The sequence below is a fragment of the Actinomyces massiliensis 4401292 genome, assembly GCF_000269805.1.
Taxonomy (GTDB): domain Bacteria; phylum Actinomycetota; class Actinomycetes; order Actinomycetales; family Actinomycetaceae; genus Actinomyces; species Actinomyces massiliensis.
In genome coordinates, this window is sequence record NZ_JH711481.1 from 1786442 (window position 1) to 1844112 (window position 57671).

The 57671-nt window shown below is 68.7% G+C and carries 50 protein-coding genes (2 of these 50 running past the window's edge); 31 read left to right on the forward strand and 19 right to left on the reverse strand.

The genetic code is table 11. From position 1 onward, the window contains the following. The 12 genes from pyrH to W5W_RS0107680 form a co-directional block, all read left to right on the forward strand. A protein-coding gene (pyrH, locus tag W5W_RS0107625) for a UMP kinase (protein WP_017194969.1) crosses the window boundary here: on the forward strand, positions 1-24 show its 3' end. The gene continues 723 nt to the left of window position 1, outside the view; only the last 24 of its 747 coding nucleotides appear in the window; its start codon lies beyond the left edge, outside the window; it ends in the stop codon at positions 22-24. Positions 25-77: 53 nt separating this feature from the next. After that, positions 78-635: a ribosome recycling factor gene (frr, locus tag W5W_RS0107630; RefSeq protein WP_008729355.1), complete on the forward strand. Its 558-nt coding sequence runs from the start codon at positions 78-80 to the stop codon at positions 633-635. 60 nt (positions 636-695) lie between these two features. Beyond that, positions 696-1625: a phosphatidate cytidylyltransferase gene (locus tag W5W_RS0107635; RefSeq protein WP_029574160.1), complete on the forward strand. Its 930-nt coding sequence runs from the start codon at positions 696-698 to the stop codon at positions 1623-1625. A gap of 72 nt (positions 1626-1697) precedes the next feature. Next, positions 1698-2966, forward strand: coding sequence for a dual-specificity RNA methyltransferase RlmN (gene rlmN, locus W5W_RS0107640; protein WP_017194971.1), 1269 nt, complete (start codon positions 1698-1700; stop codon positions 2964-2966). Continuing rightward, the gene (locus tag W5W_RS0107645) at positions 2963-3508 is read left to right on the forward strand and encodes a DivIVA domain-containing protein (RefSeq protein WP_017194972.1); all 546 of its coding nucleotides are present in this window, start codon (positions 2963-2965) and stop codon (positions 3506-3508) included. The genes rlmN and W5W_RS0107645 overlap by 4 nt, the downstream gene beginning before the upstream one ends. Before the next feature lie 119 nt (positions 3509-3627). Beyond that, positions 3628-4917, forward strand: coding sequence for a 1-deoxy-D-xylulose-5-phosphate reductoisomerase (dxr, locus tag W5W_RS0107650; protein ID WP_017194973.1), 1290 nt, complete (start codon positions 3628-3630; stop codon positions 4915-4917). Between the two features lie 51 nt (positions 4918-4968). Continuing rightward, a complete protein-coding gene (locus tag W5W_RS0107655; protein WP_017194974.1) occupies positions 4969-6261 on the forward strand; it encodes a M50 family metallopeptidase in 1293 nt (430 codons plus the stop codon). A 30-nt stretch (positions 6262-6291) separates the two neighbouring features. Beyond that, positions 6292-6903, forward strand: coding sequence for a hypothetical protein (locus W5W_RS0107660; RefSeq protein ID WP_017194975.1), 612 nt, complete (start codon positions 6292-6294; stop codon positions 6901-6903). 113 nt (positions 6904-7016) lie between these two features. Continuing rightward, positions 7017-7559 (forward strand): hypothetical protein, encoded by a 543-nt coding sequence (locus W5W_RS0107665; RefSeq protein ID WP_008729360.1) that lies wholly within the window; start codon positions 7017-7019, stop codon positions 7557-7559. A gap of 156 nt (positions 7560-7715) precedes the next feature. Then, positions 7716-8312, forward strand: a complete 597-nt coding sequence (locus W5W_RS0107670) for a hypothetical protein (RefSeq protein ID WP_029574161.1) — start codon at positions 7716-7718, stop codon at positions 8310-8312. 30 nt (positions 8313-8342) lie between these two features. Next, positions 8343-9524 (forward strand): flavodoxin-dependent (E)-4-hydroxy-3-methylbut-2-enyl-diphosphate synthase, encoded by a 1182-nt coding sequence (gene ispG / locus W5W_RS0107675; RefSeq protein ID WP_008731217.1) that lies wholly within the window; start codon positions 8343-8345, stop codon positions 9522-9524. Between the two features lie 38 nt (positions 9525-9562). Further along, the gene (locus W5W_RS0107680) at positions 9563-10519 is read left to right on the forward strand and encodes a GNAT family N-acetyltransferase (protein ID WP_017194978.1); all 957 of its coding nucleotides are present in this window, start codon (positions 9563-9565) and stop codon (positions 10517-10519) included. A gap of 406 nt (positions 10520-10925) precedes the next feature. Here W5W_RS0107680 and W5W_RS0107685 read toward each other — a convergent pair whose 3' ends face one another. Both W5W_RS0107685 and W5W_RS0107690 read right to left on the reverse strand, forming a co-directional pair. After that, positions 10926-11237, reverse strand: a complete 312-nt coding sequence (locus W5W_RS0107685) for a transcriptional regulator (RefSeq protein ID WP_017194979.1) — start codon at positions 11235-11237, stop codon at positions 10926-10928. Next, positions 11234-11881 carry a hypothetical protein gene (locus tag W5W_RS0107690; RefSeq protein ID WP_017194980.1) on the reverse strand — a complete coding sequence of 216 codons (648 nt, stop codon included), beginning with the start codon at positions 11879-11881 and terminating at the stop codon, positions 11234-11236. The genes W5W_RS0107685 and W5W_RS0107690 overlap by 4 nt, the downstream gene beginning before the upstream one ends. Positions 11882-12033: 152 nt before the next feature. On the opposite strand from W5W_RS0107690, the gene W5W_RS0107695 reads away from it, so the two are divergent. Beyond that, positions 12034-12774, forward strand: coding sequence for a hypothetical protein (locus W5W_RS0107695; RefSeq protein ID WP_238533285.1), 741 nt, complete (start codon positions 12034-12036; stop codon positions 12772-12774). Between the two features lie 168 nt (positions 12775-12942). Here W5W_RS0107695 and W5W_RS0107700 read toward each other — a convergent pair whose 3' ends face one another. Beyond that, positions 12943-14244, reverse strand: coding sequence for a low temperature requirement protein A (locus tag W5W_RS0107700; protein WP_017194982.1), 1302 nt, complete (start codon positions 14242-14244; stop codon positions 12943-12945). Positions 14245-14388: 144 nt separating this feature from the next. On the opposite strand from W5W_RS0107700, the gene W5W_RS16680 reads away from it, so the two are divergent. Both W5W_RS16680 and W5W_RS0107710 read left to right on the forward strand, forming a co-directional pair. Then, the gene (locus W5W_RS16680) at positions 14389-14859 is read left to right on the forward strand and encodes a hypothetical protein (protein ID WP_238533286.1); all 471 of its coding nucleotides are present in this window, start codon (positions 14389-14391) and stop codon (positions 14857-14859) included. Next, entirely contained in the window at positions 14856-16220 is a 1365-nt protein-coding gene (locus tag W5W_RS0107710) for a tripartite tricarboxylate transporter permease (RefSeq protein ID WP_029574163.1), read from the forward strand. Before W5W_RS16680 ends, W5W_RS0107710 begins: the two co-directional genes overlap by 4 nt. Before the next feature lie 141 nt (positions 16221-16361). Here W5W_RS0107710 and fni read toward each other — a convergent pair whose 3' ends face one another. The 6 genes from fni to W5W_RS0107740 form a co-directional block, all read right to left on the reverse strand. Then, complete coding sequence (gene fni, locus W5W_RS0107715) at positions 16362-17453, reverse strand: type 2 isopentenyl-diphosphate Delta-isomerase (RefSeq protein WP_017194985.1); 1092 nt, start codon at positions 17451-17453, stop codon at positions 16362-16364. Continuing rightward, positions 17450-18583: a phosphomevalonate kinase gene (locus W5W_RS0107720; RefSeq protein WP_017194986.1), complete on the reverse strand. Its 1134-nt coding sequence runs from the start codon at positions 18581-18583 to the stop codon at positions 17450-17452. The genes fni and W5W_RS0107720 overlap by 4 nt, the downstream gene beginning before the upstream one ends. Further along, positions 18580-19620 carry a diphosphomevalonate decarboxylase gene (gene mvaD, locus W5W_RS0107725; protein WP_029574164.1) on the reverse strand — a complete coding sequence of 347 codons (1041 nt, stop codon included), beginning with the start codon at positions 19618-19620 and terminating at the stop codon, positions 18580-18582. The genes W5W_RS0107720 and mvaD overlap by 4 nt, the downstream gene beginning before the upstream one ends. Next, positions 19617-20579 (reverse strand): mevalonate kinase, encoded by a 963-nt coding sequence (gene mvk / locus W5W_RS0107730; protein WP_017194988.1) that lies wholly within the window; start codon positions 20577-20579, stop codon positions 19617-19619. Before mvk ends, mvaD begins: the two co-directional genes overlap by 4 nt. A 169-nt stretch (positions 20580-20748) precedes the next feature. Continuing rightward, entirely contained in the window at positions 20749-21396 is a 648-nt protein-coding gene (locus W5W_RS0107735; RefSeq protein WP_017194989.1) for a response regulator, read from the reverse strand. After that, the gene (locus W5W_RS0107740; RefSeq protein WP_017194990.1) at positions 21389-22552 is read right to left on the reverse strand and encodes a sensor histidine kinase; all 1164 of its coding nucleotides are present in this window, start codon (positions 22550-22552) and stop codon (positions 21389-21391) included. Before W5W_RS0107740 ends, W5W_RS0107735 begins: the two co-directional genes overlap by 8 nt. A 338-nt stretch (positions 22553-22890) precedes the next feature. Between W5W_RS0107740 and W5W_RS15715 the strand changes: the two genes are divergently transcribed. The 3 genes from W5W_RS15715 to W5W_RS0107765 all read left to right on the forward strand — a co-directional run bounded on the left by W5W_RS15715 (position 22891) and on the right by W5W_RS0107765 (position 28247). Continuing rightward, the gene (locus W5W_RS15715) at positions 22891-24738 is read left to right on the forward strand and encodes a serine hydrolase domain-containing protein (RefSeq protein WP_238533287.1); all 1848 of its coding nucleotides are present in this window, start codon (positions 22891-22893) and stop codon (positions 24736-24738) included. Positions 24739-24945: 207 nt separating this feature from the next. Then, entirely contained in the window at positions 24946-27750 is a 2805-nt protein-coding gene (locus W5W_RS0107760) for a penicillin acylase family protein (RefSeq protein WP_238533288.1), read from the forward strand. Positions 27751-27839: 89 nt separating this feature from the next. Then, positions 27840-28247 (forward strand): DUF4440 domain-containing protein, encoded by a 408-nt coding sequence (locus tag W5W_RS0107765; RefSeq protein ID WP_017194995.1) that lies wholly within the window; start codon positions 27840-27842, stop codon positions 28245-28247. A gap of 411 nt (positions 28248-28658) precedes the next feature. Here the strand turns inward: W5W_RS0107765 and W5W_RS0107770 are convergent, their stop codons facing one another. Both W5W_RS0107770 and W5W_RS0107775 read right to left on the reverse strand, forming a co-directional pair. Further along, a complete protein-coding gene (locus tag W5W_RS0107770) occupies positions 28659-29078 on the reverse strand; it encodes a TA system VapC family ribonuclease toxin (RefSeq protein WP_017194996.1) in 420 nt (139 codons plus the stop codon). Continuing rightward, positions 29075-29317, reverse strand: coding sequence for a hypothetical protein (locus W5W_RS0107775; RefSeq protein ID WP_017194997.1), 243 nt, complete (start codon positions 29315-29317; stop codon positions 29075-29077). The genes W5W_RS0107770 and W5W_RS0107775 overlap by 4 nt, the downstream gene beginning before the upstream one ends. A 139-nt stretch (positions 29318-29456) precedes the next feature. On the opposite strand from W5W_RS0107775, the gene W5W_RS0107780 reads away from it, so the two are divergent. Both W5W_RS0107780 and W5W_RS0107785 read left to right on the forward strand, forming a co-directional pair. Next, entirely contained in the window at positions 29457-31283 is a 1827-nt protein-coding gene (locus tag W5W_RS0107780) for a proline--tRNA ligase (protein ID WP_017194998.1), read from the forward strand. 42 nt (positions 31284-31325) lie between these two features. Further along, positions 31326-34337: a DEAD/DEAH box helicase family protein gene (locus W5W_RS0107785; protein WP_017194999.1), complete on the forward strand. Its 3012-nt coding sequence runs from the start codon at positions 31326-31328 to the stop codon at positions 34335-34337. A 106-nt stretch (positions 34338-34443) separates the two neighbouring features. On the opposite strand, the gene W5W_RS0107790 is transcribed toward W5W_RS0107785, so the two are convergent. After that, positions 34444-35433, reverse strand: a complete 990-nt coding sequence (locus W5W_RS0107790) for a hypothetical protein (protein WP_238533312.1) — start codon at positions 35431-35433, stop codon at positions 34444-34446. A 138-nt stretch (positions 35434-35571) separates the two neighbouring features. Here W5W_RS0107790 and W5W_RS0107795 point away from each other — a divergent pair, with 138 nt between their 5' ends. The 4 genes from W5W_RS0107795 (at position 35572) to infB (ending at position 40826) form a co-directional block, all read left to right on the forward strand. Next, positions 35572-36117: a ribosome maturation factor RimP gene (locus tag W5W_RS0107795; protein ID WP_017195001.1), complete on the forward strand. Its 546-nt coding sequence runs from the start codon at positions 35572-35574 to the stop codon at positions 36115-36117. 104 nt (positions 36118-36221) lie between these two features. Continuing rightward, the gene (gene nusA, locus W5W_RS0107800; protein ID WP_008733266.1) at positions 36222-37268 is read left to right on the forward strand and encodes a transcription termination factor NusA; all 1047 of its coding nucleotides are present in this window, start codon (positions 36222-36224) and stop codon (positions 37266-37268) included. A 155-nt stretch (positions 37269-37423) separates the two neighbouring features. Then, complete coding sequence (locus tag W5W_RS0107805) at positions 37424-37747, forward strand: YlxR family protein (protein ID WP_238533313.1); 324 nt, start codon at positions 37424-37426, stop codon at positions 37745-37747. A gap of 91 nt (positions 37748-37838) precedes the next feature. Further along, positions 37839-40826, forward strand: a complete 2988-nt coding sequence (gene infB / locus W5W_RS0107810; RefSeq protein ID WP_029574167.1) for a translation initiation factor IF-2 — start codon at positions 37839-37841, stop codon at positions 40824-40826. A gap of 117 nt (positions 40827-40943) precedes the next feature. Here the strand turns inward: infB and W5W_RS0107815 are convergent, their stop codons facing one another. After that, on the reverse strand, positions 40944-42515 hold the full coding sequence (locus tag W5W_RS0107815; RefSeq protein WP_017195004.1) for a molybdopterin-dependent oxidoreductase: 1572 nt from the start codon (positions 42513-42515) through the stop codon (positions 40944-40946). Between the two features lie 365 nt (positions 42516-42880). Between W5W_RS0107815 and W5W_RS0107820 the strand changes: the two genes are divergently transcribed. Genes W5W_RS0107820 through W5W_RS0107830 form a run of 3 tightly spaced genes read left to right on the forward strand, consistent with a single transcriptional unit; the run spans position 42881 to position 47015 of the window. Then, the gene (locus tag W5W_RS0107820; RefSeq protein ID WP_017195005.1) at positions 42881-45223 is read left to right on the forward strand and encodes a nitric-oxide reductase large subunit; all 2343 of its coding nucleotides are present in this window, start codon (positions 42881-42883) and stop codon (positions 45221-45223) included. Next, the gene (locus W5W_RS0107825) at positions 45223-46164 is read left to right on the forward strand and encodes a hypothetical protein (RefSeq protein ID WP_017195006.1); all 942 of its coding nucleotides are present in this window, start codon (positions 45223-45225) and stop codon (positions 46162-46164) included. The genes W5W_RS0107820 and W5W_RS0107825 overlap by 1 nt, the downstream gene beginning before the upstream one ends. Before the next feature lie 50 nt (positions 46165-46214). Next, positions 46215-47015 carry a slipin family protein gene (locus W5W_RS0107830; protein ID WP_017195007.1) on the forward strand — a complete coding sequence of 267 codons (801 nt, stop codon included), beginning with the start codon at positions 46215-46217 and terminating at the stop codon, positions 47013-47015. Here the strand turns inward: W5W_RS0107830 and rarD are convergent. Continuing rightward, entirely contained in the window at positions 46939-47985 is a 1047-nt protein-coding gene (rarD, locus tag W5W_RS0107835) for an EamA family transporter RarD (protein WP_029574168.1), read from the reverse strand. The genes W5W_RS0107830 and rarD overlap by 77 nt on opposite strands. 199 nt (positions 47986-48184) lie before the next feature. On the opposite strand from rarD, the gene rbfA reads away from it, so the two are divergent. The 3 genes from rbfA (at position 48185) to W5W_RS14820 (ending at position 50242) form a co-directional block, all read left to right on the forward strand. Next, positions 48185-48673: a 30S ribosome-binding factor RbfA gene (gene rbfA / locus W5W_RS0107840; protein ID WP_017195009.1), complete on the forward strand. Its 489-nt coding sequence runs from the start codon at positions 48185-48187 to the stop codon at positions 48671-48673. Continuing rightward, the gene (truB, locus tag W5W_RS0107845) at positions 48670-49749 is read left to right on the forward strand and encodes a tRNA pseudouridine(55) synthase TruB (protein ID WP_029574169.1); all 1080 of its coding nucleotides are present in this window, start codon (positions 48670-48672) and stop codon (positions 49747-49749) included. Before rbfA ends, truB begins: the two co-directional genes overlap by 4 nt. Before the next feature lie 130 nt (positions 49750-49879). Further along, complete coding sequence (locus W5W_RS14820) at positions 49880-50242, forward strand: hypothetical protein (protein ID WP_017195011.1); 363 nt, start codon at positions 49880-49882, stop codon at positions 50240-50242. Between the two features lie 122 nt (positions 50243-50364). Here W5W_RS14820 and W5W_RS0107850 read toward each other — a convergent pair whose 3' ends face one another. The 4 genes from W5W_RS0107850 to W5W_RS0107865 all read right to left on the reverse strand — a co-directional run bounded on the left by W5W_RS0107850 (position 50365) and on the right by W5W_RS0107865 (position 55590). Next, positions 50365-51123, reverse strand: coding sequence for an ABC transporter ATP-binding protein (locus tag W5W_RS0107850; RefSeq protein ID WP_017195012.1), 759 nt, complete (start codon positions 51121-51123; stop codon positions 50365-50367). A gap of 98 nt (positions 51124-51221) precedes the next feature. Further along, positions 51222-53531, reverse strand: a complete 2310-nt coding sequence (locus W5W_RS0107855) for an ABC transporter permease (protein WP_017195013.1) — start codon at positions 53529-53531, stop codon at positions 51222-51224. Beyond that, positions 53525-54964: an MFS transporter gene (locus tag W5W_RS0107860; RefSeq protein WP_017195014.1), complete on the reverse strand. Its 1440-nt coding sequence runs from the start codon at positions 54962-54964 to the stop codon at positions 53525-53527. Before W5W_RS0107860 ends, W5W_RS0107855 begins: the two co-directional genes overlap by 7 nt. Continuing rightward, positions 54961-55590 (reverse strand): TetR/AcrR family transcriptional regulator, encoded by a 630-nt coding sequence (locus tag W5W_RS0107865; protein WP_017195015.1) that lies wholly within the window; start codon positions 55588-55590, stop codon positions 54961-54963. The genes W5W_RS0107860 and W5W_RS0107865 overlap by 4 nt, the downstream gene beginning before the upstream one ends. A 315-nt stretch (positions 55591-55905) precedes the next feature. Between W5W_RS0107865 and W5W_RS0107870 the strand changes: the two genes are divergently transcribed. Beyond that, positions 55906-56961, forward strand: coding sequence for a bifunctional riboflavin kinase/FAD synthetase (locus W5W_RS0107870; RefSeq protein ID WP_017195016.1), 1056 nt, complete (start codon positions 55906-55908; stop codon positions 56959-56961). A 103-nt stretch (positions 56962-57064) separates the two neighbouring features. On the opposite strand, the gene W5W_RS0107875 is transcribed toward W5W_RS0107870, so the two are convergent. Continuing rightward, on the reverse strand, positions 57065-57671 hold the 3' portion of the coding sequence (locus W5W_RS0107875) for a CE1 family esterase (RefSeq protein ID WP_008732149.1). 503 nt of this gene lie beyond the right edge of the window; only the last 607 of its 1110 coding nucleotides appear in the window; the start codon falls outside the window, past its right edge; it ends in the stop codon at positions 57065-57067.

Here is a 57671-nt window from a genome sequence, read left to right on the forward strand (position 1 = left end):
GGTACCCTCGTTACACAGGACTGACCCTGCGCCCGAATCATCCGAGAAACACCCCGCCCACCACCGAAGGAAGAACCATGATCGACGACGTCATGCTCGAGGCCGAGGACAAGATGGACAAGGCACTCGAGGCCGCCAAGCACGAGCTGGCGGCCATTCGCACCGGCCGCGCCAACCCCGCCATGTTCACCCCGATCCTGGTCGATTACTACGGGGCCCCCACCCCGCTCCAGCAGCTGGCCTCGATCACCATCCCCGAGGCGCGCACCGTCATCGTCAGCCCCTTCGACCGCTCTGCGATGAAGGCCATCACCACCGCCATCCGCGAGTCCGACCTCGGCGTCAACCCGACCGACGACGGCACGGTCATCCGCGTGACCCTGCCCGCCCTGACGGAGGAGCGCCGTAAGGACTACGTCAAGCTCGCGCGCAGCCGTGCCGAGGAATCCCGCGTTCAGGTGCGCGGCATTCGCGGCAAGTCCAAGAAGGAGCTCGAGGCGATCAAGAAGGCCGGCGATGCCGGAGAGGACGATGTCATGCGCGCGGAGTCCGAGCTCGATGCCCTGACCAAGCGCTTCGTGGAGGCCATTGATGCTGCGCTGACCGCTAAGGAGGCCGAGCTTCTCGACGTCTGAGCCGCGCCCCACCCGCTTTCGCAGACCGATGAGAACGCATACGTGACTGTGCCGACTTCGCTGACCTCACTGCTGGCCCCGCCGCCGACCCGCAACCGCGCCCCCCTGCCCGCCACCGGGCGGGCAGGGCGGAACCTGCCTGCCGCCGTCGGGGTGGCGGTCGTCCTGATCGGCGCTGTTCTGGCGTCGTTGCTGTTCTACAAAGTGGCGTTCGTCGGGGTCGTGGTCGTCGCGGTCTGCGGTGCGCTGTGGGAACTCGCCGGAGCCTTCGCACGCAAGGGCATCCGGCTGCCCCTGGCCCCCCTGTGGCTCGGCTCCATCGGGATGGCCGTGTGCGCCTGGACCATCGGGGCCGAGGCGGCCCTCGGCGCCTACCTGGCCACCACGGGCGCCTGCGTGCTGTGGTGCTTCATGAATCAGGCCGAGGCCGAGTCGGGCACCGACTTCGAGGCCCCCGACCACATGATCCCGCGCACGGACGAGCACGACGCCGTGCGGCGCTCCCGCTCTGCGGAGGCCTCCGCCTCCGTCTTCGCTGCGACCTACTTGCCGTTCCTGGCCAGCTTCGCCGTCCTGGTGGCCCATCAGGATCACGGTGTCGGCAAGGTCCTGATGCTCATCGCTCTGCCGGCGGCCAATGACACCGGAGGCTGGTTGGCGGGCATCACCCTCGGCAGGCATCCCATGGCGCCGCGGGTATCGCCCAAGAAGTCCTGGGAGGGCTTCATCGGGTCCATGATCGCCGCCGTGGGCGTGGGCGCGGGCTTTCTGTGGAGCCTGGGCGGCCCCTGGTGGGCGGGCGCCGCCCTGGGCGCCACCATCGTCGTCGTCTCGACTCTGGGCGACCTGGGGGAGTCCCTGCTCAAACGCGATCTCGGTCTGAAGGACATGGGCACCCTCCTGCCGGGGCACGGCGGTCTCATGGACCGTCTCGACTCGATTCTCGTGGCGGCCCCCGTCGTCTACGTCTTCTCCCTGATCGTCTTATAGATCGTCCGATAATCCGACAGGAAGCAGCCCTTCAACAGCCGTCCGCCCATCGTCGACAGGAGCACCGAACCCGTGAGAACCACGCACGACCGCGGCCACAGGCCCCGGCCCGCGCCCATTGTCATCGGACGCGGACCGACGGCTCCCGAGCCGGGTCGGGTTCAGGTGCGTCCCACCGACCAGCCGCCCGAGGGCGCCACCAGCCCCGACGCGCGCCCCCGCCTGTCCTTCGCCGTGCCCGCGGCGCGGGGCAAGGCCCCCCGCCACCTGGCCGACCTCGACCTGAGGGGCCGCAAGGCCGCCCTGAAGGAGGCGGGCCTGCCCGCCTTCCGGGCCGACCAGCTCTCGCGCCACTACTTCACCCGCTTCACCCGTGACGCCGCCGATATGACCGACCTGCCCGCCGGTCTGCGCGATCAGCTGAGCGCCGAGCTCCTGCCCGATCTCATCCACAAGGTGCGCGTGCTCCGCGCCGATCAGGGGCGCACCATGAAGCACCTGTGGGAGCTGCACGACGGGGTGCGCGTGGAGTCCGTCCTCATGCGGTACAAGGACCGCACCACCCTGTGCGTCTCCTCCCAGGCGGGGTGCGGCATGGCCTGTCCCTTCTGCGCCACCGGTCAGATGGGACTGACGCGCAACCTGTCGGCCGCCGAGATCGTCGAGCAGGTGCGCCACGCCGCGCAGGCGTCGGCGGCGGGGACGCTCACCGGCGGCCCCGCCCGCCTGTCCAACGTCGTCTTCATGGGCATGGGCGAGCCCATGATCAACTACAAGAACGTCGTGGCCGCCCTGCATCGGCTCATCGACCCGTCTCCCGAGGGCTTCGGGCTGTCGGCCCGCGCGATCACCGTCTCCACGGTCGGCCTGGTGCCCCTGATCCGCAAGCTCGCCACCGAGGGCATGCCGGTGACGCTGGCAGTGTCCCTGCACGCCCCGGACGACGAGCTGCGCGACGAGCTCATCCCCGTCAACTCCAAGTGGAAGGTGGGCGAGCTCCTCGACGCCGCCTACGACTACTTCCGCGCCACCGGGCGGCGCGTATCCATCGAGTACGCGCTCATCAAGGACATGAACGACCACGCCTGGCGCGCCCAGCGCCTGGCGGATGAACTGTGCTCCCGCGGCCGCGGATGGGCGCACGTCAACCCCATTCCCCTCAATCCCACACCAGGCTCCATCTGGACCTGCTCCGAACCAGATGTGCAGGATCTCTTCGTCGACACGCTGAGGCGCGCAGGCATCACGACGACGGTACGGGATACTCGAGGAAGTGACATCGAAGGCGCCTGCGGCCAGCTGGCCACTGAGGTGCTCCACCAGGAAAGGGCGAGAACATGAGCGACATGTTCCCGAGGGCGGGCTTGTTCCGGCAGGGCTACCGCCGTGAACAGGTCGAGGGATACTTCACGACCGCTCACGAGATCTATGATGCCGGTGAGCTCGACGAGATGGACTCCGAGGGCGTGCGCACCGTCGCCTTCGACATCGTGCGCGGCGGTTATAAGCCCGCTGCCGTCGATTCCGCGCTGGACCGGCTCGAGGCGGCCTTCCTCCAGCGCCGTCGGGCCGACTTCGTGGCCGAGCGGGGCCGTAAGGCCTGGATGGAGGAGGTCGCCCAGCTGGCCACCACCCTCTATCCGCGGCTGCTGCGGCCGCACGGGTCGCGCTTCGCCTCCGCCCACAAGCACGGGTACTCCAAGGTCGAGGTCGATCGGCTCATGGATCGCGTCGCCTCCTACTTCGATGCCGCCACCGCCCTGTCCTCCATCGAGGTGCGCACGGCGACCTTCTCCGCCGCGAGGAAGGACGCCGCCTACGACGAGCGGAGCGTGGACCGCTACCTCGCCCGCGTCGTCGAGGTCCTGCTGTCCGTCGAGTGAGGTCGAGTCAGTTCGAGTGAGACTGCCCGGTCGGGCGGCGGCGCGCCGCCTCCGAGCGGGCCCGCGCCGGAGCGGCGGCGCGTCGTATGCGCATCCATCGCGTTCAGGAAGGAACAGGCATGAGTCACGCACCCGCCCGGGTGGTCGTGCTGGGGTCCACCGGCTCCATCGGGACCCAGGCTCTGGACGTCGTGACTCACCTGGGCTCCGCGGGGCGGGCACCTCGGGTCGTGGGGCTGGCCGCCGGGGGCTCCCGCCTCGATCTGCTGGCCGAGCAGGCCGTGTCCTTCGCGGTCCCGCGGATCGCGGTCTCCTCATCCGAGGCGGGAGTCGCGGCACGCGTGCGCACCGCGCTGAGGGCGGCGGCCGAACGTCTGGGCCGCCCCGCTCCGGTGGCGGAGATCCTTATCGGCCCGGACTCCCCGGTCGAGCTCGTCTCCCGGGCGGAGTTGGCCCAGGGGGACACCGTCGTCAACGGAATCACCGGTTCGGTGGGCCTGGGGCCCACCCTGGCGGCGCTGGCCACCGGTGCGCGCCTGGCGCTGGCGAACAAGGAGTCCCTCGTCGTGGGGGGAGCGCTGGTCAGGAGCGCCGCGCGCCGACCCGGCCAGATCGTCCCGGTGGATTCCGAGCATTCCGCCATCGCCCAGGCCCTGGCCTCCGGCCGCCACGAGAGGGGACTGACCAGCCCGGCGGTCACCGGGCGCAGCGACGTGCGCCGCCTGGTGCTCACCGCCTCGGGCGGTCCCTTCCGCGGGCGCTCGCGCGCCGAGCTGGCCGGGGTGACCGCCGAGCAGGCCCTGGCGCACCCGACCTGGGCGATGGGGCCCGTCGTCACCGTCAACTCCTCGACTCTGGTCAACAAGGGGCTGGAGTTGATCGAGGCGCACCTCCTGTTCGACATCGACCCGGCCGACATCACCGTCGTCGTCCACCCGCAGTCGGTCATCCACTCCATGGTGGAGTTCATCGACGGCGCCACCATCGCCCAGGCATCGCCCCCGGACATGCGCCTGCCGATCGCCCTGGGCCTGACCTGGCCGGCGCGGCCCGACCTGGCCGGGCTGGTCGCCCCCAACCGGTGGGATGAGCCGACCGCCTGGACCTTCGAGCCGCTGGACGCCGAAACCTTCCCGGCCGTCGACCTCGCCCGGAGCGCGGTGGCGGCCTCCGCGACTCATCCGGCCGTCCTCAACGCCGCCAATGAGCAGGCCGTCGACGCCTTCCTGACCGGCCGCCTGAAATGGGCGGACATCGTCGAGATCGATGCCGCCGTCGTGAGCGAGCACGAGGGCGCCTCGCCCGGCCGCGGCGGGACTCCGAGCCTGGGCGACGTGCTGGCCGCCGAGACCTGGGCGCGCCGGCGCGCCGACGAGCTCATCATCCGGCGCGCCGGGCGCTCGGTCTGAGCCCCGCCCCCAAGTTTCTCTCCACCCTCTTCACAGCATCAGGAGCCGCCCGTGAGCTCGACCCTCGCCTACATCCTCGGCATCATCGTCCTCATCGTCGGGGTCGCCGTGTCGGTGGCGCTTCACGAACTGGGGCACATGATCCCCGCCAAGCGATTCGGCGTGAAGGTGCCCGAGTACTTCATCGGCTTCGGGCCGCGCGTGTGGTCCATGAAGCGCGGCGAGACCGAGTACGGTGTCAAGGCGATCTGGCTCGGCGGCTACGTCAAGCTGCTCGGCATGCTGCCCCCGGCCCCGCCCGGTCGTGTGGACAAGCCCGGCTCGATGGTGGCCGACGCCCGCCAGGAGTCCCTGGCCGAGCTGGGGCCCGACGAGCAGGACCGGGCCTTCTACCGGTTGAGTGTGCCGCGCAAGCTGCTGGTGATGGCCGGCGGCATCCTGACCAACCTGGCTCTGGGGATCGTCTGCCTCGTGCTGGCTCTGGGCGTGGTCGGGCAGTACACCCACACCTCCACGATCTCATCGGTGTCCGCCTGCGTGCCGGCCGAACTCGCCTCCAGCAGCGCCAGTGGACCCGAGTGCGCCGATACCGACCCCGTCTCGCCCGCGGTGACCGCGGGCCTGCAGGCGGGCGATGAGATCATCTCCTGGAACGGCACGCCCACCCCCGCCTGGACCGACGTGCAGGCCGCCATCCTCGCCGGCGGGACCGAGCCGATCGACGTCGTCGTGCGCCGTGACGGCGCCGAGACGACCCTGCGCGTGACCCCCGTCGAGGTTGAGCGCTCTGTGACCGCCTCGGACGGCACCACCTCCACGGAGTCCGCGCCCTACGTCGGCATCGGGCCCGCCAAGGGCACGGTGCGGGTGCCGTTCAGCCAGATCCCCGGGGCGGTCGCCGTCGCGGTGGGGCAGACCCTCAAGGCGATCTTCACCCTGCCGGTCGGCCTCTATCACTCGGTGGCCGCGGGCCTGGGCCTGGAGCAGCGCAACCCGGGAGGCCTGGTCAGCCTCGTGGGCGTGGGCAGGATCGCGGGCGAGGTCTCCAGCGAGGGCGTCGGGATCCCCTTCTCCGCGCGAGTGTCGTCGATGCTGAGCCTGCTGGGCTCGCTCAACCTCGCCCTGTTCGCCTTCAACCTGGTGCCGCTCCTGCCGCTGGACGGCGGGCATGTCGCCGGCGCCTGCTGGGAGGGGCTCAGGCGCGCCTGGGCGCGCTGGCGCGGGCGCCCCGACCCCGGTCCCGTGGACACGGCCCGGATGCTGCCGGTGGGGCAGGGCGTGTTCGTCGCCCTGGTCATCATGGCGCTGGTGCTCATCTGGGTGGATATCGTCGCGCCCTTCTGAGGGTCTGGTAGTGCCGTTATCGTGTGTGGGGTGCGTCGTCTGATCGAAGCCCTTCCCCGCTGGCTCTACCGTTTTCAGCCCGTGTTCTTCTACATGGCGCTTTTCGGCATCCTCCTGGGCATGACTGGTTTCGGCGGACTCTTTGCGGTGGTCTTCACGGTGGTCTTCTTCGTGCCGGGCCAGGCTCTGTTCTGGTTGCTGTCCTGGTTGGCGGTCAGGCGCTCGTCTGATAAGCGCCTGGGTTTCAGCACGATTCCCTTCAGCGTCTACCTCCTGGCGGTGCCGCTCTCCTACTTCACGGCACCCAACACCGGCCCCCAGTTTGAGGAAACACCATCGGCCGCCATGCGGCTGGCTTCCGTCATGGGTCTGCAACTCACACGTGCGGTCAGCAATGATCTGGCGGATGTATTCTTCATGGTCATGCTGGTGTCCGGTGCGCTGGCGCTGCTGGCCGCCCTGGCCGACATCGTCAGAGGAAAAATCGACAGGGCTTTCGACAAAGCGGTCGCCGGATCACGGCAGCCGGCGCAGCGGGGCGGGAAGAACGAGCGGCCTGAGGTTGAGACGGCTCCCACGTCCACGGGAGCCGCGCCACCGTCCACAGGAGTCGCGCCACAGGACCCCTCCGCGTGTGGCTGACGGCCTGTCATCAGGTCCTGTCTCTGCGCGCTGGCGCGGTGTCGTCCTAGCATCGACATCCGCACCGGTCACCGTCCTTCTGAGGGTCTGGTATTGCCGTTACCATTTGCAGGGTGCGTCGTCTGATCAGAGTTCTTCCCCGCTGGCTCTACCGTTTTCAGCCCGTGTTCCTGTGCTTGGGGCTCTTCAGCTTCTTCATGTGGGGGCAGCTGGGTTTCGTCGGACTGGTTGGGTTTGTCCTCATGGTGCTGTTCCTCGTGCCGGGCCAGATTCTGTTCTGGCTGCTGTCCTGGTTGGCGGTCAGGCGCTCGCCTGACAAGCGCCTGGGTTTCAGCACGATTCCCTTCAGCGTCTACCTTCTGGCGGTGCCGCTCATATATTTCACGCTGCCGGATGTCGTCTCTGACGGTCCCGACGGGGAACCGCCATCCGCCGCCATGCGGCTGGCTTCCGTCATGGGTCTGCAACTCACGCGTGCGGTGAGCGGTGATCTGGCAGGTGTATTCCTCATAGTGGTGCTGGTGGCCGGTGCGCTGGCGCTGCTGGCCGCTCTGATCGATATAGCCAGGGCTCTGGATAGCAGGGTCCTGGATAGAGCGAGTAGGGCGGAGCAGCCGCCGCAACAGGATGGGAAGAACGAGCAGGCCGGGGGTTGAGACGGCTCCCACGCCCACGGGAGTCGCGCCACAGGAGCCCCCTGCGTGTGGCTGACAGCCTGTCATCAGGTCTCGTCTGTGGTGTCGCCCTAGCATCGACATCAGCACCGGTCACTGCCCTTCTGAGGGGATGGTATTGCCGTTATCGTGTGTGGGGTGCGTCGTCTGATCAGAGTTCTTCCCCGCTGGCTCTACCGTCTTCAGCCCGTGTTCTTCTGCATGGCGCTCTTCGGTGTTCCCATGTGGGTGATTGGTGTCCGCAGCCTGGCTGGGTCTCTCTTCATGGTGCTCTTCGGTGTGCCTGGCCAGGCTCTGTTCTGGTTGCTGTCCTGGTTGGCGGTGAGGCGCTCGCCTGAAAAGCGCCTGGGTTTCAGCACGCTTCCCTTCAGCGTCTACCTTCTGGCGGTGCCGATCTTCTACGTCGTATTGCCGAATGACGGCCCTGTCTATTCCGACGGGGATCGGACATCGGCGGCCATGCGTTTGGCCTCCGTCATGGGCGTACAGTTCGAGCGCTCGCTGAGCTACGAACTGACGGAGGTGTTCGGGATGGTCATGCTGGCGTCTGGTGCACTGGCGCTTGTGGCCGCTCTGGTCGACATCGACAGAGGAAGAATCGACAGGGCTTTCGACAAGGCGGTCGCCGGATCGCGGCAGCCGGCGCAGCAGGAGGGGAAGAACGAGCAGGCCGAGGCTGAGACGGCTCCCACGCCCACGGGAGCCGCACCACAGGGGCCCGCTGCGTGTGGCTGACGGCCTGTCATCAGGTCCATACTTGGGCGCGTGACTGACGCCATCGCCCTTGGTATTCCCACCGTCCGTGAGGAGCGGCCCGTTCTGGCCCCTCGCAGGCCCACTCGCAAGATCAAGGTGGGGAGCCTTCACGTCGGGGGAGACGCCCCCATCACGGTCCAGTCGATGACCACGACCAAGACCCACGACATCGGCGCCACCCTCCAGCAGATCGCCGAGCTGACGGCCTCCGGCTGCGACATCGTGCGCGTAGCCTGCCCCACCGACAAGGACGCCGACGCGCTGCCCATCATCGCCAAGCAGTCCCGGATCCCCGTGATCGCGGACATCCACTTCAAGCCCAAGTACGTCTTCCAGGCCATCGAGGCCGGTTGCGGGGCCGTGCGCGTCAATCCGGGCAACATCCGCAAGTTCGACGACCAGGTCGCCGAGATCTGCAAGGCCGCCTCCGACCATGGCGTCTCCCTGCGCATCGGCGTCAACGCCGGCTCCCTGGATCGGCGTCTGCTCAAGAAGTACGGCAAGGCCACGCCGGAGGCGCTCGTGGAGTCCGCGACCTGGGAGGCGGGCCTGTTCGAGGAGTGCGGCTTCCACGACTTCAAGATCTCGGTCAAGCACCACGACGTGGTCACCATGGTCCAGTCCTATCAGCTGCTCTCGGAGAAGGGGAACTGGCCCCTGCACCTGGGCGTGACCGAGGCCGGCCCCGCCTTCCAGGGCACCATCAAGTCCTGCGCCGCCTTCGGCACCCTGCTCGCCCAGGGCATCGGGGACACCATCCGGGTCTCGCTGTCCGCACCGCCGGTGGAGGAGGTCAAGGTCGGCACCAAGCTGCTGGAGTTCATGGGGTTGCGCGAGCGCAAGCTCGAGATCGTCTCGTGCCCCTCCTGCGGGCGCGCCCAGGTGGACGTGTGGACGCTCGCCGAGGAGGTCGAGACCGGGCTCAAGCAGATCACCGCCCCGCTGCGGGTGGCCGTCATGGGGTGCGTGGTCAACGGTCCCGGCGAGGCCCGCGAGGCCGATCTCGGCTGCGCCTCCGGCAATGGCAAGGGGCAGATCTTCGTGCGCGGCAAGGTCGTCGAGACCGTTCCCGAGGACCGGGTCGTCGAGACTCTCCTCGAGCACGCCGAGGCGATGGCCGATCAGATGCGCTCCGAACTGGGCGAGGCGGCCTTGGCGGGGACGTCGCCCAGCGTTGTCACCAGCGCCTGACGCATCACGGGATTGCGCCACCCCGCTCCGTCGTCATTGTGAGCTTCTTCGGCCAGCGCCTGAATGTCATCGGTCCGCACCAGCGCGACGGGCTGCTGGGCCTGTGCGCTCTCGATCCTGTCTGCGCCGTCGCCCTGGCTCACCAGTTGCGCCGGTGGGATCGCTGGGGCGATGGCGATGTCGTCGTCCTGGGACGTCCGAGTCGGCCCGTCGCCGGAGCATGGGCGACCGGCTCCCTCATGCCCTTCGGCCTGGCGGCGCGTCCCGCGCTCGGGCACGACGGCGTGGGGCCCTCTGGAGCGCGCGCCATCGCGGATCACGCCCGATTGCGTCTGACTCGGCGCGGCTCGATCATGGGTGCGGCAGCGGATGTCGAAGCGGTCTGGGCCCCTCTGGCGGCCGCCGGCCTGCATGCGCGCGAGGAGCGGTGGAGGCAGCCGGTCCTGGTGGCCCCCAGCCCCGTCGGCGGCCTGGCCGAGACGGTCCTGCAGCGCCGACCGGACTTGCGGTGGGCGGCCCACGGCCTCCACGCCGCGAGCTCGGCCGAGGAGGAGCTGGTGCTGCCGGCGTCAGTGGCCATGTTCTCCGGCGAGCTCGGCTATGACCCGATGACGGCGGGGGGCTCCTACGCCCGGCATGTGTCCTGGCTGGTCGCCACGGGGCGCAGTTATGTCCTCCTCGATGATGGGCTGGGGCGTCCCGCCCAGCCGGGAGGGCCGAGGCGGGTGGCGTTCAAGACCGACGTCGGCGCGGTCTGGGACGCTCCCACGGGCACGGTCGTCCAACTGACCGGGGTGTGGACCCGCGACGACCTGCGCGGCCGGGGGATTGCGACGGCGGCGCTGGCCGCCGTGGTTGACGCCGTGCGCCGGGATCATATGCGCGCCGGCGGCGCCGTGAGCCTGTACGTCAATGACTTCAATACCGCTGCGCTGGGGCTGTACGACCGACTGGGATTCCAGCGGTCGGGGATGTTCGCGACCATCCTGCTCTAGCTCTAGCCGCGTCGAGATCGGTCGAGTTCCGGCTCGAGATCGGTCGTATTCTGCGTCGAGATCGGTAGCACTCCGCATCGAGATCGGTCCACTGCGGCCGGTCCGGCGCCCAGGCCGTGCGAACCCGACCAGACTTGATGATTGACTCCGCGGCTGCGGGTGAGCCCGGCGTACTCCGTCAGCATCAACGGCGGTTGGTCATGTGAACGTACCTTTCTCTCATCCTTCTGAGCTCTGCTGTCAGAAGGATGAGAGAAAGGTACGTTCACGGGGCAAAGGTACGTTCATGTTCTCCAGAGGCGTCCGAGCGAGTCGGACAGAACCGGTCTTCTCAAGTCATGCAGGCGGCCTGGGCGTATGGCCGCCGGCCTCGTGAGCGGCGGCAATCTGTGTGTCCGCTCGGGACTCACTGCCCGGCGGCGGCGAGCATCGCCTGCAGTGCGCGGGTGTACTCCTCGAAAGCCGCACGTCCCTTGGCGGTCAGCGCGAGATAGGTGGCCGGGGTGCGTCCCGCGAAGGTCTTGGACTGGGATACGTACCCGGCCTCCTCCAGCTTGCCCAGGTGGGTGGACAGATTTCCGGCCGTCATGCCGAGCAGGTCGCGCAGGCGGGGGAAGACCATCTCATCGCCCTGGGGCAGGCCCGCCAGAGTCGCCATGATGCGGAGCCTGGCCTGGGCGTGGATGACCGGGTCGAGCGGCGCGACCGGGTCGTTCATCGTGCGGCCCTCCTCGCAGCTCGGGCTCGCAGGACGTCGGTGGCCGCGGCGATGAGTGCGCCGCCGCCGCCCGCCAGGGCCATGATCGCCCACAGGCCGGTCCCGCCCACGAGGGTGGCCGCGGTGGTGACCGCGAGGAACCAGCCGCCGACCCAGGCCATGACGGGTTCGTCCCAGATGGCGGAGCAGGCCATGAACAGGACGCCGATAATGAGGCAGGGGATGGCGTTGCTCAGGATCATGCCCATTTCCTCGGCCTCGGGCGTCCCGAGGGCGGTGAGGAAGGCCCCGGCTCGGCTCATGATGACCAGGCCGAGGATGAAGCCTCCCGCCCAGGCGGCGCCGTAGCGGACGCCCGCCCGACTGGAGACGCCGCGTACTCCCCGCGCGCGGCGGAGGATATAGATGCAGGTGTAGGCGCCGGCCGCCGCGAAGCACCCGAAGTAGAACGGCCACAGGAGCGCCGGCATGGTGTAGTCGGGTCGGATGCTCAACCATCCGGCGCCGTAGCCCATGAGCCAGGCCAGACCCCAGGCGGTGAGCAGAGGGGAGGAGCGGATAAGGGTGCGCTGCCGGAGAGTCGCCTGCTGATCGCTGATCGTGTCGAGGGCGGCACGAGGATCGAGCGGGGCGTCGGGGCTCATAGAACTCTCCTCAGCAAATGAAAAATCTCAAAGTGGTTTGCCGATCAAACTTCCGGATTCAGTGTATGCCGACCGGCTCGCCGTGCAAAATCGGGGAGCGCTCTCCATGGCGTCGCAGCCCGGAGCGGGTGTCTGCGTGCCAGCATAGGGGCGTGGAACCGGTGATCATCAACTCTCGCAGATGGAGCATCTTCTGGCGGGCGCTCTTCGGTGTGGCGTTTACGGCCGGGTGCGTCTACGCTCTCCGTCAGGGGATTAAGTACACCCATATCATCTCCCTGGTTCTGGGGATCCTGGGGACTCCGGCCTTCGGGCTGCTGACCATCGGCTGGATCCGTCTGCTGGGGCGCACCGCGCTGGTCATCGACGACCGCGGCGTGTGGGACAACACGTCCATGATCTCAGTCGGTTTCATCCCCTGGGAGCAGACGCTCGCCTTTCTCCCGGCGCAGATGAGATTCACAAACGTCTCACACGATTATGTCTTCATTCTTTTCGCCGACTCCACGTGGCCATGGAGGCATCTACGGCCCATTCGCCGCTATTACTGCCGGCTCATCACGAAGATAGAAGGCTTCCCGCCGGCGCCGCTGACCATGGACACCATGCCGCTGTCGCCCGTCGAGTGCGCCTGCCTCCTGGCGGAGCAGAGGCGGCTGCGCCGCCCCGAGCTGCCGCCCGCTGTGGGGCCGGTACCCGACCCGTCTTCCAGTGAGCAGTACACCGTGCTGGAAGTGGACGGCCGGGTCGATATGGCCGAGGCGTTGGACTGCCTGTATCGGGAATACCTCGAGCAGTCCAGAAGGGCCGGGCTCATTCCTCCCGTGCCTGCCGCCGATGCTCCTGACGAGGGTCCTTCACCGGACGGCGGTGCGGACGGGCGGCAGCGCTGATCGGGCGGGGCGCTGCGGATTCCTCCGGGGCGGATGTGGCCGACTGTGGTGGGCAGCGGTCGGCGGTGGGCCTGCCGCTCAGAAGCGGGTCCGCCGCTCAGGACGCCGGGCTCGTCTGTGCTCGTGTCGTGCTTCACGTGCTCACTGTGCTCACTGTGCTCGCCGTGCTCATGCCGACAGGCGCTCCTGCATGTGGCGATGCCCCACGGTCTCCACACCCACCACGTTGATCCACGGGGCCAGGACGATGATCGCCAGGCAGGTTGCGAAGGAGACGCCGGCCAGGGACAGGAGCACCGCCCCGGCGAGCGCCGCCACGGTCAGGCCCAGCATGAGCTGCTGGATTCCTCCCAGGGAGCGCAGGTTCACCGCGACCACGAGTGCGTACAGGGCGATCACGAAGACGGCGACGGGGACCGCGACGCTCAGGACCGCCCCGGTGGAGGAGATGACGGACTCGCCCTCCTCGCGCAGCGCCGCCACGTGCAGGCCCGCCCCGATCGCCGCCAGGGAGGCGAAGAGGATGAAGTGGACGTAGGCCACCGTCACGGTCCTGGCCGGGTGCTCATGGAGGATCTGGCCGAAGGGCACCTCGAAGTAGACCCACCACAGGCCCAGTGCGATCGAGATGCCCGAGGCCAGGACCACGACCGTTGAGGCCGACCACCCGTGCTCGGTGTACAGGGCCGTGACCGATTCCGCGGTGCCGACGACCACCTCGCCCAGGGTGATGATCGTCAGCAGGCCGAAACGCTCGGCCAGGTGGTGCGGGTGCCAGCCCATGTGGTCGTAGCGGCTCAAGAGGTATGCCGGGACTCCCAGCTCCATGGCGAACAGCGGCACGGACACCAGGAAGAGCCCCAGTGGGGTGAGGTGGTGGAGGAAGGCGGTGCCGACCCACAGCGCCTGGGCCAGTGCGATCCACAGGGCGTGGATCCGGCAGGCGCGGGCCTGGTCCGGGTTGGCCCGCGCGGCCCGCAGCCACAGTGCGACCAGCGAGACCCTCATGACCACATAGCCGGCCACCATGGTTCCGGAGTGCAGCTGCCATCCATGCTCGAAGCCCTCGTAGAGCGCGGAGATGCCCGCGGTCATCATGATGACGCCCACCATCTGGACCGCGACTCCCAGGCGCACGCCCCAGTCGTCGGTGTCGTAGGAGGAGGCGAAGCTGGAGTAGCTCATCCAGGCCCAGATCGTGGAGAACTGGACGAACCCGAAGGCCGCCAGCCCCGCCGCCACATGCCCGGAGGCCAGGGCGTGCGCCATCTGGACGCCGCTGACGCCGAAGGCGATCACCAGGGTCAGGTCGTAGAGGAGCTCCAGGGTAGTGGCCACCCGGTGCTCCTCGTGCGGGTCGCGTGAGCGCATGGGCGTCAGGGAGTGCAGGAAGCGGCCCGCGGTCGCAGAAGGGGGGTGCTGCACTGCAGTGGCTGAACGGGGTGCGCCGGGTGCGCTGGTATCGGTCATGAGGAGTGTTCCTGTCGGCGGGCGCGTGGGCGGGCGGTTCTCGGGTGGTGTTGAAGATATCCGCTGTTCGACTACTGGGCGTCAGCAAGGTTATGGTGAACAGCATATAGTGCGTTGCAGGGAAGTCGAATAACATCACGCCTCGTGCGCGATATTTCTGAGGCCGCCTCCGAGAGCACGGGGCGTCATAATATTGAGGTCTGGAATGACCTCGTCTCGGTCAAGGATCTTCTGATCTGTTTGCAAATATCGGCGGCATACGCCGCCTGTGCGGCATTACTGGCGATTGTCGTCGGTGGCCAGCCGCTTTTCTGGGGATTGGGAGCATCGGTGATCGGTTTCACCGTGAACTGCTTCTTCGTGAGCCCGAAGCGGGACGTCACCATTATCGATGACGTGAGTGATGCCGATTCCGCGGTTATCGCCGATGATTCCAAGGATGATCTCGGTGATGATCAAAGTGGCGATCCCGGCGAATCCGGAAAACCCAGCGAATCTGGAGGATCCGGTGAGTCCGGGGAACCCAGTGAACCCGGCGAGGAATCTGAAGGTGGCTCCGACGCGACTGCCTCTGAGAATTCTGACGACAATTCCGATAAAGGCGGTGCCGAGTGACTCCTGAGCTTATTCTCATGATGCTGGCGGCAGTGCTCGCCGCCGTCGTCCTGTACACCTTCATCGGTTTCATCCCCGGCACCGATGAGACGAGCGTGCTCGCGCCCGTGACCCTGGCCGTGGTGCTGGCCGGAGCCCCGCCGCAGGTGGTGCTCGCATTCTTCATCGCCGCGATCGTCACGCTCAACCTTATGAACGGCATTCCGACGGCCCTGGTGGGGTTGCCGGGCGGAGTGATGTCGGCACCGCTGATGGAGCACTCCCTGCTCCTGCGCGGCAAGGGCCTCGCCTCGGACACGATCCGCAAGATGGCCGTCGGCTCCGCCATTGGAACCCTGATCTCCATCCCCCTCAGCTTCGCCCTGGCCGGACTGCTGGCGCCCATGGCCGATCCGATCAAGAACCGGGCCCCCATCATCCTCGCGGCCGGAGCGGTGCTCCTGGCGCTGCTGGGGAAGAACCGGATTCTCGCGCTGGTGGCGATCATCCCCATGGCGCTCATGTTCGAGGCCCTGCCCGCGCTCTACCGCACGGCCAGCATCATCCCCGAGGACAAGAAGATCAGCATCTCCTTCTTCCTGGGGATCACGGTGGGCCCCATGCTCATCACTCTGCTGGAGCTGCTCAACGCCAAGCGCCGTGCGGGGCTTCCGCACGGGGACCGCACCAAGACGGCGCTGCTGCGCTCGGGATTCACCTCCCAGGCTCTCATGCCCGGAAAACTGATCTCCCCCTCCGAGGGGTTGTGGAGCACCCTCATGGCGGCCGCCTCCACGCCGTTGTTCGTGCTCAGCCCCGTGGGCCTCACCTTCCTGCTGGGGGAGGCGTCCGTGGCGGATCAGAAGAACGATCCGGTGCGCCGGTCGCAGCGCGCCGTGACCGTCATGAGCGCCCTGACGCACTCGACCTATCTTGCCGGCGTGATCATTCCTCTGGTTGCGCTGGGAATTCCCATCTCGGGCGTGTCCGCCGGACCGGCGGGTCCGCTCTTCAATGCGCCTCCGGTTTATGATCTGACTGACAACCTGCACCATAAATTGCAGATGCCCGGATTCATCGCGGCGGTCACCGTGGGCGCGCTGATCTCGGTGGCGATCACCTATGTGATCGCGGTGCGCTGGTCCTCTCAGATCACCTATTTCGTCATGCGGCGCATTCCGCATGAGGCGGTTCTCGCTCTGTTCGTGGCCTTCATTCTGCTGCTGGCCTACATCGATGCAGGTATTCCGAATATCTTCGGGGTTCTTCTCATCGGCGTGGTGTGCGGTGCACTCAACCGCCTCGGGGTCAACTACGGCGTGCAGTTCATGACGCTCTACGCCGCCCCCGGCATCGTCAAGGCACTGGCCTCGCTGGGCTGAATTGGTCTGAATACGCCACCGCTTACGACGCTCCTCTGCCTCTTACGACGCTCCTTGTGCTCGTACAGTAAGAGGCAGAGGAGCGTCGTAAAGCGTGGTCAAACGGATGCGAGATCTTGAGCGTCCGCCTATCGCGTCCGCCTACCGCTCAGAGCGACGGGCGAGGGCTTCCAGATCCACCCCGAGCAGGCGCGCCTTCTCGGCCGTGCGGCCCGTCACCAGCACGTCGGTGCGGCGCAGCCGCTCGACGTCGGGTGCGCCCAGCAGGGTCATGAGGGTGCGCACCTGATCGGTCCAGGCGTGCAGTTCGCGGTTCAGGGCATCGGCGCCGCCGCTCACCAGGGTGCGCAGGAAGTGCCCCGAGACGCCGACGGCGCTGGCTCCCAGGGCGAGTGCGCGCACCACGTCGAGCGGGCTGCGCACCCCGCCGGAGGCCAGCACCGGCAGATTGACGCAATCCGGTCCGGTCAACGACTCCAGGAGGCACAGCGCCGCCGACTGCCCCCACCCCGTCAGGTATGAGTACTCCTGGCCGGGGCGCCGCTCGTTCTCGATGGCGATGAAGTCCGTGCCCCCGGCCCCGGCCACATCGACCGCCGTCACGCCGGTGCGCTCCAGCTCCCGGATCGTACGGCGCGAGAGCCCGAAGCCGACCTCCTTGACGATCACCGGCACGGGCACCGCCGCGGCGATGGCGGCGATGCGCCCGGCCCAGTCCCGGAAGTCCCGGTCGCCCTCGGGCATGACCAGCTCCTGGGCGGCGTTCACGTGGACCTGCAAGGCATTCGCCTCGATCATCTCCACGGCCCGCAGCGCCTGCTCCGGTGCCACGGTGGGACCCACATTGCCCAGTACGAAGGCGTCCGGCGCCTCGCGGCGGATGACCTCGAAGCCGCCTGCGCGCTCGGGCTCCCGCAGGGCGACGTGCTGGGAGCCGCAGGCGATGGCGACGCCCGCATCGGCGGCAGCACGTGCCAGGTCCGCGTTGATCGCCGCAGTGGCGCTCGTGCCCCCGGTCATCGCATTGATGTAGAACGGGGCCCGCCAGTGCGCACCGCACACGCTCGTGCTGATGTCGATCGAATCGGCGGACGTGCCCGGCAGGGCGTGGTGCATGAAGGAGACGTCGTCGAAGCCGTTGGGCCGGTCCTCGCCGTGCAGGCGCACGGCCAGGTCCAGGTGCTCATCCTTGCGCGATGCATGCCCCGGCTGTTCGATGCCCCCGGCGCTCACGAGTCGGCCCCGCCATGGACGTGGACGTGCAAGTCCAAGGGCTGGATTCCCGCCGCCTCCCAGGCCGAGCGCATGGCCGCTGCATCGGTCCCGGGCGGGCACAGCGCGATGCCGCAATCCCCGCCGCCGGCACCGGAGCTCTTGGCCACGGCCCCGTGCTCCTGGGCGATCTCCACCAGGCGGCGCAGTGGCGGGGTCTCGATGACGATCCCGCTGGTGCGGGTCAGGCCCAGCAGCAGACGGCGCCCCTCCCGTATCCGCAGCCCGATCGCCTCGTCGTCGTCGTCCTTGAGGGCCTGGATCAGGGCGCTCAAGCAGCTCTCGCTGTCTTGCAGGAAGGCCGTGTAAGCGGCGGCGTCCTGCGCCCCGCGCGTGTGGGCCTGGACATCGGCCACGAGTCGCGGGGTGGAGGCGGGACTGCCGGTCCACCCCACATTCAACGTCAAGCTCGGGGCGGGCAGGCGCCGGATGCTGAGCAGCGGCCAGTCCATCCCCACCAGTTCACTCAGCCCCGCTGATTCCCCGGGGCCGGCGCCCATGCCCGGGACTCCGCGCATCCGGTGCAGCCAGGCGCGGTCGGGGGAGGTGTAGGCGACCCATCCGGTGAAGGAGCTGGCCGCGATATCGCCCCCGGAGCCGATGGGCTGGACGGCGTCGGTGGCCAGCAGCGCCAGCTTGTAGACGGCCATGTCATCCAGGGACAGGCCGTAGAACCTCGCCACGGCGCGCACCGTGGCCACGGTGACTGCCGAAGAGGATCCCAGGCCGAGCTTGTGCCCGCTGCCGTCGTCGAGCTCGCTGGAGACATCCAGGTCGAAGTAGCGCAGCCGGCCGCCGGCCTCGCGCACCATCTGCTCGACCATGCGGATCGCGGAGACCACGTAGTCGTTGAACTGCTTGTCGACCATCACCACCCCGTCCTCGGGGCGCCGGTACCAGGTCAGGGACTGCGCCTCGTACAGGGTGGAGCTGATATGGCCGGCGGGGTCGGCCGAGCCGCCAGCCTCGGCCTGCGTGATCCGTACCGTGATGAAGCGGTCCACGGCCACCAGCACCGCCTGGTGCCCGGGCTCGACAACGGCGTACTCGCCGGCGATGTACAGCTTCCCGGGGGCGCTCTGCGAGATCACCGGGAGGCCTCCTCGAAGCGCACTCCTGCGCCGGGGAGCCTGACCGAGACCGCTGCACCGGGCACGCGCTCGCGCAGCGCGGCCGCGACCCGCTCCGCACTGCCGCCCCGGGTCAGGACCTTCACGTTCGGGCCGGCGTCGATGGTGGCCCAGGCGGGCAGGCCGTCCTGGCGCATCGCGCGGACCGTGTGCAGCACCTCGATCGTCCGCGGCAGCCAGTACATGATCGCGGGGCGCGCGGCCATCATCGAGGCGTGCATGCCCAGGGCGTTGGCCTCGGCCACCTCGCCCAGACGCGCCAGGTCCCCGGAGCGCACCGCCTCCAGTGCTGCGCGCAAGTCCTCGCGGCTCGCCTCCACCCAGGCGGGGTAGAGCGGCGAGGCGGTCATGGTCTGCTTCATGGCTCGCGTGCTGGAGATGGTTTTGCGCCCATCGGAGAGCACGACGACGACCATGGCAAGGTCAAGGCCGGACACGGTATCCCCAGCGGGTTCCTCGATGGGTTCTGCGTAGGAGGTCGCGTCGTCCTCCCCGGCGTTCCACAGCACCAGCCCGCCGAACACGGAGCGCGCCGCCGAGCCCGAGCCGCGCCGGGCGAGCCGGGACAGGGCGCGGCCGTCGAGGTCCATGCCCGCCGCGCGCGAGGCCGCCGCCGCCAGGGCGGCGAAGCCCGCCGCCGAGCTGGCCAGGCCCGCGGCCAGTGGAACCGTGCTGGTGGAGGTGACGCTCGCCCGCTGCGTGACGCCGGAGCGCTCTCGCACGAGGTCGAGGAAGCGTGTGACCCGGGCCAGCGCCGTCCCGCCGGGGGCGGAGCCGTTGATCCTCACTGCGTCGGCATCACCGTTCCCGCCGTCGAAGGAGACCGTGGTGGTGGTCCAGGTCTCATCCAGGGTGAGGGAGAGGCTCGAGGTGGTGGGGATCATCAGCGACTCGTCCGCCTTGCCCCAGTACTTGATGAGCGCGATATTCGTGTTCGCACTCGCCGTTGCAGTATGTGCGGTGGGTGCAGCAGATGTAGAGGGTGCAGAGGGAGTCACCGGTTCGCCTCGCTGGTGCGTATCTGGTAGATCCATGCGGACGGCGCCCCGGCACTCCGCAGTGCGGAGGCGACGGCGTCGGCGGTCTCGGCGCTGTCGGCCAGGGCGATCACGCACCCGCCGAGCCCACCGCCGGTGAGCTTGGCGCCGAGGGCCCCGGCGCCGCGAGCGGCCGCCGTGAGCCGGTCCAGCACCGGCAGGCTCAGCTCCAATTGCGCCAGCACCTCGTGCGCCCGGTCCATGGCTGATCCCAGGGCCGGCGCATCGCCGTCGTCGAGCGCTGCGATACCGGCTTGCGCCAGTGCGCCGAGGCTGTTGATCAGGGGACCGACGCCGTCCGGGGCCGCCTCGTAGCGCTCGCGCAGGCCGCCGACGGCCTCGCGGGTGCTGCCGTGGACGCCGGAGTCGGCGATGACGAGGCGGGCCCCCTCGATGCGCTGGGCGAGCGGCCGCATCTGGCCGCCCTGGAACCGGATGGGGGAGGGGGAGCTGGTGGCGGCGGCGTCCAACCCGGAGGGCCTGCCATGGGCGACCTGCTCGGCCATCTGGGTCAGGGCGAACAGCTCGTCCGCGGATGCCTCGCGCCCGCAGGCGTCCAGGACGGCGCGAATGACGGCGCCGGCCGCCGCGGCCGACGATCCCATCCCGCGCTCGTGGGGGAAGTCGCTGGTGGTGACGATCTCGAAGGACTGGTCCATGCGCCCCGAGAACTCGCGGGCCGCCTCGAAGGCGCGCGCGATGCAGGCGAACCCGGGACCGCTGTCGCCCATGGGGCCTGAATACTCCAGGCTGTGCAGCATCGAGGGGCCGGCGGTGGGTGTGGCCGTTGCCCGCATCTGGAGGTCGTGCAGCGGCATGGCCACGGCGGGGTGCCCGTAGACGACGGAGTGCTCGCCCAGGAGGATGGCCTTCGCCCAGGTGCGGCCATGGCCCTCGCGGATGGGGGAGTGCCTGTCCATGTGTTTCCTTGATTGTGGCCCAGAGGGCGGTGATGATCCGGGACAGATTAGATGCCCCGCCTGCCGCGCTGCAATCAGGCGTCGATCACCTTGCCCGGTGCTGCGGCGGGGCTGCGCCAGCAGCGCATGATGAGCCCGGCGCGAGGCCGATCATGGACGGGCCCCGGTTCTAGGCGATCGTCAACTGGCATTCGGCCACTGCGACGGCGAGCTGCACCCGGTTCCTGACCTGGAACTTCTCCAGCAGGGCCGAGACATGGGTCTTGACCGTGGCGGCCCCGATCCCCAGGCGGTCCGCGATCTCGACGTTGACCAGGCCCTGCGCCACCAGGACCGCCACCTCGCGCTCACGCGCGGTCAGGGTGCCGGGGGCCCGGCGCGACGGGGCCTTCATGGCGGTGGTCGTCACCAGCTGCTCCAGCACTGCCGCGGAGAACGGGCGCTCGCCGTCGGCGGCAGTGCGGACCGCCTCCAGGATCTGCTCCGGGGAGCTGTCCTTGAGGAGGAAGCCGACCGCCCCGGCCCTCAGGGCCGAGGCTACGAGGCGGTCGGTGTCGAAGGCCGTGAGCACCAGGACTTTGACGTCGGGCGCGAGCTCGCTGATCCGCTCGCTGGCCCACACCCCGTCGTGGCGGGGCATGTGGAGGTCCAGCAGGATGATGTCGGGTCGTAGACGGCGCGCCGCGTCCAGTGCCCCCTGTCCGTCCGCCGCCTCACCCAGGACGGTCAGTTCCGGGTCCCCCTCCAGGATCAGGCGCAGGGCGGAGCGGACGAGGGGCTGGTCGTCCGCGATGACGATGCGGATGCGGTCAGTCATGAAGCGGTTCCTTCTTCGGTTTCCTCCCTGCAGGGAGCTCTGCGCGCAGGGTGAATACTCCGGCCTCCCGGGCCAGGCTCAGTCGGCCGCCCAGCAGCCGCATCCGCTCGCGCAGGCCGGGAAGGCCCAGGCCGTGACCGGGCAGCGGCAGGGCCGGCGTGGACGCCGGATTGGCGCACTGCACGACCAATGCGCTCCCGGTGGTCTCGAAGCTCAACTGGGCCGAGCCCTGCGAGCCGTGGCGACGGGCATTGGCGAGCGCCTCCTCGACGGTGCGCAGAACGGCGTGACAGACGGCGGCCCCGGCCCTATCGAATGCTCGCTCCCAATCCGGATCGGTACTGAGCTGGATCTCCAGCCCGGCCTCGCGGTGCTGATCGATGATGTGGGCGACGTCCGCCCAGGCGACGGCGGCCTCGTCCCCGGAGCCGTCGTCGTGGAGCACATGGAGGATCTGACGCAGCTCATGGCCGGCCTCGGCCGCCATGGTCCGGATGGTGCCTGCGGTGCGGGCGGCCTGCTCCTCATCGAGATCGCGACGACTGGCCAATGCGGCGGCGTGCAAGGAGATCAAGGAGATGCGCTGGGCCAGGGAGTCATGCATCTCGCGCGAGATGCGGGCCCGCTCCTGCGAACGGGCACGCGCGACGCGGGCCTCGGTGAGCTCCTGGTGATTGGTGAGTAGGATGCCGAGAAGCACGGCGGTGACGGTGTAGATGAGGTAAGGCAGCTCCGTCCACCAGTCGGCCCACCGCCATGGGAACGGGCTCACCGCCAGGCCGAGCGCCGTTCCCACGACCTGCGACCCGAGCGCGATGGGCAGCGACCATGCCTTCGAGCGCGTCCCTAGGAGCGCTGCCGCAACGAAAGCCGGCACATGGAAGCCTCCGGGCAGCAGGACGCTGAGGAACATGCATGCTGCGGGCAGCAGTAGGCCCCGCCGTCTGAACGCGGGCAGCAGCAGGAACTGAGCGGCGATCGGGGAGACCACCTGCATCCAGAACCACAGGGCTTCCCACCAGGTCCGCTCGTGATGGAGGGCATGGAGATCCGCGTTGAGTGAGACCGCTATGTCGAGCAGGAAGATCGCGGTCGCTATGGCGGAAGCACCCCAGAGCAGCCACTGGATGCGTCGTGCCGGGTCGGGTGATCTCACCAGCCGGACTCTACTCACGCCTCAGGGGCGCGCATCCGCCACCTGGGGGAGGGGGCTTGCGCGGACTCGCATCTCCGCCACCTGGCGGAGTCCGCTTCCCCCATGTGCCTGGCGCGCCTGGATCCGGGGCCGATTAGCGTTCGGGGCGCCTGAAGGAGGTTCTTATGCTGAATGCAGACCCTGGAAGACCGGTTCGGCGCGCTCTCGGTTCGGGCGGGAGGGGCTCCGCGCCGCTGGTGCGGTTGTCGGCATTGACGGCGGTGCTGTCGATAGTGGCGGTGGTCCTCGGCGGTTGCTCATCGGCGCTATCGGCCGGGCCCGTTCGGCCTGGTCCGCATGTGTCGCAGCCCGAGGGGAGGCATGAGCTGACCCCGGAGGATGTCACTGCCTGGCTCGATGGGAAGATTCCCGACGCCCTCAATCGGGGGGATTTTCCTGGAGCGGTGGTGACTGTCGTTCACGGGGGTCGGGTGCTGGTGACGAGGGGGTATGGGTATGCGGCTACGGGGGCTGATGGTGAGCCGCGGCGCGCGGTGGATGCCGATACCCTTTTCCGCATTGCATCGGTATCGAAACTCGCCACCAGTATCTCGGTGATGCAGCTCGTCGAGCGGGGTGAGCTGGACTTGGATGTTGATATTAGTGCCTACACGGATGTGAAGATTCCGCGCCGTTATCCCGGTGATATCACCTTGCGGCATCTCCTGACGCACACCGCGGGATTCGAGGAGCATGCTGGGAATCCTGAAAAAGAACCAGATCTGGATTCTTATATCCGTCAGGATCCTCCGATGCAGGTTTTCGCTCCCGGTACCACTCCGGCTTATTCCAACTATGGCATGTCGTTGGCCGGTTACATCGTTGAGCGGGTCAGTGGCGAGGTGTTCGAGGATTATGTGCGCGAGCATGTTCTTGAGCCTGCCGGCATGGACTCCTCCACTTTCGATCAGCCGCTGCCGGAGAGGCTCGCCGACAGGGTGGCCAATGGGTACAAGACCAGCGCAGGTCAGGCTCAGCCATTCGAAGAGATGCCAGATTCTCCGGCGGGTTCTCTGACTGTGTCGGGTGCTGATGCTGGAAAATTCATGTTGGCCATGCTCAATCACTCCCAGGGTGGTGCGCTGCTGAAGGAGGGCACATGGCAGCAGATGTTCAGCCCCGGGCTCGGTGCTGATCAGCTGGGGATGCTCGCCGAGGGCAAGCAAATGGGGCTCGGATTCTTCGATGAAAATCGAAATGGATATCGGATTGTCGGTCATTCTGGATATGCGAATTCTTTTCATGCAGATCTTGAGGTTTATCCCGATAATGGATCTGGGGTTTTCGTTGCGGTTAATGGTGAGGGGAAGGATGGGGCTGAGGCTCTGAAAGATGATCTCATGAGAGGTTTCTCCGACCGTTATTATCCTGGTTCCGAACCTGATGTGGAGGATCGGCCTTCTGTTAGTGAATCGCGGCAGCATGCGCGGGTGGCGGCCGGGACCTATACCTCGTCTCGGGCGCCGATGACGTCCTTCGCCAGTATCAGGGAGGCCCTCCCCTCGGGGTGGAGCAGTATTGATGCTCTTGATGATGGTCATCTTCTGCTGCGGGCGGGGGAGTCCGTGATCGAGTATGAGGAGATCAAGCCGTGGGTGTGGCGGCAGGTCGGGGGATCGCAGACCCTTGCTGTTCAGGTGGAGGGTGGAAAAGTGGTGCGTGTTGGGGATATCCCCGCTTTCTCGCTGCTGCCCATGACCGTCGCTCAGCGGGTGTTCGTTCCGGTGGTGCTCGGTGCTGCAGCGGTTCTCGTGTTGCTTGTGCTGGCCTGGCCGCTTGGCGCGGTGCGCCGTTTGATGGCGCGGCGCGCCGGTGATGGTGGTGGTTCCCGGCTGTCCTGGTGGGCGCGCTCGGCCAGGATCGGGGCGGGGCTGACTCTCGTCGCGATCGGTGCCTGGGCAGGCGCGGCGGTGTCACTGATGGCTGATCGGATCTCTGTGGGCCCGTTGACGCTTCACGGGATCCAGATCCTGACCTTTGTGGGCCTCCTGGGGATCATTCCGGGTGTCGTTGAAGCAGTGCGCGTCCTCAGGGCGGGCGGCGGTATGCTACGGATCGTCACCGCCTTGCTCCTGCCCATCGCATTGGCTGTTGTTGCCTGGATGGCCCTCGCCTTCAACCTCCTCAACCCCGATGTCGGCTTCTAGGAGCAGTGAGGACTGCTGATCCCCGACTCCTCAGTGTGGCCCGCCTCCCGTCGAGGGGGCGGGCCACGCCGTGCATCCGTCGTCCCCGTCGACGGCCAGGAAACGGTTTTGGCATCTCCGCCACCTGGCGGAGTCCGCTTCCCCCATGTGCCTGGCGCGTCCGGATCGGGGGCCGCTTAGCGTTCGGGGCGCCTGAAGGAGGTTTCAATGCCCACTGAAATGCCCGCTGAGTCGTCTCCCGAGTCATCCACCGATTCACCCTCTGAGTCATCCACTGGGACCGCCACGACTGTGAGCAGGCGCAGAAGCAGGATCCGGACATGGCTGATCGGATCGCTGTGCGGGCTCCTGGTGCTCGCGCTCACCGCAGGGGTGGCGCTGGCCGTCATCATCCGAGCCCCTTTGCCGCAGTACGACGGCACGATCACATTGGCCGGCCCCACCGATGAGGTCGCCGTGAGTCGTGACGGCCAGGGCGTCCCGCACATCTACGCCTCCAGCGACCACGACCTGTTCTTCGCCCAGGGGTACGTCCAGGCCCAGGACCGGTTCTTCCAGATGGACGTGCGACGCCACCTGACCGCCGGACGGCTCTCCGAGCTGGTCGGCGAGGCGGGCAAGGAGTCCGACATCTCGATCCGCACCATGGGCTGGCGCCGCGTCGCCGAGCAGGAGTGGGAGCTCCTGTCCGACGAGGCCCGTGGCTTCTACGAGGCCTACGCCGAGGGGGTCAACGCCTACCTCAAGGGGAAGGCCCCCTGGCAGGTGGCCAACGAGTACGCGGTGATGGGCCTGAACCTGCCCATCGAGGATATCGAGCCGTGGAGCGGCATCGACTCGCTGTCCTGGATCAAGGCGATGTCCCAGGGCCTCAGCGGCGCGCACGAGAGTGAAGCCTGGCGCATGAAGATGCTCTCGAAGCTGGGCAGTCCGGCCGCCGTCGAGGAGCTGATCCCGCCAGTTGATGAGAGCGCCCGCAGGCCGATCCTGCTCGACGACGGCTCCGGCAACCTCAGGCCCCGCTCCGAGTACCCCGTCGCCTCACCGCTGCCGATGCTTGAACAGGACGCCGAGGTCGTCGACTGCCCCGGCTCAGCTGATAACTCTGCGCCGGACGAGGCCGCCCCGGCGCCCGGGCCTGACACCGAGGAGGCTGCAGCCGCCACGGCACCCGCAGGCATGAGCGGAGTCTCAGGCGTGCTTCAGGAGGCCCAACGGGCCCTCGACGCCGTTCCGGCCGTCCTGGGTCAGGGGCCGGACATCGGCTCCAACTCCTTCGTCGTCTCCGGCAGCCATACGGCGTCGGGCAAGCCCATCATCGGCAATGATCCGCACCTGGACATCGACTACCCTTCGGTGTGGTCTCAGGTGGGGCTGCACTGCACTGAGCTCGATGACGACTGCACCTTCGACGTCGAAGGCTTCTCCTTCGCAGGGCTGCCGGGCGTCGTCATCGGCCGCAACCCCCAGCTGGCCTGGGCCTTTACCAACCTCCAAGGAGATGCGAGTGACCTGGTGGTTGAGCAGAACGCGGGACCGGACGCCTACCGGCGCGATGGGGCGTGCCTGGCCTACAAGACCCGTACCGAAACGTTCAAGGTGGCCGGTGGTGAGCCCTTCGAGATGGAGGTCCGCGAGTCCGTGCACGGCCCCGTCGTCTCGGGCCTGTTCGCCCCCGACGAGGATCTCGGGCAGCTGCCCGGGGCCACGGGAGACTTCTCGGTGGCCCTGCAATGGACGGCCCTCATGCCGGGCAGGACGGCTGAGGCGTGGTTCGCGCTCAACCGTGCCACCGATGCAACCGAAGTGGCCGCGGTGGCCGCGCTCTTCGCGGACCCGGCGCAGAACATCCTCTTCGCCACCGCCGACGGCGACATCGGCTACCAGGCGCCCGGCCTGTACCCGATCAGGCCCATCAAGGCCCCGGCCGACCAGCAGCCCTCCATGGCTCACGGCCCCGACAACCTGGGGGCGGATGGGCGCTGGCCCCGGCCCGGGTGGGACTCCGGCTACGACTGGCAGGGCTTCTACGCGCCGCAGGATATGCCGGCGGCGCTCAACCCGCCCGATGGCATCATCACCCCCGCCAACCAGCCGGTCACCCCGCAGGATGCGGGCCCGTACCTCGGTCTTGGAGGCTATGCCCAGGGGTACCGGTCGCAGCAGATGCACGACTACCTGGCCGGCGCGGCGGCGCAGGGTCCGATCACGGTGGAGCAGGCCTCCCGGGCCATGCTGCTCGACCACTCCTCCCAGGCCGATGAACTGGCCCCGGCCCTGACTGGTGTGGAACTGACCTCCCCGAGGCTGGGGGAGCTCCAGCAGGTGCTCGCGTCCTGGTACGCCGACGGCGCCCACATGGCCACCGACTCGCAGGGCGCCGCGATCATGGCGGCGGTCTACTCCCACCTGGCGCACGCCGCTCTCAGCGATGAGCTGGGAGATGAGTACCCGACCGATCCCCGGCTGCTGGGAAAGCTGGTTGCCGACCTGGACAACCCCCTGTGGGATGACACGGCCACACCGGAGGTGGAGGACGCCTCGGTGATCATGCAGCGCGCCTGGGCGGAGGCCGACGCCGATCTCACCGCGCAGATGGGCGAGGACCACGGGGCCTGGACCTGGGGTGGCATCCACGTGAAGAAACCCACCCATCAGTTGCTCGGCGGCGAGGGCCTGCCCTGGATCGCGCGGAAGTACTTCAACGCATCCCCACAGCCGGTGGGAGGAGCCGGCGACATCCCCAACGCCACATGGTTCGATCCGGTAGTCAAGGATGGCCGAGTGGATTACCAGGTGATCAGCGGCGCCTCGATGCGCATGAGCGTCGATATGGCCGACGTCGATAACGCACGCTGGGTGATCTCCTCGGGGTCGTCAGGGCATCCGTGGTCCCCTCACGTCAATGACCAGTTCGAGGACTGGGCCGAGGGGCGGATGCGCCCGTGGCCGTTCCGCCGTGAGAGCGTCGAGGCAGCTGCATCGCACACGCTGAGGCTGCGCCCCGCCTGAACCGAAGTGATCTCCACCCGTTGCCCGGCCATCAGGCGGTAGCCTTTTCAGATTCTGATTCCGGGATTCGATCACCTTCTGGAGGAGACATGACCGATTTACCTCACGAGGCGGAGCTGGTGGGGCGTGAACCCATTTTCCACCACCGCGAGCTGATCTGGGATGAGCAGTCCTTCGATGAGCAGGTAGCCGAGGATTTCAGTGAGATCGGCGCATCAGGGACGTGTTACGAACGCTCGGAGGTCAAGGGAATCGTGCTAGGGCGCCTGGCGGGAACGCATCTCGATTCTCTTCCGACCGGTTACAGGATCGAGGATGCGCATGTCGTCCCACTGGGGGCCGGTGTCGTCCAGGTGCGTTACACCCTGCACGGCCAGGGGCGGGTGACACGCCGCTCAACCGTCTACCGTCATGAGGAGTCCGGATGGAAGGCGGTCTTCCATCAGGGCACGGTTGTCCAGGGCGCCGAGCCCTCACTCCCGGACCGCGGAGCATGAGAGCACTACGGCCTGCACAGGGCACATCGTCGACAGCCCGGCTCTGGTGTCGGCGCGGCGCATTGAGGGCGCCAGGTGTCCAAAACGGAGGAGATCAGCCTGAGCACCATGCAGCGCGACACCGAAGCACACCGGAAAAACAGCGAAATCACGCCAAAAACACTAGGCCATCGCATGGTTTCTTGGAGCTACCCGGGCCACCGAGGCTTTAATCCCCTCCGTTTTGGACACATGCGGCCCGAAGTGGGGGGTGTCGGTCCGAAGCAGGGGGCCTGAGGCAGGGGTTCCGTGACGCAGGCGGGTGGCGGGAGTCCCGCCCCTTCGGTCTTCGCCGCGAGGCGTCCAGGGCGCGGTCGGCGGCGGGTCGTGAATGACCAAGCCTCACATCCCCTCGATATCCCCTCGCTATCCCTACTTCCCGGGATGGCCCGACCCGACCAGATCGACGATATCGGGGAAGCGCGCCGCCAGTGCCCGATCGAAGGTGGTCAGGCGGCCGCCATGGTGGCGGGCCAGGGAGGCGAGGTAGGAGTCGGTCACCTGGCGGTGCCCCCGCACGGTGGCCAGGTCGCAGTCCGCATAGGGGAGAACATCGGGCCAGAACCGCCATCGGGGCATCTCATGGACGCGGCGCAGCGCGTATTGCACCTGGGCGGCGCGGTGCCCGATCCGCACCGCATAACGGGTGAAGGCTCCCTCAACCACGGAATCAGAAGCGATCAAGTCCTCTTCCGCCAGCTCGGACATCCAGGACTCGGCCGCCTTGTGGTGCTCGTGATCAGGGATGAGCAGGGCGATCAAGACGTTGGCGTCAACCAGGTGGGTGCTCATTCGCTCTCCGCCAGGAAATCAGCGACCTCACCAGCGGTAATGGGCCGTCCTGAGCGCAGCTGGGGGAGGCCGGTGACGGGACTGGTGCTGATCCTCTCATCGGGGTCCTCGACCTCGGACTGCTCGAGTCCCAGGGCGGTCAACTCACTGATCATGGATGACAGCGAGATCCCGCGAGCCGCCGCGGTCCTGGAGACCCGGTGGTGCAGGGCCGGAGGGAGGTCAACCGTGGTGCGCATGATGCGAGGTTAGTGCATCACTCAGTGATGCACTAACCTCGCATCGGCCCTGCTCTGTGGAACGACCTGCGCCATGGCTCAACCGGGCCCGTCGCCGACCGGTTGCCGACGGCGGACGCGCAGCACGTACCATGTGCCCGTGCTGCACAGACTCTCCACCTCCTTCATCCGCACCCTGCGCGAGGACCCTGCCGACGCCGAGGTCGCCAGCCACCGGCTCCTGGTGCGCGCCTGCTACATCCGCCGCGCCGCGCCCGGCGTCTACACCTGGCTGCCGCTGGGGCTGCGCACCCTGCGCAAGATCGAGGAGGTCGTGCGCGAGGAGATGGACGCCATCGGCGCCCAGGAGGTCCATTTCCCGGCACTGCTGTCAGCCGACCCCTACAAGGCGAGCGGGCGCTGGGAGCAGTACGGCCCCACCCTGTTCACCCTCACCGATCGCAAGGACAACGACTACCTCCTGGCCCCCACCCACGAGGAGATGTTCACCCTCCTGGTCAAGGACATGTACTCCTCGTACAAGGATCTGCCGGCGATCATCTACCAGATCCAGACCAAGTACCGCGATGAGGCGCGTCCGCGCGCCGGCCTCATCCGCGGCCGCGAGTTCGTCATGAAGGACTCCTACTCCTTCGACATGGACGAGGCGGGTCTGGACGCCTCCTATCAGCTTCACCGCGATGCCTATGAGCGGATCTTCGCCCGTCTGGGGCTGGACTACATTCCGGTCAACGCCATGGCCGGCGCCATGGGCGGGTCCCACTCCGAGGAATTCCTCCACCCCTCGCCGATCGGCGAGGACACCTTCGTGCGCTCGGCCGGCGGTTACGCAGCCAACGCCGAGGCCGTCGTCACCGTCCCCCCCGAGCCCGTGGACGCCGGCGCCGAGCCGTCCGCGCGCGTCGTCGACACCCCCGACACCCCCACCATCGAGACTCTTGTGGCGCTGTGCAACGAGCGCTACCCCCGTGAGGACGGCCGGGCGTGGACCGCCGCGGACACCCTCAAGAACGTCGTCGTCACCCTGACCCACCCGGACGGCTCCAAGGAGCTGCTCGTCGTGGGCCTGCCCGGGGACCGCGAGGTCGACATGAAGCGTCTCGAGGCCGCCGTCGCCCCGGCCGAGGTCGAGATGGCGGCCGACGAGGACTTCGAGGGTCACCCCGAGCTCGTGCGCGGCTACATCGGCCCCACCGCCATCGGCCCCAACTCGCCCCACCGTCGCGTCGAGACCGATGAGGACGGCGTCGAGCGCCTCACCGGCTCCGTGCGCTATCTGCTCGACCCCCGCATCGTGGACGGCACCAGCTGGGTCACCGGCGCCAACGAGCCCAAGAAGCATGTGCTCCACCTGGTCAAGGGCCGCGACTTCAACGCAGACGGCACGATCGAGGCCGCCGAGATCCGCGCCGGGGATCCGGCCCCCGATGGCTCCGGCCCCCTGGAGCTGGCCCGCGGCATCGAGATCGGGCACATCTTCGCCCTGGGGCGAAAGTACTCCGAAGCACTGGGGCTGAGCGTCCTGGATGAGAACGGCAAGGCGCGCGTGGTCACCATGGGCTCCTACGGCATCGGCGTCTCCCGCGTCATGGCGGCGCTGGCCGAGGCCAACCACGACGAGCACGGCCTGGCCTGGCCCATCCGAGTCGCCCCCTACCACGTCCAGATCCTGGCCACCGGCAAGGACGACGCCGTCTTCGAGACCGCCGACGCTCTGGCGCGAGCACTGGACGCCGAGGGCATTGAGGTCCTCTACGACGACCGTCGCAAGGTCTCCGCCGGCGTGAAGTTCGCCGACTCCGAGCTGCTGGGCATGCCCTACACCGTCGTCGTCGGGCGCGACCTGGCCAGGCAGGGCACGGTCGAGATCCGCGACCGCCGCAGCGGCGAGCGCTTCAGTGTGCTCGCAGGAGCCGCCGCCGAGGAGCTCGCCGACCTCCTGCGCGAGGCCCTCGCGCGCTCCTGAGGGGCGGTGCCACGGCCAGGGGCCCGCAACCATGACCAAACCATGACCATGGAGCGTCCGCTCGCCTCCTGGCGTCTGGGCGTTCCGCTGCGCGGCTATCAGGCCGACCTCCTGGCCCGCGTGAGTCCCGACGACGGCGCGGCCCTCCACCTGGTCGCCCCGCCCGGCGCCGGCAAGACCGTGCTCGGCCTGGCCCTGGCCGCCCGCAACGGGCGCCGCGCCCTGGTCCTGACGCCGACCACCGTCATCCGCGCCCAGTGGGCGGAGCAGGCCGCCCGGTTCCTGCGCACCTCCGATGGCGCTGCGCCCGCGGTCGCCGACCGCATTCCCGGCGCCGGGGAGGAGCCCGCGGACCTGACCGTCCTGACCTACCAGGCGCTGTCGGTGGTGGACAGCACGACCCCGTGGGAGGCGGCCGCCCGCAGCCGCTGGTTGGACGACCTGGTGAGCGATGGGCGCACCCCGGCCCGGGCCGGCGCCTGGCTCAGCGCCTTGGCCGCCGACAACCCCGCCGCCTACGCGCGCGGCCTGCGCTCGCGCGCCGCCACCGTCCGCGCCCGCATCGACGAGCTCGACGATGACGCCGTCGCCGCGCTGCTGGCCCCCGGGGCGCGCGAGCGCCTGGACGCGCTCATCGACGCCGGCACGGCCACGATCGTCCTGGACGAGTGCCACCATCTGCGCGCCCACTGGGCCGTCGTCGTCCACTACCTGCGCCGCCGCCTCGCCGCCGCGGGTGCGGCGCCCACCCTGATCGGACTGACCGCCACCGAGCCCAGCAGCGAGGACCGCTCCTGGCGTCGCTACCGGGCCCTGCTGGGCGATGTCGATGCCGAGGTGCCCGTCCCCGCGGTCGTGCGGTCCGGCCACCTGGCCCCCTACCGGCCCTTGGCCTGGTTCGCCCTGCCCACGCCCGAGGAGACCTCATTCCTGACCACCGCCGGGGCCGAGCTGCGCCACCGCATCGCCCAGTACCTTCTCGCGCCCGACGGCATCGACTACCTCCTGGGCCTGGTCGCGCCGGGACTGGGAACCGACGCGCTCGTGCCGGTGTCCGACGCCCCGGCGGGCGGCGGCCCTCGCTCCGGCCGGCCGCTCGCCCCCGACGATCCGCTGCTGGTGCGCGCCCTGGCTGCAGGCTTCGACGACGACCCGGGCCTCGCCGCAGCGGCCGGGGCTCTCCTGCGCCGCACGCACGATTACACCCCGACCCCGCTCAGCGCGCTCGTCGTTCCACTCCTGCCCGAGGTCGATGCCCTTGACGCCGCCGAGGAGCTGAGGCTGCTCGCCCGTTACGCCCTGGACCGCCTTCTGACCGATCCCGCCCGCCGCAACGAGTGGGACGACATGCGCCAGGCCCTGCGCGGCTTCGGGCTGCACGTGACCGACTCCGGGATCCGCACCGGCCGCTCGCCCCTGGATGTCATCACCGCCGCCTCCCGGGCCAAGGACGCCGCCGTCATCGACATTCTGCGCCATGAGCTGGAGGCTCTGGGGGAGCGGCTTCGGGCCGTGGTCGTCACCGACGCCGCCGAGCGCTCCGCGCCCCATCGGGCCCTTGACGTCCTCGTGGGTGTCGACGGGGCCGGCAGCGCCGACGCCGCGGGCGGCGCGGTGCGCTGCTTCAACGCGATCCTGGCCGATACGGCCTTGCGCGGCCTGCACCCGATCCTGCTCACCTCCTCCCACCTGCGCCTGGCCCACGGCGACGACGAGCTTCTGGAGCACCTGCGCGCATGCACCGGCCTGGAGCTGCCCGCCCGCGACGACGGCTGGTCGCTGTCCGCGACCGGCGGCGGCGTGGGCAGTGCGGACCTCGTGCTCGCGGTGAGCGGGCTCGTCGCCTCCGGTGCCGTGCGCCTGGTCGTCGGCACGCGCGGACTGCTCGGGGAGGGGTGGGACTGCCCGGCCGTCAACACCCTGGTGGATCTGACGACCGTCACCACGTCCACGGCCGTTCAACAGCTGCGGGGACGCACGCTCCGCCTGGATCCGGCCTGGCCCGGCAAGGTCGCCCACAACTGGTCCGTCGCCTGCCTGGTGCCTGCCGGCTCCGGGCTGCGATCCACCACGGATCTCGATCGCCTGCGCCGCAAGGCCGATCGCCTGTGGGCTGTTGTTCTGCCCGACCCCGATGCCAGTGGCGATTCGGGCCCCGGGCCGGGGGCGCCGGTGATCGAGACCGGATTGGCCGGCGTCCTGCTCCCCGCCCAGCGCCGTGCCCTGGACCGTGTCGAGGCCGGTGCGACGCGCGAGGACATCGCCGCCCTCAACACCGCGACTGTGACCACGCTCGGTGATCGACAGGCCGAGGGGAGCCGCTGGTCGGTCGGCGCCTCCGGCGGAGCTTCACCGATGACGGCGAATGCGTCGAGCACGTCGAGCACGCTGCACGGGGCGGGGCGCGCCCTGGAGGTCGTCCGGATCCGCGCGCGCGGCGGCCTGCTGCGCCACGGCACCCCGACGGCCTTCTGGACCGGTGCCGCCCGTGCAGTCCTGGCCGCCATGGGCGAGCACGACGATGCCGTCGGGTCGGAGGCGAGTGGTCTGAGCGGTCTGCTCGTCCTGACGGACAATGAGCGGGCCGGCATCGGCGGTGCGCGCATAGCCGATACCGTGGTTCTCGGACTGGACGGCGTCAGCGGCGCACTGAGCACGCGCTTCGCCGACGCCCTGGCCGAGCTGTTGGCCCCGCCGCGGCGCCGGCCCCGTTTCGTGCTGGAGGCGGCGCCCCTGACGCTGGCCCGGCCCGGGCGGCCCGACCTGGGGCCCGTGCGCCGGATGCTCGGACGCGTGGCGTCTCTCGGAGTCTGGGGAGCGGGGCGCAGCCTGCATCTGCCCGTGCCCACGTCGCTGGCGGCCTCGCGGGTCGCCATGACCGCGTTCGCGCAGGCCTGGAGCCGGTACGTCGGTCCGTGCCGGGTGCGCCTGGTGCGCGATGCCGATGATGCAGCGGCGCTGCTGGCCAGCCGAGGCGGAGGCGGGCGCCGGCGCGTCACCGTGCGGCGCGCTCGTCGCTGGATCGAGGCCTCGGAGCCTCGGACGACTAGATGATGACTGGGTGAGGATGTCCGCTCTCGGGAGGAGCCGAGGCCGGTGAGGCGGCGTCGGGCTGATCGACCGGCAGGGCCGACCTGATCGACCGGCGAGGCCGGACCGATCAGGCGGAGGCGTATCCGGGCAGGGCCTCGTCCACCGTGGCGCCCCACGCCTGCGCCCGCAGGCTCGCGTCGGCGGCCGCGTTGATGGCCAGGGTGGTCGCCGCGCCGCCATTCGCACCCACGCCGGCGACCTCCGCGTCGACGACGGTGGTCCAGGCCGAGCGCGCCCAGGTCACATCGAGCGAGGCGTCGTCCGCCGCCTGCTCCGGAGGCGCGTAGGCGGACAGGCGGGTGTCCTGCCCCCCGAGCGCAAGCGAGTCCGAGACGAGGCCGTTGGCGTAGGCGGCGTCCTCGATCGCACGGGCGCGCTGGTCGTCGGCTGCGCGCGCCGCCACCTCCTGGAACGCATAGCGCGCCGCGTCGTAGGCCTGCAGCACCGTTCCCGGCATGGGCGCATCTGCGGGGGTTGTCCGTCCGGGGATATCGACCGAGTCGGGATTGAGCGACCTCGCCCCCAGCAGCCAGGCCACGGCCAGGGAGGCGTACAGGCGCGCGTCGGCGTCCTCGGAGGCCTGGGAGGCCGCCGCCGATGCCTGCGTCGCGCCCTCGGTCAGCATTGTCACCAGCTCCTCGGATGAGGCGGTGGGGTTCGGAGTGGGAATCGGCGAGGCGGTGGGATAGCCCGAGGGTGCGCCCGTGGCCCACGGCTCCCAGACCCCGCCGAGGGCGTCGAGCTGCGCGCGCCCGGAGTCGGCCAGATGCCCGGCGCTCCCGGTTCCGTCGGCACCGCTGCCGGCGACGACGTCGGCGGTCGAGGCGATGAGGGAGGCGCGTCGCGCCAGCGAATCGCGAGTCGATTCGGATGCCGGTGGCATCGGCAGCGAGTCGGGCGCGCCGGTGCCCAGGCGGATATCGCAGCCGGTGGTCAGGGCCAGCGCAATGGCCGCGGCGCCCACCCCGCCGCCGCGCAGTGCATGCCGTCGCGACAGGAGCCCGCCTGCGCTCGTGCGGACCGGTGCGGGGCCTGAGGAGGGGGAGGTCGATCGCATCACGCAGCGATCCTCCCACGGAGATCCTCCCACGGACGAGTAGCATGAGATTCTGAGATTCATTGACCATGATCACCGAGGTTCCCGCAGCGGCCCTGACCGGCCTGCGGGAGGAAGCACGACCGGGAGGATCCGCCCATGGCCGACGCGATTGCACGCAGACTCACCGAGCTGCTCACCCCCGTCGTCGAGGGCGCCGGGGCCTTTCTCGAGGGCATCAAGACGACTCGGGCCGGGAAGTACTCCACCGTGCGGGTTCTGGTCGACCTCCCCGATGGACCCGGAGAGCTGGGCCTGGACGCGCTGACCGAGGTCTCCCGCGCCGTGTCGGCGGCCCTCGACGAGGCGGACCCGGTCAAGGGTCGGTACACCTTGGAGGTCTCGACTCCCGGCGCGGAGCGCGAGCTGAGCACCCCGCGTCATTTCCGCCGTGCGGTGGGGCACGACGTCGAGCTGACGGTGGAGGACACTGAGGGCGCTGAAGACACTGAGGACACTGAGGGCGCTGAGGAAGCGGGAAACACCGAGAGCACGGAGGGCGACGGCGCTGAGGCTGGGCTCACCCGGCTGACCGGCACCGTCGCGGCCGCCGACGACGACTCGGTCACCCTCCGGATCGACGGCCATGAACGCGTCGTGTCGCTGGACGACATCCGGCAGGCGCGTATGGTCGTCATCTTCTGATTCTTCCGAACCTTCCGACTTCATGAACCATCGGCCCGGTCCCGACCGCGGCCACGGGCGGCCCGCCCGGCGCACCGCCCAGACGAGAGAGGACCTGAGGAACCATGGACATCAATATGCCGGAGCTGCGAGGAGCGGCTGACGAACTCGGCATTGATCTGGACACCCTTCTGCCCGCCATTGAGGACGCCATCCTGGGTGCCTATACCAAGGTTCCCGGAGCGATCCGCGGCGCCCATGTCGAGATCGACAGAAGGACCGGTCACATGACCGTTCTCGCCCCCGAGGTCGATGAGGAGGATCAGCCCACGGGGGAGTACTTCGACGACACCCCTGACGACTTCGGGCGCATCGCCCAGGCCACGGCCCGCTCCGTCATCGTCCAGCGCATCCAGGACCGGCGCGACTTCGAGGTGCTGGGCACCTTCAAGGACAAGTCCGGCGAGCTCATCTCCGGCGTGGTCGAGCAGGGGCGGGACCCGCGCGTGGTCTACGTGCGCCTGGATGAGGAGCACGAGGGGATCATGCCTCCGCATGAGCAGGTGCCCGGCGAGCGCTACCGGCACGGCGACCGCATACGCGCCTACGTCACGGAGGTCTCGCGCGGTTCGAAGGGCGCGCAGATCATCCTGTCGCGCACCCACCCCGGTCTGGTGCGCAAGCTCTTCGAGCGGGAGGTCCCCGAGCTCGCCTCCGGCGATGTCGAGATCGTCTCGGTCGCCAGGGAGGCCGGGCACCGCTCCAAGATGGCGGTGCGCTCGCGGGTGCGCGGTGTGGGCGCCAAGGGCGCCTGCATCGGTCCGATGGGTCAGCGGGTGCGCGCGGTCATGGCGGAGCTGGGCGGGGAGAAGATCGACATCGTCGACTATTCCGAGGATCCGGCGCGCTTCGTCGCGAACGCCCTGTCCCCGGCACGGGTCTCGTCGGTGACGGTGCTCGACGCGGAGGAGCGCACCGCGCGCGCTGTGGTCCCCGACTTCCAGCTCTCCCTGGCCATCGGCAAGGAGGGGCAGAACGCCCGTCTGGCCGCGCGCCTGACCGGTTGGAAGATCGATATCCACGCCGACGCCGAGTCCGGCGAGGTCGCTCCGGGTTACAGCTCGCGCGCCGACGACGTGACTGGTCCCTCAACTCCGAGTGCTCAGGACTGAGGCGGCCCAGGGCCTGACAACGGTAGACTCTCGCCGGGTCTGTCCATGGGCCGTCCGTCTCCCTCGGTGAGCCGGTGCGCTTGGCCGACAGGCCCGAGCAGCGAGCGGAGGACGTGGAGGGACCGGAGGGACGCAGCGTGTCGGTGCCAATGACGATGCATGTGCCCGAGCGCAGTTGCATCGGCTGCCGGAACAGGGCCCCCCGGGCACAGCTTCTGCGCCTGGTCAGGGGCGGAGGCGGTCAGCTGATGGTCGACGAGCGGGCGGTCATGCCCGGACGCGGCGCATGGATTCATCCCGACTCCGCGTGCTTCGCTCTCGCGGAGCGCAAGCGCGTCTTCGGACGCGCGTTGCGAACCAGTGGGTCACCCGATGTGACCCCCGTGCGCGACTGGATCGCCTCTTACGAGGCGGGTCGGGTCGGGCGCGACGCACCGGTTCCTCGCGGGACCGGCACGACCGATAGCAAAGGCGGGTAGGAAGCTGATGGGCACCCGATGAGTACCCGGCGATGAGCTGCCTCTAGAAGCGCCCACCCTGATCCGGGGTGGGCAACCGGACAGGAGAAAAGTGGCTAAACCACGCGTTCATGAGCTCGCGAAAGAGCTCGACCCCTCTGGCAAGAAGATCACCTCGAAGATGATTCTGGCCTGGCTCAAGGACCAAGGAGAGTTCGTCAAGGCGGCCTCCTCGGCGGTGGAGCCCCCCGTCGCTCGCAGAGTCCGCGAGCACTTCGCCTCTCAGGCCGCCTCGGCCCAGGGCGGCTCCTCCAAGCCCGCGTCGGCGGCGTCGGCGACGCCCAAGCCGCGTCCGGGCAAGCCCGCGGCTCCCAAGCCGGGGGGCGCACGACCGGCGGCCCCGCCCCAGGGCGCATCCGGGCCCGCTGGGTCCACTGCGTCCTCTGCGTCTGGATCCGCCGGGTCCGCTGCCCCCGCACCGTCGAAGCCGTCGAAGCCGGAGTCCCAAGCACCTCATCCGGCAGCGCCCGCAGCGCCGAAGGCTCCCAAACCCGCTCCCCGTCCCGGTGGTGGCGGGGGCAGTCCGACTCCGGCGGCTCCGAAGCCCAAGCCGGCGGCCGAGAACAAGAGCGCCGAGAGCAAGAGCAATGCGCCGACGCCCGGCCCGCGTCGCGGGTCCGCGCCGACTCCCGGTCCGCGTCCCGGCGCGCCGCGTCCGGGCAACAACCCCTATGCCTCCTCCCAGGGCATGCCCCGCCCCGGCGGTCGTGGACGCGATCGCACGGGCCAGGGCGGTCCGCGTCCCGGCGGCCCGCGTCCGGGCAACAACCCCTATGCCTCCTCCCAGGGCATGCCCCGCCCCGGCGGTTCGAGCGGGCAGCGTCCCGGCGGTCGGTCCGGTGCGGGGCCTCGTCCCGGCGGTGGTCGTCCGCAGGGCGGTGCCGGAGGCCCCCGTCCGCAGGGGGCACCGCGTCCAGGAGGGCCTCGCCCGAACCCGGGCATGATGCCGGGGCACTCCTCCGTCCGCGCGCCCGGCGCCCCGCCCGTCGCGGCCAGGCGGCCGACCGGCGGCCGTCCCGGCGGAGGCCGCGGCGGCTCCGGCGGCGGTGGTCCCCGCAGTGGCGGCGGCTTCGGCGGCGGGCCTCGCGGTGGACGCGGTGGCCGCGGTTCCACGCAGGGCGCTTTCGGACGCGGCGGTGGAGCTCCTCGCGGGCGCAAGTCCAGGCGCGCGAAGCGCCAGGAGTTCGAGCAGCAGAGTGCGCCGTCGATCGGCGGCGTGATCGTTCCGCGCGGTGATGGCTCGACCCCGATCCGGGTGCGCCAGGGTGCGACGCTGACGGACCTGGCGGAGAAGATCAACGCCAATCCCGCGGCCCTGGTCACCGTGCTCTTCCACCTGGGCGAGATGGCCACGGCCACCCAGTCCCTTGATGAGGACACCTTCTCCCTGCTGGGCGCCGAGTTGGGCTACAACGTCCAGATCGTCTCGCCCGAGGACGAGGACCGCGAGCTGCTGGAGTCCTTCGACATCGACCTGGAGGCCGAGGAGGCCGGCCAGGACGACACCGATCTGCTCCCGCGCCCGCCCGTGGTCACCGTGATGGGACACGTCGACCACGGTAAGACCAAGCTGCTGGACGCCATCCGCTCCACAGACGTGGTCGCCGGCGAGGCCGGTGGCATCACCCAGTCCATCGGCGCCTACCAGGTGCGCGTGGACTTGAACGACGAGATCCGCCCGATCACCTTCATCGATACCCCCGGTCACGAAGCCTTCACGGCCATGCGCGCCCGCGGTGCCGAGGTCACGGACATCGCGATCCTCGTGGTGGCCGCCGATGACGGCGTCATGCCGCAGACCGTTGAGGCGCTCAACCACGCCCAGGCCGCGAATGTGCCGATCGTGGTGGCCATCAACAAGATCGACAAGGAGGGCGCCAACTCGGAGAAGATCCGCGGGCAGCTCACCGAATACGGTCTGGTGCCCGAGGAGTACGGCGGCGACACCATGTTCGTCGAGATCTCGGCCAAGCAGCGTCTCAACATCGACGCCCTGCTGGAGGCCGTCCTGCTGACGGCCGATGCGGCGCTGGATCTGCGCGCCAATCCCGATACGGACGCCCGTGGTGTCACCATTGAGGCCAAGCTCGATCGGGGCCGCGGAGCCGTTACGACGGTTCTGGTCGAGCGCGGCACGCTGCGCGTCGGCGACCCGATCGTCGCCGGCAGCGCTTACGGGCGCGTGCGCGCCATGTTCGACGAGCACGGCGATTCTCTGGATGAGGTGAGCCCGGCGCGGCCGGCGCTCGTCCTGGGGCTGACCAGCGTGCCGAGCGCCGGCGACTCCTTCATCGTCGCCCCCGACGACCGCACGGCCCGCCAGATCGCGGACAAGCGCGAGGCGGCCGAGCGTGCCGCCCTGCTGGCCAAGCGCCGCAAGCGCGTGTCCCTGGAGAACCTCAGCGACGTCCTCAAGGAGGGCAAGGTCGACACCCTCAACCTTATCCTCAAGGGCGACAGCTCCGGTGCGGTCGAGGCCCTGGAGGACTCCCTGCTCAAGATCGACGTCGGCGAGGAGGTGGCACTGCGCGTCATCCACCGCGGCGTCGGCGCAATCACGCAGAACGACGTCAACCTGGCCACGGTGGACTCCGCCGTCATCATCGGCTTCAACGTGCGCCCCGCGGAGCGGGTGGCCGAGCTTGCCGATCGCGAGGGCGTCGACATGAAGTTCTACTCGGTCATCTACAACGCGATCGAGGACGTCGAGTCCGCCATGAAGGGCATGCTCAAGCCCATCTACGAGGAGGTCGAGCTCGGCACCGCGGAGATCCGCCAGATCTTCCGCTCCTCGAAGTTCGGCTCGATCGCCGGTTCGATCGTCCGCTCCGGGACGATCAAGCGCGGCACGAAGGCGCGCCTCGTGCGTGATGGGGTGGTCGTGGCCGGCGACCTCGCCATCGAGACCCTGCGCCGTGAGAAGGACGACGTCACCGAGGTCCGCGAGGGCTACGAGTGCGGTATCAACCTGGGCTTCAAGGACATCGCCGAGGGCGACGTCATCGAGACCTGGGAGATGCGCGAGAAGCCGCGCGACTGAGCGCGACCGCGTTCATCGATGGTGGCCGGCCACCCCGCACTCGGGTGGCCGGCCACCATCATCAGTGATGGGCTCGTGTCGACTGTCTTACGAGGGTGATCCAGTGCCGTGAGGACGTCAAATGCGCGCGTTGACGTCCTGGTACCCGGAGTCCTCGCGGGTCCCGCCCATGCCGTCGCCGACCTCGCTGTAGTGACGGATCAACGTCACCGACCGGACCCACTTGATCATCTTGTAGCCGTGGCTCGTCTCGCAGCGCAGGCGCAGTGGAGCGCCGAACATGCCCGACAGCGGCTCGTCATTGCGGTCCCAGGCCAGAATCGTGTCATCCTCAAGGGCCATGTCCAGAGACAGGCACGTGTAGTACGGCTCGACCGGGCGTCCGTCGTGCATGCTCTGGGCCATGCCGAAGGACTCGAACATCACCCATCCGGCCTCGGGATCGATCTGACCGACCTGCTCGAGCAGGTCTCTCACACGGATCCCCGTCCACTTGGCGATACCCGTCCATCCCTGCATGCAGGTGTGCATGGTGATCTGTGACTGGCTGGAGATCGCCTTGAGCTCCGCCAGGGAGAAGGATGCCGGTGCCGAGACCATGCCACCCACCTCGAGGCGGAAGTCGGTGAAGTCGTTAGCCGCCAGCTTCTGGTACTCCGGGGACTCCTCCCGTGAGGGGGTGCGGGTGTTGACCCAGTGGAACTTGGAGATGTCCTTCTCCGTCCATGGCTTCTTGGCCGCCTGCTGCGAGGTGAAACGGTCCACCGTGACACGGCGGATTCCCCGCGTGGCGTCCCACAGGATCCGTTGGCTGCGGCGAGTGTCCGTCAGCGTCCAGTAGGACATGGCGATCCACAGCGCCACAACGACGACGATCGTCACGATCACGGTGACGTAGGCCTGGCCCACCCGGTTGGGGTCGTAGGAGCCGAAGACGAGGTGGGTGAGGTTATGAGGAGCGTGAACGATGAACACCAGACCCACGTGGACGACGGCGAAGGCCAGGTAGGTGAACATGCCGATCAGGTGCAGGGAGCGGGCGGCTTGGCGTCCACCGAATATCTTGGCGTACCAGGGGAAGCGCCCGACGACGGCCGGAGACATGACCGGGCCCGTCACGATCATTAGCGGGGCGGCGATGAAGACGATGAAGAAGTACCCCAGCTGCTGAAGGCTGTCGTAGGGGGTGAAGTCGCACAGGGACGGGGTGCGCAGGTGCGCGTAGGTCAGTAATGAGTCCCAGGCGTCGGGCAGGATCCGCCAGGTGGTCGGAACCAGGCGCTGCCACGCCCCGGTACCCACGAGGAAGGCGACATACACGACGCCGTTGAGCAGCCAGAAGCTCGTGGCTACTCCGTGCCAGGCACGTCCTAACCCGATCTTGGCCCGGCCGGGCAGCGAGATGAGTGGGGAGAGGTCGCGCTGGTCGTCCCGAGCGGTGAAAGCGCCCTCCTCGAGGGGCACCTTGTCCTTGGTGAACCGGATCCACTCGGAGCCGGGCTCGCACTGGTCCTTGAAGTAGAAGCGCGGGTGCGAGGCGATGATCTCGATACCTGAGCGGATGAGGACGCCCATGAGGAGAAAGTTGATGAAGTGGGTGACGCGCAGCCACAGTGGAAAGGTCTCGGTGTCGACGCACTGCTGGGCGACATCGTTGGCGGTCTGTGCGGCTAGAGGCAGAAGGGACATCGTCGTGCCTAACAAAACGGGATGAAAACACTTGCCGTACAAATAATTGTACTGCTGATTATCGGTTTTATGCAGGGCTTTGTGACGGCATGTCTTGATCAACTCTGTGGCGCGAGAGCGTCCAGTCAAGAATGCCTTACCTAAATAGCAAAGTATGTCGTTGTTAAAATGATCGACACCTCGGTCGTCGGTCGATTCGACGCATTGAATATACATGGTTTAGATCTGATGAAATGGGGCCGATCGGTCGGTGGGTTTGCGGAGTAGTCCCGGATTGCTCCGTAAGTGGACAGTGAGGTGCTTGTACGGTGGCTGCCAGACGCGGAAGACATCCGCCGTCTCCTGAGATACACGGAGGTACTCTCATGTCATCCGCTGCCACGGCTGAGGAGGCGACCTCCCGACGCGCTCGCCTCATTGGCAAGGGGTGGATCCAGGGCGTCGCCCTGGTCATGCTCTTCGGATTCACTGTCATGAGCCTGCTGGCCTATCGCACCTACACGAACTCCATGCCTCAGCCGGAGAGGGTTGTCACCGAGAGCGGCGAGACCCTCTTCACGACGCAGGACATCACCGAAGGGCAGAAGCTCTTCCAGGCCAGAGGCCTCATGGAGTACGGCTCCATCCTGGGGCACGGCGGCTACCTCGGCCCCGACTTCACCGCCGAGTACCTCCGCATGGAGGCCACGAGCGTCAAGGAGCAGCTCGCCTCCCAGGGCGTCGACGATCCGGCCGCCGCCACCAAGGAGATGCTGCGGACCAACCGCTACGATCCCTCCACGGGGACCCTGGTGTGGACCGATGAGCAGGTCAAGGCCTACAACGACGCCGTCGGTCACTACACCAAGATGTTCGGGCCCGATGCTCACAGCCATGGTCTTAAACCGGATCTCATCACTGATCCCGTCCAGGTCAAGCAGGTGACGGCCTTCTTCGGCTGGACCGCCTGGGGCTCGTCTGCGCAGCGCCCAGGTCACGACTACTCGTACACGAACAACTGGCCCCCGGAGTCCCTGGTCGGCAACGCGCCCACGGGAGACCTCATGATCTGGTCGGTCCTGTCGCTGATCGTCCTCATCGGCGGAACCGGGGTCATGTTCGCCATCTACGGCCGCTGGAGCCAGAAGATCGGCTGGCACTCGGAGGAGGCCCCGGCCCTGTCCTTCCGACAACCCGAGGAGATCGGACTGACCAAGTCGCAGAGGGTGGTGGCCTGGTACATCTTCACCATCGCCGCCCTGCTCCTCGTGCAGACGCTCCTGGGCGCCCTGGCCGAGCACTACCGGGCTGACGTGCTGTCCTTCTTCGGCCTCGACCTGGGCAGGCTCCTGCCCTTCTCACTGGCCCGCACCTGGCACGTCCAGCTCTCCTTGTTCTGGACCGCCATCGGGCTGCTCGCGGCCGGCCTGTTCCTGACGCCTTTCATCGCCAGGCGCGAGCCGAGGAGGCAGCACGTCCTGGTATGGACCCTGTTCATCGCGGCCACGGTCGTCGTCGTTCTGTCCTGCCTGGCCGAGGGGGCCAGCCAGCACGGTCTGAGCTGGGCCAAGGGGCCGCTGTTCTCCCAGCAGTGGGAGTACCTCGACCTGCCCTTCGTCTTCCAGGTCCTGCTCACCGTGGCCCTGTTCGTCTGGGTGTTCATCATCTGGCGCGCCATGCGCCGGCGCCTGAGCAACGAGCACGTGGCCAACATGCCCTGGCTGTTCATGTTCGCCGCGCTGGCGATCCCGGCCTTCTACGCCGTGGGGATGATGGCCCGCACCGGTACCCATGTCACCGTCGCCGAGTTCTGGCGCTTCTGGGTAGTGCACCTGTGGGTCGAGGACTTCCTCGAGCTGTTCACCACTGTCATGGTCGCCTACGTGTTCGTCCTCCTGGGCGTCGTCCGGGAGAGGATCGCGCTGGGCATCATCTTCATGGACATCATCCTGTACTCCGCAGGCGGCGTCATCGGGACCATGCACCACCTCTACTTCTCCGGCACACCGGTGGAGCACATGGCCCTGGGCGCCTTCTTCTCGGCCGCCGAGGTGATCCCCCTGACCTTCCTGACGGTGGAGGCCTGGGCCTTCATGCAGCTGGGCGCCAACCGTCACGGCAAGGAGGCGGGGCCCTTCCCGCACCGCTGGGCCGTCATGTTCCTCATGGCCGTCGGCTTCTGGAACTTCCTGGGTGCCGGTGTCTTCGGCTTCCTGGTCAACCTGCCCATCGTGTCCTACTACGAGATCGGCACCGCGCTGACGGCCAACCACGCCCACGCCTCCATGATGGGGGTCTACGGCTTCATGGCGCTGGCACTGGGAATGTTCGCCCTGCGCTACCTGATACCGGCCGACAAGTGGCCCGAGAAGCTCGCCAAGACCTCCTTCTGGAGCCTCAACATCGGCCTGGCCTGGATGTGCTTCGCCACCCTGCTGCCGCTGGGCATCCTCCAGCTGCGCTACTCGGTGGGCACTGGCTACTTCGAGGCCCGCCAGCTCACCTACGTCACCAACTCGGTCAACACGATCATCGAGTGGGGACGGATGCCCGGAGACCTCATCTTCATCATCGGCGGAGTCCTGCCCTACCTCTACATCGCCTTCCTGGGACTGAGGAACTGGCGTCGCGGACGGACGGTGGACACCTTCGCCGAGGACGCCCTCTACGAGGAGATCAAGGGCGGGCGCAAGGCTTGGCGCGGCGAGCGCGCGGAACTGAACGACTGATGGGCGCTCCCGATCTGAGCGTGTGGCTCGTCGCCGCCTACGCGCTCATCATGCTGGCCGCCGCGTGGGTCGTGGACGTCCTCGGTTCACGCAGCGCCCGGCACTCGATGTCCTGGCGTCACGCGGACTTCGTCTACCACGACGACGTCGACGGATGGAGGTGCCACGAGGACCAGTGGCTGTGGCCCACGGCCTTCGACCCGGACAAACGCGTCATCCGCTACGAGGGCGCCCACGCGATCTGCGGGCGCTGTCCGTCCAAGGACAGCTGTTCACCCACTCCTGGCCCGCGGGAGATCACCCGGCCCATCGACCCGTGGCCCTACTCCGACGCTGGACGCTTCCACCGTGGCGTGGGCCTGGTCATCGCCTGTGTCGGTGTCTTCATTCCGATGCTGCTCATGATGGCCTTTCACGCCACCGGTGACCTCATCGTCCTGGGCACAACAACCGTCATCGTCATCGTCACCGGAGTCCTGCCACTGGCCCGCCACCTGTGGAGCACTCCTGACAACGCACCGGCACACCTGCCCCACGTCGGCTCCCAGGAGTACCGGGAGGCCGAGGAGTCCCGTCGCTTGGCGGCGATCGCCTCAGCCGGACCCGTGCCGGTGACGATCGGCTCACGCCCCTCGGGCTACCGCTCGGTGCGCGAGGCGGCCGAGGCGATCGCCGCCGCTCAGGCGCGTGCGGCGGCGTCGGGGCGGCCCGTGCACGTCTCCTTCGTCGCCGAGTCCGACGGCGTCGGGAAGGCGGATGGCGGGACTGCCGCCTCCGCAGAGCCCGAGCTGCGCCGTGTCACCGCCCTGCGCACCCGCAGACGAGTACCGGTCGCCGGTGCCGAGCTCGGCTCGGACGGTGTTCGTGATGGTGCCCGTGGTGGAGCTCGGCGCTCATGGTCCTCGGCGTGGAACGAGGCCACCGACACCACAACCGGATGATCCGGCCCCACCACTGAGCCGCTTCGACTCACCCTCCTGAAGGACCCTCCATGACTACTCTCACCACCGCCATCGTGGCCCTGGCCGTCCTCGTCCTACTCGCCCTGGCACTATCTCTCAAGATCATCACCCAGTACGAGCGGGGCATCGTCTTCAGGCTGGGGCGACTACGACCCGTCTACGAACCCGGTCTGCATCTGGTCGTCCCCTTCCTCGACCGCCTGGTGCGGGTCGACACCCGAGTGGTCACCCTGACCATCCCGCCCCAGGAGGTCATCACTGAGGACAATGTGCCGGCGCGTGTCAACGCCGTCGTCCTGTTCAACGTCACCGACCCTGTCAAAGCCGTCATGGCAGTGGAGAACTACGCGATCGCCACCTCCCAGATCGCGCAGACCACGTTGAGATCCGTCCTCGGCCGGGTCGACCTGGACACCGTGCTCGCCCACCGCAGCGCCCTGAACGCCGACCTGCGCGACATCATCGAGAAGCTCACCGAGCCCTGGGGTGTGGAGGTCAGCGTCGTCGAGATCAAGGACGTGGAGATCCCCGAGCAGATGCAGCGGGCCATGGCCCGCGGTGCCGAGGCCGAGCGCGAGCGCCGCGCCAAGATCATCAATGCCCGCGGTGAGCTCCAGGCCTCCGAGGAGCTGCGCCAGGCGGCGGACACACTCTCCAAGTCCCCGGCCTCCCTCCAGCTGCGCTACCTGCAGACCCTTCTGGAACTCGGCGCCGACCAGAACTCCACGGTTGTCTTCCCTTTGCCGATGGACATCATCGGCCCGCTCCTGGAGCGCTTCGGCTCCCAGGTCGCTCTGCCGGACGCTGACGAGGACGAGGACGGCGAATGAGCTGGCGCACCGCGTCACCGATGAAGACCGCAACCGCCGCCCACACCAGCACCATGGCCGCCCAGCGGGCCGGCAGGATCCGCTCATGGAAGGCGCCCCAGGCCAGCAGGAACTGGATGGTCGGCGCGATGTACTGACTCATCCCCACCACCGACAACGGCACCCGCCTGGTCCCTGCGGCGAAGAGCAGCAGGGGCACGGCCGTGACCGGGCCGGCCACCACGAGCAGAGCCATGATCTGCCAGCCCTGGCCGGGGGCCTGCCAGACCGACTGCCCCTGCCAGGCCATGTGACCCAGGTAGGCGAGCGCGAGGGGAGACACGACGGCGCTCTCCACCGCAAGCCCGCTCAGAGCGTCCACCTCGGGGCCGATCCTCTTCTTGACCAGTCCGTACAGGGCGAAGGAGAAGGCCAGTACCAGGGAGATCCACGGCAACGAGCCCTGGAGCACCACCAGGAGGGCCACGGCGACGCCCGCCAGCGCGATCGAGACCCGGTGCGCCGGCCGCAGGCGCTCGCGCAGCGCCAGCGATGCCAGTGCCACCGTCACCAGCGGGTTGATGAAGTAGCCCAGGGCCGCGTCGGCCGTGCGTGCGGTGTTGACGCCGTAGACGTAGACGAGCCAGTTGACCGACACCAGGAGTCCGCAGGCGGTCAGCGCCCCCAGCAGTCGGGGCGTGCGGCAGACGCGGGTAAGGCTTGCCCAACGGCGGCGCGCGACGATGAGCGTCAGACAGGTGCCCAGGGTCCACACGATCCGGTGACCGATGATCTCCACACTGCCGGCCGCGGACAACAGGTGGAAGTAGAGAGGGAAGGCGCCCCAGAGGGTGTAGCAGCCGATGACCAGGGCCATCCCGGTACCGTCAAGCACCCCGGAGGCCGACGCGGGCCCCCGGGCGCCTGCCGGAGAGCCCGGCGTCGCGGAGGCTTCAGGTTCCAAGGAGGATGCACTGGGGGAGGAGCTCATTGTGATCTGTTCCTGATCCGTTCGCGCTCGGGGATGGCGGCGGTGGCCGCGTCGCTGCTCCGCGTAGCATAGTGAGGCGCACTGGACTGCCTCGGAAGGTCTCGCTCTTTCGCGGGCGAGGACGGCGCGCCGAGATCGGTCCCGATCGCTCAGTCCTGGGCCTCACAGACCCGGCCCCCGCACGTGAAGGAGCCCCGCCATGGCCGACGCCGCCCGCGCCCGCAAGGTCGCCGACCGCATTCATGAGACCGTCGCCCGCCTCCTTCAGGGGCGTATCAAGGATCCGCGCCTGGGTTTCGTCACCGTCACCGACGTCCGTGTCACCGGCGACCTGCAGCAGGCGACCATCTTCTACACCGTCTACGGCAGCGATGAGGAGCGCGAGGAGACGGCCAAGGCGCTGCGCTCAGCCAAGGGGCTGATCCGCTCCGAGGTCGGTCGGGCCCTCGGCATCCGCCTGACGCCCTCGCTGACTTTCCAGCTCGACGCCCTGCCCACACAGGCCAAGTCCTTCGACGACGCCTTGGCGCGGGCCCGTGCCAAGGACGAGGAGATCGCTCGCGCCCACGCGGGCGCCTCCTACGCCGGTGAGGAGGACCCCTACAGGCACGACGACGAGCCCGACGACGAGGCCGATGACGGGGCCGACGCCTTCGATGCCGCCGGCGCCGACGAGGCGGAGGCGTGAGCTCGGCTCGCCCCAGTACGCCTCGAGGGGCCGTGGCGGCTCGCGACGGCATTGTCCTGATCGACAAGCCGGCAGGGCTGACCAGCCATGACGTCGTCGCCCGCACACGGCGCCTGGCCGCCACTCGCAAGGTCGGGCATGCGGGCACTCTCGATCCGATGGCCACCGGTCTCCTGGTGCTGGGCATCGGCCGGGCCACGCGTCTGCTGACCTACCTCGTCGGCGCCGACAAGACCTATGAGGCGACCGTGCGCCTGGGACAGGACACGCTCACCGAGGACGCCGAGGGCGAGGTCACCGCCTCCCTCGGCTGCTCCGCCCCCGCTTCGTGGCCCGGGGGGCAGGCCGCCTTCAACCGACGCCTGGATGATGCGCTGCGCGCCCTGACCGGGCCGATCATGCAGGTTCCCAGTGCCGTGTCCGCCATCAAGATCGACGGCGTGCGCTCCTACAAGCGGGTCCGCGGGGGAGAGGATGTCGCCCTGCCCGCGCGGAGCGTCACCATCCACTCCCTGACACGCGCGGGCGCGCCGGTGGTCGCGCGCGCCGCCGATGGCGCCGGGGCTGTTGATGTTGATGTGGTCGATCTCCCCCTGCACGTGTCGTGCTCCTCGGGCACGTATGTGCGCGCCTTGGCCAGGGACCTCGGCGCCCGGCTCGGCACCGGGGCGCACCTGACGGCGCTGCGCCGCACGAGTGTCGGTCCCTTCGAGGTCTCCCGGGCCCGCGGTCTTGACGACCTGGCCGTCGAGGTGGCCGAGGACGCCGCCCGCCCAGAGCCCGCGGGTCTGGCCACGCTGTCACTGAGTTCGGTGGCTCGGCGCTGCTTCCCCGTCGTCGAGCTCGATGCCGCCGAGTCCGTTGCGATCCGCCATGGCCAGGCGCTGCCCGCGGAGATTCTCGAACGCGCTGTCCGCACGGCCGACGTGCCGCAGGCCGCCGGTACGCAGGATGCCGGCGCCGCTGATGATCATCATGGCGTCACGGCCGGGTTCGCGCCGAATGGTGACGTCGTGGCACTGTTGGCCCGCAAGGGCGGACGCGCGCGTCCCGTCCTGGTGCTCTCACCGGCCTGAGGTGCCCGAGCGGAGCGGATCGCACACTCCTCATGAGGGGTGCACAGGAGACTGCGGACTCTGCGGATACTCTGCGGATACTGAGGGAACTGAGGGAACTAAGGGAACTAAGGGAACTGAGGAAATACTGATGGGCCAGACCACGAGTCGGACCGGGAGCGGATGCTCCTGCGGCTGCGGCGGGCACGATGCCGGGACGTCGCCACAACAGCGGGCGGCCTCCGGCATCGCGCCGTCGGAGGAGGGCGCCGCCTCCGGCGACTCCTCCGATTCTCCCGCGCCTTCTGCGTCTTCCATGCCTTCTGCGTCGTGCGCCGACCCCATGGCGATCGCCGCAGCTGTCTCGGGCGTCCTGGGAGGCGATCCGGCCGCCCGGGAGCAGGGGAGTGGGGCGGCCTCGGGAGTCGTTCCGGGCCACAAAACTGGCAATCTGCTGGGTCTGAGGGACGTCTCGGCGCCCGTCTCGGGAGGCTGCGGCTGCGGCGGCCATTGAGCTGCGGGAGGGTCAGCGGACTCCCACGGCGCTGACGGAGGCTTCCCCCATCCTTCCGCGCATGTGCCCTCAGAAGGAATTCAGAAGGATGGGGAAAGCCTCAGATCCCTGTCAGAGTCCCGTCATACCGACCGGCGCTGAAGCGCCTCGGAGACGGTGGACAGGCGCTCGGCGGCCCGCGCCTCCTGATACCTGCCCAGGGCCAGGTCCTCCACGACGGCGCCATCGACGAGCAGCAGCACCCGGTCGGCGCGGGCCGCCACCTGCGCGTCATGGGTCACCACCACCAGGGTCGTGCCCGAGGCGTGGATCTCCCCGAGCAGGTCGAGGATCTGCGCGGCGGTGGCGGAGTTGAGCGCTCCCGTGGGCTCGTCAGCGAAGACCACTCCGGGCTCATTGATCAGGGCGCGGCAGATTCCGGCCCGCTGGAGCTGGCCGCCGGAGACCTCGGTGATGTCGTTGCCGGCCAGCTCGGAGATGCCCATGCGCTCCATGAGCTTTCTGCCCCGGGCCTCCACCTCCTGGCGCGGGCGCAGGGAGGCCAGGAATCCCGGCAAGACGATGTTGTCCAGCAGGCACAGTGTGGACAGCAGATGGGCCTGCTGGAAGACGAAGCCGAAGCGCGACAGGCGCAGTGCGGACAGTTCACGCTCGTCCAGGGCGGCCAGGTCGGTGTCCCCCAGGAGCACGGAGCCGCCGCTGGGCCGGTCCATACCGCTCAGACAGTGCAGGAGCGTGGACTTGCCCGAGCCGGAGGGGCCCATGATGGCCACGAACTGGCCGTGCTCGATGTCCAGGTCGAGGTTCTCCAGGACGGGGGCGTCATAGCTCTTGGTCAGTCCTCGGGCTCGCAGGACCGGACGGGAATCGGTGGAGGGCATGGCGGTTCCTGTAGGTGTTGTGGATGCTGTGTTTTCTGCAGTGCTAGCTGTGGTGGCTGTGTTAGCAGCGTTGGCTGTGCTGTTCATGGGGCGTGTCCTCATTCGCTGGTGCTCAGGGTCATGGTGCGCAGGCGTCTGAGCGCCAGGGCGACGGCGCCGGTGACGGTGGCGATCAGTGCGGCGGGCAGGACCAGCCCCACCAGCCACAGACGCGGCAGGAGCTCCACGTTCGGCGCTCCGCGCGATCCCAGCACCAATCCGATGGCGGACTCGCCCAGCGTCGCCGCCAGCAGGAGCCCCAGGCCGATGCCGGCCACGGTCAGCAGGCCGAAGCGGGTGAAGTACTGGCCGGCGATGGCGCGCTGGGTGCAGCCCAGCGCCCGCAGTATTCCCACCTGTGGCTTCTCGCGGGACAGGACCAGGACGGTGAACAGTACGGTGATGAGGAACGCCAGTCCCAGGGCGATGGCGCAGGCCATGCCGGCGATGAGGCGGACCTGGGAGCTGGTGGCCCCGAAGAACTCGGAGGCGTACTCGCTCATGCCGTTGACCTGCACGCCGGGCAGGTCCCGTTGCAGGTCGTCGGCGACCGCGCTCTCCTGATTCTTGTCCTTCACATTGGCGTACATGAGTTGCCACAGGGCCGGGGCGCCGTCGTCGAAGGTGGCCTTGGCGGTGCTCCCGTTGTTGGTGATGTCCTGATAGATGCCCGTGACCGTCAGGTCCTTGTCCCCATCGGCGGTGCGCACGGTGACCGTGGAGCCGACCTCGGCGCTTGTGGCCTTGGCCTGGTTGTAGGACAGGGAGACCTCGCTGTCGTCGTTGGGGGAGCGGCCGGACATGTACTTCATGGGGAAGGCGTTGTGGTCGCCGATGTCGATGAGGACCGACTCCCACTCTCCGTCCTGCGTGCGCATCTTGTAGTTCCGGCGCAGCACGGTGGTGTACGTGGAGACGCGGGGATCGTCGGCGACGGCGCTCTCCACGGTGCTCAGCTCCTGGGTGCCGGCGCGCACGTCGATGCGCAGGTCCGCCTCGCCCACGCCCAGGTAGGTGGCGATCTGGGGGTCGTCCAGGGTGGTGGAGACGTTGACCGGCAGCACCATGGTGAAGGTGCACAGGGCCAGGACGCCGAGCAGAAGGGCGTTGGAGGGGCGCAGCGCCTCACGGATTCCGAGCCACTGCTGGGCGGGCATGCGGCGGGAGCCGGACAGGCGCCACCGGTGACGGCGCCGGCGCAGGGCGCCGCTGGTCCCGGAGCGCAGGGCCTCGACGGCGGAGATCTTGCCCACACGACGCAGAGTGGCCCAGGTGAAGCCGATGATGGTTCCGGCCAGCACCAGCACCATGAGGATGGGCAGGCCCACGCTCCAGATGCTCGTGGGGGGCGTGCCCAGGTAGAGCAGCGCCGGGGCTCCCAGCGCCGTGGCCAGGGGAATGCCTGCCAGATAGCCGATCACCGCTCCTACGAGAGACAGGACCATGTACTTGAGCAGATAGAGGCGGCGTATCTGGCTGTGCGGCGCGCCGATGGCCTTGAGCACTGCGATCTGGGCCAGGTCGGCCTCGATCGCGGCCAGTACCGTGTAGCGCAGGGCCAGCATGGCGACCACCACCAGCATGACCGCCAATACGAGGGCCACCGCCGCGATGAGCATGGTGCTCAGGGAGTTCATGAGCACCACCATTGAGCCGTCCACATTGATGCCCGTGCTGGGCAGTCCCGCCGCCTTGTAGTCGTCGATGACGGCGTGGGGGCGGGCGCCGTCGGCCAGGGAGAATTCGATGAGGTATTCCGTCTCGGTGAGGTGCTCCTCGAAGGAGGAGAAGTCCTCCGGACTGATCACCAGGCGCTTGGAGGGGATCATGGCGGCGTTCATCTGCGCATCCCGCACGAAGCCCACGACTTCCAGATCCATCGTCCAGTCGCCGGTGTCCACGGTGATAGTGTCGCCGACGTCGGCCGCGCCCACCGCCTTGTAATGGACCGGCAGGGCGACCTGGCCCGGGCTCGGGTGTACCGGGTCTCCGTCCTCGTCCAGCAGCAGGTCGATGCTCTGGGGAGCCGTGACGAAGGCGGGCTCATGGTAGGAGCCGGTCTGGCTCACGCCGTCGATCCACAGCTCCTGGCGCGGTATCGGCAGGGTCTTGATGATCTCGTGCTCGGTGATGTCGCTGCGGGTGTCCGTCCAGTCCTCGATCGTCGCGGGATCGAGGTCCCCGGTGTGCATCTGAATCAGATCGGGCACCTTGGCCCGCTGGGAGAGCCGGCTCATCGCGGAGGTGGTGTCCACGATGAGGGAGGTACTGGCCGACATCAGCGTGGAGGCCAGCGCAATGAGGGCGGTCAAGGTGAGGGCCACGACGGCGCTGCGCGCCAGGTCTGCTTTCAGCAGTCGTGTCAGCATGGGGCTACCTCCATGGTTGTCCGTGTCTGTGTCATGGCCCGAGAAGTCTGAGAATTTTGAAGAATTTGAGGAATCTGAGAAATCATGGCCTGGGGGTCGGTTCTGCTCTGGGAGTGGGGCTCGTGGGAATGCCGGCCCTCGTCAGCTGAGGAATTTGAGGAATCTGGGGAATCAGAAGCAGAGGAGGGAGGGGCCAGGGTCCGGCGTCGGGTGTGAATGAGTGCCGCCAGGGCGATGGTGATCAGGCCCGCCAGGGCCACCAGCAGGGCGGCGCCGCGCCCGGTCCCGGTGCCCATGACTGTGCCGAGGCTGTGAGCCAGGTGGCTGTGGGAGTCCATGAAGGGTTGGAGGACGCGATCCGCCAGGGGGCCGGCGCTCAGGTAGGCCAGGAGATATCCGAGCTGGGTCACCAGGCCGATCGTTCCCCAGACCCGGGCCTGGCGGTCCTTGTCAATGCTCAGGCGCACCAGGGTCTCGGCGCCGGCGTTGCACAGGGCCAGGCAGGCGAAGACGGCGAACCCGGTGACTCCCGCCCACCAGGGCCAGGTGCGCAGGGCCAGCAGGATCATGGTGATGCCAGCGCCCGCCGTCCCCAGGCTCAGCAGTGTGGTGGGGCGCAGACGCGCCAGGACGGTGACCAGTCCCGCACCGGCGAGGATCCCGGTGGCCGCCGCGGTCTCCACCTGTCCCATGGTGGTCGTGCCCACGTGGGGGAGCAGGATGGGCTTGAGGAGCACTTGCACGATGCCGATGGTCAGAGTCATGAAGGTCATGACGGCCACGAGGGAGCGCACGTTGGGGCGTGCCGTCACGGCGCGCCAGCCGCCCAGGAGGTGGTCCGCCGCAGTGGCGTCGTGGTCGTCGGCGCTTCGATGTCCCACGGCTCGCATGACGGCGATCGAGCAGGCCACGGTGACCAGGCAGGTGGAGGCGTCCAGGGCCAGCAGCCCCCGCAGTCCCACCAGGGGCAGGAGGAGGCCGGCCAGCAGCGGCGACAGGAGGTATCGGGCGGAGGAGGCGGCCTGCAGCAGGCCCGCGCTGCGGACGTAGTCGTCCTCATCGACCAGGTCGGTCACGGAGGCGCGTAGTGCGGGCTCGGTCAGCGCCGCCAGGCAGGAGGAGACGACTACGCCCGTCAGGATGTGGCTGAGCCGGGGTTCGGAGGCGCTCAGGGCGGCCATGACCACGCCCAGTCCGAGCACTGAACCGCCGTCTCCTATCACCATCATGAGCCTGCGATCGAAGCGGTCGGCCAGGGCGCCGGCTACTGGCGCCAGCAGAATGATCGGTGCGAAGGCGCACAGCTGCACCAGGGCCACGGAGGAGGCCGTGCCGTAGGTGGTGTAGGCGAAGATGGCCAGGCCGAAGGCGGTCATCCCGGTACCCACCGAGTTGACGAAGGCTCCGACCAGCAGGAGGTGGAGGTACTTCATCGTGCATTGCCCAGGACGGAGGACAGGGCGCCGGGCTCGCAGCCCAGCAGGGTCTCGGTGGCGTAGATGATGCCGGTGGCGCGGCGCGCGGCCTGGTCCTCCTCGCCGACGAAGAAGCCCTCGTCGAGGAGCGTGCTGGCGCTGGTCAGGAGGATCTCGACGACTTCGCGGGGGTGCTCGGTGGAGAAGACTCCCTCGGCGATGCCCTGCTCGACGATCTCGGTGAGGATCGGGGCGAGAACACGGACGCCCTCCACCAGGGACAGGACGTGGAACTCCGCATTGCCGGCGGCGTGGAACTCCTCGGCCAGCCCCCGCTCCGGCTCCTCCACGCGGGCGGTGGCGGCGACGGCCAGGAACTTGTCCGCGACAGGGGCGTCCGTATCGGCGATGGCGCGGGCCTTCTCGGCGATCTGCGCCGTGGTGCGCGAGATGAGGCCGCGCAGAATCTCCTCCTTGGAGGCGAAGTGGTAGTAGAGCGTGCCCTTCGCGATCCCCACTTCGTTGAGGATGTCCTCCATCGAAGTGGCCTGGAAGCCTTTGGCGGTGAACAGCTTCTGGGCGGCATCGAGGATTTCGGTGCGTCGTTTGGGGGCGGACTTGTATGTGCGTGTGGTGGGGGCCATGAGCTCCTCGCAGGTTTGTATTAGGGGTTGTGCTGTACGAGTCTGTCCCGGTTCAGTGCCGGGTGAGTCCGGATGAGTCCGGGTGAGTGTCGGGCGGCCTCCGGGTGACATGGGCGCCGGTTGGCGGGACGGGTCGGCGGTCCATAAACCGACCGTCGGTCGATAATGAGGTTAGCCTCTTGCCCCGGAGCGGTCAAGCGGAGTGTGCCGGGAGGCGTCGTGATGGTTCGCGCGGCGCGGCCCGATCGTGGCAGGGTTGACCCGCAAGGGCGGGCGACGCGCTCGCCGAGTGAATCGAGAGCAGGATTATCCGCAGTGGAGGTCTGGTACGGCGCCGAGCAGGTGCCAGCGACTCTGAGCGCCCCCGGTGACGCCGGGACCGTCGTCACCATCGGCATCTTCGATGGCGTTCACCGCGGGCATCAGGCCATTCTCACCCGCGTGGTCGAGCGCGCCAGGCAGATGGCCCGCCCGGACGGCGAGCGCCCGCTGGCGGTCGCCATCACGTTCGATCCGCATCCGGTGCTGGTTCACCGGCCCGAGGCTCGCCTTCCCATGATCGCCTCCCTGGCCGATCGGCTCGCCGCCCTGTCCGCCACCGGTCTGGATGCGGTTCTCGTCGTCCACTACACCCTCGAGTTCGCCGACCAGAGCCCGGAGGAATTCGTGCGCACCTGGCTCGAGGGCCTGCTCGGAGCGAGGATGGTCGTGGTGGGCGACGATGTGCGCTTCGGGCGCGGCAACAGCGGTGATGCCGCTCTGCTCGAGGCGATCTGCCGCGCTGATGGCCTCGGCGTGGAGATCCTTGACGATGTGCGCTCGCCCTCGGGACGCCGCTGGTCATCCACCTGGGTGCGCGAGCTCCTCGAGGCCGGGGACATGGGCGGGGCGGCCGAGGTCCTCGGCCGCGCCCACCGTCTGCGCGGCACCGTCGTCCACGGACAGCGGCGCGGCCGCGAACTCGGCTTCCCCACGGCCAACCTCGATGCGGCCAGCGCAGGCGTGGTCCCGCCCGACGGCGTCTACGCCGGTTGGCTCGTGCGCTCGCCCGGAACCATTGCTCTGGCCGGTTTGCGAGCGGGCGCGCCGCACGAGGAGCGGCTGCCGGCCGCGATCTCCATCGGCACCAATCCGACTTTCGACGACGTGCCTCAGCGCACGGTGGAGGCGCACGTGCTGGGACGCGCCGACCTCGACCTGTACGGGGAGGTCGTCGCCATTGAGCTGGTCCGGCTGCTGCGCCCCATGCTCGCATTCGACAGCCTGGAGCCACTGCTGGTCCAGATGCGTCAGGACGTCCTCGACACCGCCCACGTGCTGGCGGTTCCGATCCCCGGACCGATCCGCCCCGAGGACGTCACGGCGGGTTGAGTGGGGTTGAGTAGGGGCGGCCGGCGGCTGAATCTGCAGGCTGCCTGAGACGCCCGAGACAGCTTGAGGCCCTGCGAGTGGCGGCCCGCCGGCGATCCGCCGGTCAGCTCTTGGGGTGCGCGGTGAAGAACTCCCACATGAGCTCAGAGGCGCTGATCTCCTGGGTCGTGGTTCCCAGGGCGCTGAGATCGGCGGAGGTGCCCGGCCAGGTGTGCCCCCCGTCGGAGACCTTGTAGGAGACGACCTCCGCATTCTGAGTGCAGTCCTGGTGGGCGGTGCGCTCGACGTGCTCGCTGATCCGCTCAGTCCCTGTCTCGGCGCACTGGTTGAGATCGGCCCATTCCTGGACGGCGGTATCGAGTCCGTATCCCCACTGCGGATCCTCGTTCCCGTCGTAAGGGTTGACGAGGTCGGCGGTTCCATGGAAAGACGTGACGGACACGCCCTGGGCCGATGCGCAGGCGGTGGTGTCGATGACGGTCGGGTCCTCGGCGCTGGGGCTGCCGGCCCGCAGGCCCGCCACCGGAGCGATGGCGGCGACGAGATCGGGTCGGGCGCAGGCGTAGGCGGAGGCCATGCGGCCGCCGCCGGAGAAGCCGGTGAGATAGACGCGCTGGGAGTCGACGCAGCCCTGAGTGGTGAGCTCCTCAATGACTGCGGACAGGAAGGCGACGTCGTCGCGAGCGCCCCCGGGCGGGGTCTGTCCGGCG

What these genes read in the sequence shown, in the direction of transcription:
- frr (WP_008729355.1), top strand. Translation starts at nt 78, where the DNA reads ATGATCGACGACGTCATGCTCGAGGCCGAGGACAAGATGGACAAGGCA.
- W5W_RS0107775 (WP_017194997.1), bottom strand. Translation starts at nt 29,317, where the DNA reads ATGCGCACCACGGTTGACCTCCCTCCGGCCCTGCACCACCGGGTCTCC.
- W5W_RS0107700 (WP_017194982.1), bottom strand. Translation starts at nt 14,244, where the DNA reads ATGACCGATACCAGCGCACCCGGCGCACCCCGTTCAGCCACTGCAGTG.
- mvk (WP_017194988.1), bottom strand. Translation starts at nt 20,579, where the DNA reads ATGGACAGGCACTCCCCCATCCGCGAGGGCCATGGCCGCACCTGGGCG.
- W5W_RS0107645 (WP_017194972.1), top strand. Translation starts at nt 2,963, where the DNA reads ATGAGCGACATGTTCCCGAGGGCGGGCTTGTTCCGGCAGGGCTACCGC.
- W5W_RS0107765 (WP_017194995.1), top strand. Translation starts at nt 27,840, where the DNA reads ATGACCGATTTACCTCACGAGGCGGAGCTGGTGGGGCGTGAACCCATT.
- W5W_RS0107855 (WP_017195013.1), bottom strand. Translation starts at nt 53,531, where the DNA reads ATGCTGACACGACTGCTGAAAGCAGACCTGGCGCGCAGCGCCGTCGTG.
- W5W_RS0107825 (WP_017195006.1), top strand. Translation starts at nt 45,223, where the DNA reads ATGGGCGCTCCCGATCTGAGCGTGTGGCTCGTCGCCGCCTACGCGCTC.
- W5W_RS0107690 (WP_017194980.1), bottom strand. Translation starts at nt 11,881, where the DNA reads ATGAGCCCCGACGCCCCGCTCGATCCTCGTGCCGCCCTCGACACGATC.
- rbfA (WP_017195009.1), top strand. Translation starts at nt 48,185, where the DNA reads ATGGCCGACGCCGCCCGCGCCCGCAAGGTCGCCGACCGCATTCATGAG.
- W5W_RS0107790 (WP_238533312.1), bottom strand. Translation starts at nt 35,433, where the DNA reads ATGCGATCGACCTCCCCCTCCTCAGGCCCCGCACCGGTCCGCACGAGC.
- W5W_RS0107805 (WP_238533313.1), top strand. Translation starts at nt 37,424, where the DNA reads ATGCATGTGCCCGAGCGCAGTTGCATCGGCTGCCGGAACAGGGCCCCC.
- W5W_RS0107830 (WP_017195007.1), top strand. Translation starts at nt 46,215, where the DNA reads ATGACTACTCTCACCACCGCCATCGTGGCCCTGGCCGTCCTCGTCCTA.
- W5W_RS0107865 (WP_017195015.1), bottom strand. Translation starts at nt 55,590, where the DNA reads ATGGCCCCCACCACACGCACATACAAGTCCGCCCCCAAACGACGCACC.
- W5W_RS0107760 (WP_238533288.1), top strand. Translation starts at nt 24,946, where the DNA reads ATGCCCACTGAAATGCCCGCTGAGTCGTCTCCCGAGTCATCCACCGAT.
- dxr (WP_017194973.1), top strand. Translation starts at nt 3,628, where the DNA reads ATGAGTCACGCACCCGCCCGGGTGGTCGTGCTGGGGTCCACCGGCTCC.
- W5W_RS0107795 (WP_017195001.1), top strand. Translation starts at nt 35,572, where the DNA reads ATGGCCGACGCGATTGCACGCAGACTCACCGAGCTGCTCACCCCCGTC.
- W5W_RS0107735 (WP_017194989.1), bottom strand. Translation starts at nt 21,396, where the DNA reads ATGACTGACCGCATCCGCATCGTCATCGCGGACGACCAGCCCCTCGTC.
- W5W_RS0107685 (WP_017194979.1), bottom strand. Translation starts at nt 11,237, where the DNA reads ATGAACGACCCGGTCGCGCCGCTCGACCCGGTCATCCACGCCCAGGCC.
- W5W_RS0107860 (WP_017195014.1), bottom strand. Translation starts at nt 54,964, where the DNA reads ATGAAGTACCTCCACCTCCTGCTGGTCGGAGCCTTCGTCAACTCGGTG.
- W5W_RS0107820 (WP_017195005.1), top strand. Translation starts at nt 42,881, where the DNA reads ATGTCATCCGCTGCCACGGCTGAGGAGGCGACCTCCCGACGCGCTCGC.
- W5W_RS0107785 (WP_017194999.1), top strand. Translation starts at nt 31,326, where the DNA reads ATGACCATGGAGCGTCCGCTCGCCTCCTGGCGTCTGGGCGTTCCGCTG.
- W5W_RS0107850 (WP_017195012.1), bottom strand. Translation starts at nt 51,123, where the DNA reads ATGCCCTCCACCGATTCCCGTCCGGTCCTGCGAGCCCGAGGACTGACC.
- W5W_RS0107770 (WP_017194996.1), bottom strand. Translation starts at nt 29,078, where the DNA reads ATGAGCACCCACCTGGTTGACGCCAACGTCTTGATCGCCCTGCTCATC.
- nusA (WP_008733266.1), top strand. Translation starts at nt 36,222, where the DNA reads ATGGACATCAATATGCCGGAGCTGCGAGGAGCGGCTGACGAACTCGGC.
- W5W_RS0107815 (WP_017195004.1), bottom strand. Translation starts at nt 42,515, where the DNA reads ATGTCCCTTCTGCCTCTAGCCGCACAGACCGCCAACGATGTCGCCCAG.
- W5W_RS14820 (WP_017195011.1), top strand. Translation starts at nt 49,880, where the DNA reads ATGGGCCAGACCACGAGTCGGACCGGGAGCGGATGCTCCTGCGGCTGC.
- rarD (WP_029574168.1), bottom strand. Translation starts at nt 47,985, where the DNA reads ATGAGCTCCTCCCCCAGTGCATCCTCCTTGGAACCTGAAGCCTCCGCG.